Consider the following 54,936-nt stretch of genomic DNA (forward strand, 5'->3'; position numbering starts at 1 on the left):
GCTCATATCCATGAGATCATCGCCTCCCCGCGGGAGGAATCGGCGGCACCCCCGCATCCCCTGCACCGGCTCGGCACCGCGCTCACCCGCGGGGAGGCGATGATCTCATGGATATGAGCTGCGTCGACGAGGTGCTCACCTGCGCTGATCCGGAACGGTGGCAGCCCGGTGACAGCTGGCTGGCCGGGGGCACCGTGCTCTTCTCCTACGGCACCGACATCACCCAGGGGCCGCCGCGGCGCCTGCTCGACATCACCGAAGCCGGCTGGACGCCGACGCAGTGGCGCTGCGACGCCTCCGGTGAACCCCTCGAGCTCGAGATCGCCGCGACCTGCCTGATCAAGGACATCTTCGAGTTCCGCGCGAACGGTCCGCGCCTGCCCGCCCACACCGATCGGGTGCTGCCCGGCCTCGACCTCTTCGCCCCGTGCTGTGACTCCTTCGTCGCGTCGTGGAAGATCTGGAACGCCTCGACGATCGGCGGCAACGTCGCCACGGGACTGCCCGCCGGCCCGATGATCTCCCTCCTCTCCGGCCTCGACGCCGTCGCCCTCCTGTGGGGACCACGCGGGTCGCTGCGGGCCGTGCCCGTCGCCGACCTCGTCGTCGGGGAGGCGCAGACGACGCTCGAGCCCGGGGAGCTCATCCGCAGCTTCCACGTCCCGATCGCTGCGCTCACGCAGCCGTGCGCGTTCCGCCGCATCTCCCTGACCGAACGCGGACGCACCGCGGCACTCATCATCGGCCGCCGCCTCGGCGCCGATACCCTGCGCTTGGCGATCACCGGGTCGACCCGTCGCCCGCACATCATCGACCTCGGCCCGGACGCCGCGCATGCGGCGACGTGTGCGGGGCTGCAGGCGGCGATCGACGAGGCGGTCGCCGGGGTCTGGCACGACGACATCCACGGCACCCCGCAGTGGCGGGAGGCGATGACGCACCGCCTCGGCGCGGAGATCCTCACCGAACTGCTCGACCCCGCCGAACCGCACCCGCGCTTCGCCGCGCGCACGACCGGAGACATCACGATGACGAGGAGCACGCGATGACGACGACCGAACACACCCCACCTGCCACCGCACCCGGAAGGCCGTCGGCCACCGTCGACGGACGCACCGTCACCGTCTCACCCGAACCCGGGCAGTGCCTGCGCACGTGGCTGCGGGAACAGGGGGCGACCGGGGTGAAGAAGGGCTGCGACGGCGGCGACTGCGGAGCGTGCACCGTCATCGTCGACGACGAGGCGATCCACTCGTGCCTCTATCCCGCCCACCGGATCGCCGGGAAGTCGGTGACGACGATCCAGGGACTCGGCACGCCGGAGGACCTGCACCCGGTGCAGGAGAACTTCCTCGCCGCCGGCGGCTTCCAGTGCGGGTTCTGCACGGCGGGGATGATCTGCACGGTCGCCGCGATGACCGAGGCCGACAAGAAGGACCTGCCGCGCAGTCTCAAGGGCAACGTGTGCCGGTGCACCGGCTACCGAACGATCGAGGATGCCGTGGCCGGCCACCGCAACGTCGACCCCGGATTCCGCGGCATCGGGGCGAACACCGGGGCACTCGCCGGCCCCGGCGTCGTCACCGGCACCGTCCGGTACACGATGGACCTGCGACCGGACGAGCTGCCCGCGCCCCTGCTCCACGGCGCGCTCGTCCACGCGACCCGGGCGCACGCGCGGATCCTCGCCATCGACACGACGCGGGCGCTCGCCGAACCGGGCGTCATCGCCGTCCTCACCCACGAGGACGCCCCGGCCAAGCGGTTCTCGACCGCGCAGCACGAGATCGTCGAGGACGACCCCAAGGACACCCGCGTCTTCGACGACGTCGTCCGGTACTGGGGACAGCGCGTCGCCGTCGTCATCGCCGAAACCCAGCGGGCGGCCGAACGCGGGGTCCGCCTCGTCGACATCGAGTACGAGGACCTGCCGGCGGTCTTCGACGTCGAACTCGCCGACGCCCCCGACGCCCCGGCGATCCACCCAGACGCCGGTCCGGACGCGGGCATCGCCCGACCCGGTGACAACGTCCTCGCCGAAGTCCACCACGAGATCGGCGACGTCGAGGCCGCACTCGCCGCCTCGGCGGTCACCCACGAGGCGACGTACCGCACCCAGCGCCTCTCGCACATGGCGCTCGAGACCCACGGGGCGATCGCGTGGACCGACGACGAAGGCCGATTCGTCGTCCGCAGCAGCACGCAGGTGCCGTTCCTCGTCCGCCGGGCGCTGAGCCGGATCTTCGACCTCGACCCGGATCGGGTGCGGGTCTACTGCGAGCGCGTGGGCGGTGGATTCGGCGGGAAGCAGGAGGTGCTCTGCGAGGACGTCGCCCTGCTCGCGACGATGGCCACCGGCCGGCCCGTGCGTCTCGAACTCTCCCGCAAGGAGGTCTTCACCGCCACCACCGTCCGCCATCCCTTCCGGATGCGGGTGCGCGCCGGCGCCGACGAGACCGGGACGCTGACAGCACTCGCCGTCGACGTCCGGTCGAACACCGGCGCCTACGGCAATCACGGTCCCGGCGTCCTCTTCCACGGGGTCGGGGAGTCGGTGGCCGTCTACAACGCACCGCACAAGAAGGTCGACGCGATGGTCCTCTACACGAACACGATGCCCTCGGGAGCGTTCCGTGGCTACGGGCTGAGCCAGATGATCTTCGCCGTCGAGTCGACGATCACCGCCTTGGCCGACAAGCTCGGCATCGACGAACTCGAGATGCGCCGGAGGAACATCATCGGACCCTCCGACCCCATGCTCAGCGCTCACGACGAACCCGAGGAGGACCTCCTCATCGGCAGCTACGGACTCGACCAGTGCATCGATCTCGTCAGCTCCGCCCTCGACCGCGGCCGCACTCGCTGGGCCGAGCACGTCGCCGCCGGGCACGGGGAGGACCTCGGCGAGGAGTGGAACATCGGCGAGGGGCACGCGATCGCGATGATCGCCACCGCCCCACCGCGCGGCCACATCGCCCACGCCCACATCACCCTCGGCGAGGGCGGGACGTACGAGCTGCGGGTGGGCACCGCGGAGTTCGGCAACGGCACCTCGACCGTCCACGCGCAGCTCGCCTCGACCCTGCTCGGCACGACGACGGACCGGATCACGCTGAAGCAGTCCGATTCCGATGTCGTCGAACACGACACGGGGGCCTTCGGGTCGACGGGGACGACGATCGCCGGGAAGGCCAACGATCTCGCGACGAAGGACCTCATCGCGCGTTTGCAGGCACTGGCGGCGCCCCACCTCGGCGCCCGGCCCGAGGAGGTCGAGATCGCCGGCGACTATGCGTGCGTGCGGGTCCCGGCCGACCTCAATGCCCGCTTCGCCGCGGTTGTCGGACCCGCCGGCGGCAGGCGCGCGGTCCACCTCGACGTGCTCCTGCGCGAGTCGCTCGCGGCCACCGGGGAGGCCCCGACGGGGTCGGGCTACTGGGGTGGGGAGCCGCGGTCGGTGGCGTTCAACGTCCACGGATTCCGGGTCGCAGTGAACATGTGCACCGGTGAGGTCCGGATCCTCCAGTCCGTCCACGCCGCTGACGCCGGGGTCGTGATGAACCCCCACCAGTGCCGCGGACAGGTCGAGGGCGGGGTCGCCCAGGCGATCGGGGCCGCCCTCTACGAGCGCATCATCGTCGACGAGGAGACCGGCAGACCCGTCACCGACATCCTCCGGCAGTACAAGGCCCCGAACTTCGCCGACATCCCCCGCACCGAGGTCCACTTCGCCGACACCCATGACGCCGTCGGTCCGCAGGGGGCGAAGTCGATGAGCGAATCCCCGTTCAATCCGGTCGCTCCCGCGCTCGCCAACGCGATCCGCCATGCCACCGGGGTCCACTTCACGGCGACGCCTCTGACGAGGGATGCCATCTATGCGGGACTCGCCGAGGCGGGGGTGCTTGAGCAATGAGCGCGACCGTGCCGCACGCGCGCAGGCCCACAGTCTCCGGTTCCGGGAGGTCGGCGATGACAGGCCGGGGCGTCGCCCTCATCCTCGCCGCCGGGTCGGGGCACCGCCTCGGGCTCGGCCCGAAGGCGCTGCTGCCGTGGGAGGACTCGGTCCTCGTCGTCCGGGCCGTCCGGGTGGCCGTCGCCGCCGGGCTGAGGCCCGTCGTCACCGCCGGTCCCGGTCGCGGCGAGATCGAAGCCCACCTCGCCGCGGCGGGGCTCGGGGACGTCGCCGTCATCGACGTGCCCGACGCCGAGGTGGGGATGTCCGCATCGTGGCGGGCCGGGATCGCGGCGATCGGTCGGGAGCCGGGGACCACCTCGGCGACACCGGTCCTCGTCATGCTCGTCGACCAGCCCGGGATCGGCCGGGCCGTCCTCGACCGGCTCATCGGCGCGTTCGATCCCGGGCGCATCGCCCGCGCGGCCTGGTTGGGCTTCCCCGGCCACCCGGTGCTCCTGCCGCTCAACCACGCCCGCGCCGCCGTCAGGCGAGCGAGCGGCGACGAAGCGGGACGGGCGTGGCTGCGGGGGCACACCCACCTCGTCGACCTCGTCGAATGCTCGGACCTCGGGGACGCCTCCGACATCGACACCCCCGACGATCTGCGGGCCTGGCGGGAACGGGCGCCGACGAACCGGTAGCGTGGGAGACCAGACCATCCACCCACCAACGCCGAGGCGGTGCGCCGATGACCGAAGCTTCCCACGACCCGATCCCCGCCGGTGACAGCGGGACCGGGGTCGCCGTTCCCACGACCGTCGTCTTCGACCTCGGTCAGGTCCTCGTCGGCTGGGACCAGTCCGGGCCGCTGGCCGACCGGATGAGCCGGGCCGAATGGGACGCCTTCGCCGCCGAAGCCGACTTCGCCGCCCTCAACGTCTCCGCCGACAACGGTGCCACCATCGCCGAGGTGGTCGAGCGGGCAAGTGCGACCGATCCCCGCCACGGGGAGATCGTCGCGACGTACTACGAGCGGTTCGACCGGTCGCTGACCGGCCCGATCCCCGGCATGGCCGAGATCGTCGCCGAACTGGGAGCTCAAGGCACCCGTCTCCTCGGACTGTCGAACTGGTCGGCCGAGACCATCCACTTCGCGCCCGTCGCGGCACCGGCGATCAGCGAACTCGAGGACATCGTCGTCTCCGGGCGGGAGAAGCTCATCAAACCCGACCCCGCGATCTTCCGCCTCCTCCTCGACCGCTTCGACCTCGACCCTGCTCGCACGGTGTTCGTCGACGACCTCGCGGCCAACGTCGAGGCGGCGCGCGCTCTTGGGCTCATCGGCATCGTCTTCACCGGTGCTCAGGACCTGCGGGCCGACCTCGAGCGGCTCGGCCTCCTCGGTGCCCGCAATCACACGTGAGGCGCCTGGCTAGCCGAGGTCGACGCCCTTCGCCGTCGCGAGCGCCTGCAGCTTCTCGCGGTCGTCGGTCTGCACGCACACCGTCGCCCGCAGCCCTTCGCTCTCTCGTCGCAGCAGGTAGTGCGCGACGCTGTCGGTGAGCGGGTCCCCCGCGTCGTCGACGAAGTCCCAGCGCACCTGGACCATGACGAGATCGGGGGTGAGATGATCCTCGCCGAGGAGGTCGTACCCGACCGTGGCGAGCCCGAGCTTCCGGTAGAGCGGGTAGGACTGCTCGAGTCCCGCGGCCATCGCCTCCCGCGACTCGAGCACCCCGGAGAATGTGTCGTCGACGATCATTCCCGGCATCGACCACAGCCGGCTCGCCGCCTCGGCATCGAACTCGGTCAGCGAGCGCGCGTACTCATCGAGGTAGGCAGTGATCTCGGTCGTCTCGATCGTCATGTCCCCACCGTACCGCCGCACCTGCGGTGAACATGTTCACTCCAGTGCCTTCCGGGCGGCCTTGAGCGCGATCCTCCGGGGCAGCAGACCGGCACCGGCGGCAAGCACCTTGTTGCCGAACCCCGAGATGACGCTGCGCGGCTGACGGTGCTCGAGCGCGGCGAAGGCGACCGCGACGACCTGTTCGGGTGTCTCGAACCGTCCTGTGCCCGCGAAGTCGCTGCCGGCCACGGCGAAGAACTCCGTGTTCGTCGGACCGGGGCTGAGCGCGAGCACCCGCAGCGGAGCCGACCGCGTCTCCTCGGCGATCGCCTCGGTGAGGGAGAGGACGTAGGCCTTCGTCGCGCCGTACGCGGCCATCCCGGGCGTGGGTTGGTAGGCCGCGGTGCTCGCGATGTTGACGAGCACCCCGGTCAGCTGCGGCAGCAGCGCGCGGGTCAGCCGGGTCAGCGCCACGACGTTGACGGCGAGCATGTCATCGATCCGCTCGGGGTCTGTGTCGGCGAAGGGTTCGGCGATGCCGAACCCGGCGTTGTTGACGAGCGAGTCGACCGCGATGCCGCCGGTGGTGAGATCCGTGAGGAGCCCGTCGACCCCTGCCGCCTCGGCGAGATCATGGACGAGCACGTGGGCGGTGATGCGGTGGGCGGTCTCGAGGTCCCGCGCGAGCTCCTCGAGCCGGTCGCGGCGGCGGGCGACGAGGACGAGATCGGCGCCGCGGGCGGCGAACTGTCGGGCGAACTCCGCCCCGAGGCCCGAGCTCGCGCCGGTGATGAGGACGGTGGTGCCGCGGACGTCGAGTGCGTGCCGTCTCACGCCCTCGGCCCCGGTGCCGCGCGGCGGCCGTCGACATCGGCGATGATCCGGGAGGCGAGCGCCTCGGCGGACGCGGGATTCTGCCCCGAGTAGAGGCTGCCGTCGACGACGATGTGGGGACGCAGTGGAACCACGCCCTTCTCGTAGTGGATCCCGGCGTCCTTGACGGCGTCCTCGAGGAGCCACTTGGCCTTCCACGCGAAGGCGTTGAGACGCTCCTCGACGTTGGAGAGTCCCGTCATCGTCCGTCCGGCGAAGGCGTTCGACCCGTCCTCGTTCTTCGCCGCGAGCACGGCGACCGGCGCATGGCAGAGGAGGGCGAGGGGCCTGCCGGAGTCGAGGCGGCGCGCCAGCAGAGCACCGGAGACCGGATCGACCGCGAGGTCCTCCATCGGGCCGTGCCCTCCGGGGTAGAAGACGACGTCGTAGTCGGCCTCGTCGACAGTGTCGAGGGCGAGGGGATGGTCGAGGGCGTCCTTGATCGAGTCGAGGTAGGCGCGGATCTCCCGGCGCTTCTTCGGTCGACCCCCGGCGATGCCGAGGCTGAGCTCGTCGAGCGTCGGAGGCACTCCCCCGGGCGTGGCCACGGTGATGTCCCACCCGGCCTCGGAGAAGAGACGGTAGGGTTCGGCGACCTCCTCGGCCCAGTAGCCGGTGGGATGGACGGTGCCGTCCTCAAGCGTCCATCCGGTGGCGGCGGTGATGACGAAGAGAACCGATGTCATGAGGGGACCTTTCCTGCGACGACGGGGACGCTGTGGGAGAGGACGATCTGCTTGCTAAAGTTAACAGTGTCCACACTGAAAAAGTACGGGGGAGGACCGACAGTGTCAACAGCGCCTGCGGAGAAGCCGCGGCATCATCATGGCAACCTGCGCCACGCGCTCATCACCGCCGGCGTCGAGATGCTCGAGACGGGTGAGGCCTTCTCGCTGCGCGCCGTGGCCCGCCGGGTCGGCGTCTCCCAGGCCGCGCCGTATCGCCACTTCGCAAGTAAGCAGGACCTCGAAGCCGCGATGGCCGCCGATGGCTTCGCCGAGCTCCAGACCGCACTCGAAGCCGTCGTCGGCGAGCACGGGGAGGGCGACACCCCGCTCGTCGAGCTCGCGCTCACCTACATCCGCTTCGCCGAGGCGCATCCGGCCCTCTACGCTCTGATGTTCGGCCAGGAGCTCAGCACCGTCGACGAGGTCAGGGTCGCCTGCGCGGCCGTCTTCGCCCGCATCCAGGAGGTCGCGGTCGCCACCCACCCGCAGCGGGATCCGCACGGACTCGCCACCGCCGGATGGGCTCTCGCCCACGGACTGGCGACCCTCCACATCGACGGCACCCTCGGGGCCAACGACGACGTCGACTTCGACACCCGCGTCCGCGCCGCCTTCGCCGCCCTGCTCACCGACTGAGACCCACGCAGCGCCGCTGAGACCGGGAACACACCCGGAGGTCGGGAATGAATCTCCGCATCGCTATGTTGACACCGTTAACTTCGTCAGCCTACTCTCAGTTCGAGAGTCCGGAATCAGATGTGGAGATGAGAACCATGACCGAGACGAACACCGCCCCGACCACCGAAGTCACCCTGGGCTCGCGCACCCTCCAGGTGCCCGCGGGCGGTCTCTTCGACCGCTATCGCATGCAGCCCGACCTCGACGAGGTCGCCCGCGACCCCCGCGTGACCAGCGTCGACTTCTTCCGCAACCAGCCGAAGGTCGAGGTGGAGTCGCGCATCGGGCGCACGTTCACCCCGAACTTCTACTACGCGATGTCGAGCGCACGCCTGACGATGCTCGCGCCGATGAGCGCGCTGCGCGACCGGCTGCCCGCACCGCTCGATCCGCTCGAAGCCGTTCCCGGCTTCGGTCTCGCCTCGGTGCTGCTGTTCCGCTACGACGTCGCCGACATCGACTTCTACACCGAGGCGGCCGTCGGCATCGCGGTCAAACCGCCCCACCACGGTCCGCTGGGGGCGATCGACCTGCTCGCGGCGCTGAAGAACAACCACCTCGACTCGTATGTGCTCTCCCTGCCCGTCAACACCGAGATCGCCCAGGTCCGCGGGCACGACGGCTACGGTTTCCCCAAGTGGGTGACCGACATCGATGTCGACATCACCGCGCAGTCCGTGACCGGACGGGTGCTCAACGACTCCGGCGGCAGCGACTTCGAACTCCGGGCCCCGACTCCCCGGCAGAAGCGGCACCGGTCGGGCACCGCGGTGTCCTCCCTGACGTCGTATACGCACTTCGACGGAGGATGGCATGCGACGTTCAACCAGACGAACGCCCTCGTCTCGGGATCTGCGCTGTTCCCGCGCCATGTCGAGACCCGCCTCGGCGAGGGACGGATCTCCGATGACATCCGCTCGCTGCGTCCGACGCGGACCCTGATGTTCGATGTCATGACCCACGGTCAGGCGGCTCTCCACATGCCGCGCGTCATCTCGCTCGACTGACGACGTTCATGTCTCTGACCTACACTCCCAGCCATTCCCGTCACACGACCACAGAAGGGCAGACCATCGTGTCCACACTGACCGCGGATGCGCGGATCACTCCGAGGATCACCGCCGACCGTCTCGCGGCGCTGAGTCGCCGCGTGCGGGTCGCCGACCCCGACGCCACGCAGGACGTCACCAATGCGATGACCGGTGAGGTCCTCGGCACCGTTCCGCACGGCACCCCGGCCGATGTCGTCGCCGCGGCCGCTCGGGCCCGCAGCGTTCAGAAGGAGTGGGCCGCCCGCCCGGTCCGGGAACGGGCGGAGGTGCTATTGCGCTTCCACGACCTCGTGCTGCGCCACCAGGACGAAGTCCTCGACCTCATTCAGCTGGAGAACGGCAAGGCCCGCCGGCATGCGTTCGAGGAGATCATGGATGTCGCGTTGAGCGCCCGCTACTACGCGCACACGGCGGAGAGGTACCTGCGGCCCAAGCGCCGTCAGGGTGCGCAGCTGGCGCTGACGAAGGTGTGGGAGCTCCATCATCCGAAGGGCGTCGTCGGAATCATCTCGCCGTGGAACTATCCGCTGACGCTCGGCATCAGCGATGCCCTGCCGGCGATCGTCGCCGGCAATGCGGTGGTCACGAAGCCGGATGCGCAGACGCCGTTCGCCGCACTCTGGGCCGTGGAGATGCTCGAGCGGGCGGGCATGCAGCCCGGTCTCGTCGAGGTCGTCACCGGGTCGGGTGCCGAACTCGGTCTGCCGATCATCGAGAACTCCGATTTCCTCATGTTCACGGGGTCGACCGCTGTGGGACAGACGGTGGCCGCCCAGGCCGGGGAGAACCTCATCGACGCGTCGATGGAGCTCGGCGGGAAGAACGCCCTTCTCGTCCTCGACGATGCCGACGTCGACAAGGCGGTGTCCGGGGCGATCCGGGCGAGCTTCTCCAACACAGGGCAGCTGTGCATCTCGATGGAGCGCATCTATGTCCCCGACGTCCTCTGGGACGACTTCACTGAGAAGTTCGCCGCTGCCGCCAGGGCGATGACGCTGACCGCCGGGATCGACTACTCCGCGGACATGGGCTCGCTCGTGTCGCAGAAGCAGCTCGAGACGGTGATGCGCCATGTCGATGATGCGCGGGACAAGGGCGCTGCGGTGCTCGCCGGCGGTCGGCGCCGTCCCGAGCTCGGCCCCTACTTCTACGAGCCGACGATCCTCACCGATGTCGACGAGTCGATGGAGGTCTACGCGCACGAGACCTTCGGTCCGGTCGTCAGCCTCTACCGGGTTGCCGACGAGGAGGAGGCGATCGCTGCGGCCAACGACAGCGACTACGGCCTCAACTTCAGCGTGTGGACCTCCGATGAGGACCGGGGAGTCCGCGTCGCCTCCCGGCTCGAGGCCGGCACCGTCAACGTCAACGACGCGTACGCCGCGGCGTGGGGGTCGATGGATGCGCCGATGGGCGGCATGAAGGCCTCGGGCCTCGGCCGGCGGCACGGGGAGCACGGCATCCTCAAGTACACCGAGTCGCAGACGATCGCCGCCTCCCGGCTGCTGCCCGTCGGTGTGCCGGACGATGTCGATCCTGTGCGCTACGCCCGCATCGTCACAGGCGCGCTGCGCGTGCTCAAGCGGATCCCGGGTGTGAAGTGAACCCGACCGACTACGCCCGCGAACGCGGCGACGGACTGCAGACCATCCTCGGTGCCGGTGGGCCGATCGCCGACGAACTCGCCCGCGCCCTCCATCGCGACTTCACTCAGGACATCCGGCTCGTCAGCCGGCACCCGAAGCAGGTCAACGGCACGGATGAGCTCGTCACAGCCGACCTCATGGACCCGGCGTCGACCGAGCGTGCTGTCGCGGGCAGCTCGATCGCCTATCTCACGGTGGGTCTGCCGATGGATTCGGCGCTGTGGGAGGAGAAGTTCCCGGTGATGATGCGCAATGTCATCGATGCGTGCATGGCCCATGGGACGAAGCTCGTCTTCTTCGACAACACGTACATGTACCCGGGCACCCCGACCCCGCAGACCGAGTCGACGGGATTCGCTCCCGGTGGCCGCAAGGGCCGGGTGCGGGCGGCGATCGTCACGATGCTCCTCGACGCGATGGCTGCCGGACAGATCGACGCGCTCATCGGTCGCGCCCCGGAGTTCTACGGGCCGGGGAAGACGAAGAGCTGGTCGAACATGCTCGTCTTCGACCGGATCAGGGCGGGCAAGCGCCCGCTCGTGCCGGTGAGTGCGACGACGAAGCGCTCGCTGATCTGGACGCCGGATGCCAGCCGGGCACTGGCGCTGCTCGGCAACACCGCCGACGCGTACGGGCAGACCTGGCATCTGCCGATTGATGAGCATCGCCGCACGTACCGTGAGCTCATCGCGATCGCCTCCGAGATCACCGGGCGGAAGATCGGCTACACCGTGCTTCCGCTGTGGGTGTTCAAGTTGGGCCGCCGGTTCAATCCGATGCTCGCCGAGGCGGCCGAACTCCTGCCCCGGTACCGCGGGGACAACATCTTCGACACGTCGAAGTTCGCCTCCCGCTTCCCCGACTTCGCTGTGACGACGTATCGGCAGGGCATCGCCGACATCCTCGGCGAGTGAATCCCGAGGCGCCCGCACCGCACGCCGTACGTCAATCAGATCGTCTGTTCCTTCCCCATGAGGGCGTCATAGTATGACGCCGTCTGGTGCTTGAGCGCCCTGGCGACTGCGGCGACGGCGGGACGGCGCATGGAGTCGGGCCGCAGCACCATCCAGTACGGGAGGTGTTCGGTGAGGTCGCCGGGGAGAAGTCTGACGAGGTCGGCATGCTGGTCGGCCATGAAGCACGGCAGGAACCCGATTCCGGCCCCCGTCCGTGTGGCTTCGACGTGGACGAAGACATTCGTCGAGGTCACACCGTCTTTCATCGACGGCACGAGGCGCCGGGGAGCGTCAAGGTCGTCGACGTGGAGCATCGAGTCGACGAAGTACACGAGCTGGTGCTCCATGAGCGCGTCGACCGTCGTCGGGGTGCCGTGGTCGGCGAGGTAGTCCTGCGCAGCGTACATTCCCAGCGCATAGTCGCCGAGGTGGACCGCCTCGGCGCGATGGACCTGCGGTTTCCCGACGACCACTTCGATGTCGAGTCCCGACCGCTGCTGTAGCGCCTGCCGCGTCACCGTGACGATCTCAACGCTCAGGCCCGGGTGGGTCCGCCGCAGCGCCGCGACGGCCGGTGAGGCCACATAGGCGCTGAACCCGTCCGTCGCCGACATCCGCACGACGCCGCTGACGGGATCGGGAGTCTCGCCCGACTCACCGAGGCTGCCGACCGCGAGCTCGACCTTCTCGGCGACGCGCACCGCCTCGGCGCCGAGCTCCGTGAGCTCCCATCCGCTGCCTGATCGGGCGAGCACCCGGCCGCCGAGTGCCTTCTCCAATGCCGCGATCCGTCGTGAGATCGTCGTGTGGTTGACGCCGAGCGCATGGGCAGCCGTGGCGAACTTTGCCGAGCGGGAGACGGCGAGCAGCACGAGCAGATCGTTCGGGGTCGTGTCCATGCCTGCCATCGTACAAAGCGCCGTGAGGGCACTGACCAGTGATCGACGATTCGCTCCGGCAGTGAGACCGTGCCGTCAGTCCACCATCGGGGCGCAGATGCAGCAGCGATTGCCGTCGGGGTCTTCGAGCACCCAGTACGACGGTGCAGCCGTATCGCTGACCAGTTTGCCCCCGGCCCTGATTGCCGCGGCAATGCGCGCCTGGACCTCATCGTGTCCGACCCAGACGTCGAGGTGCCACCGCTGTGGCACCGAGGACTCAGGCAGAGGAAACCGTGAACTCGCTCTCGGCTCCTGCCACCACAGGCTCATCGCCTGGCCCGTCGGGTCGACGAGGTCACCCTTGGCATGGACTCCAGCAGGTGCAGCACCGAGGAGGGCGGCATAGAACGGGGAAACACCTTCAGCTGACTGAGTATCGAGGGCGAACTCGACCTGTTGGAGGCTCGCGGTTTCAGCGACCGCGCCCACCTGCGCGGCGATGCGGCTGATGTCCCTGGCGAGCGCGACTTCCCGGGCGCTCACTCCGACGGAAGCGCTGCCGAGGGTGACGCTGACGGCAGTTTCGGTCAATCCGATGTCAGGCGACAATCCGGCCCGCTCCGCCTCCGCCCCGGTCTTTGCGACGAAATCGAGCCCGGCCGAGAAGTTCGCTGTTCGGAATCGCGCGCGAATCGGGCCGGCCAGCTGGCGCCAGTCGTCGATGCCGGCGTCGTCGATCTCACTGCTGCTGAGTGCGTCCACATTTCGCTCCTGGGCCGGGAAACCTACTGCGGCATGTTGACGAACCGCGACTTCGCGCCCTGGAACGCCACGGCGATGTCTCCGGTCGGTCCGGCACGGTGCTTGGCGACGATGATGTCGGCCTCACCGGCGCGTTCGTGCTCCTTGTCGTACATGTCCTCACGGTGGATGAGGAGGACCATGTCGGCATCCTGCTCGATCGATCCGGATTCGCGCAGATCGGAGATCATCGGTCGCTTGTCGGTGCGCTGCTCGCTGCCGCGGTTGAGCTGCGAGAGCGCGATGACGGGCACTTCGAGTTCCTTGGCCAGCAGCTTGAGCGAACGCGAGAACTCCGAGACCTCCTGCTGACGGGACTCAACGCGCTTGCCCGAGCTCATGAGCTGGAGGTAGTCGACGCAGACCATCTTGAGGTCGTGCTGCTGTTTGAGCCGACGGCACTTCGCGCGGATCTCCGTGAGCGCCATGTTCGGCGAATCGTCGACGAAGAGCGGCGAGTCGTTGATGCGCGCCTCGGTGGCGGCGAGGTTCGTCCAGTCGTGGGGGCTGAGCTCACCGCGGCGCAGGTTCTGCAGCGGGATCTCCGACTCCGCGGACAGGAGTCGCATGACGAGCTCGTTCTTGCCCATTTCGAGGGAGAAGAAGACCGCGGCCTGCTTGTGATGGATCGCCGCGGACCGGATGAAGTCGAGGGCGAGCGTCGACTTGCCGACACCGGGTCGCGCGGCGATGACGATCATCTGCCCCGGGTGGAGGCCGTTGGTGAGCTGATCGAACTCCGTGAACCCGGTCGGCACCCCGGCGGTCTGCCCGTCGGTGTCGCCGTTGCGCTCGATCTCGGCCGCGACTTCGCCGAGGATCTCGGAGAGGATGACGTAGTCCTCTGTCGTGTGCTTCTCCGTGACCTGATAGATCTCGGCCTGAGCGTTGTTGACGACGGCGTCGGTGTCGCCTTCGGCGTCGTAGCCCATCTGCACGATCCGGGTGCCGGCCTCGACCAGGCGGCGCAGCACGGCCCGTTCGCGGACGATCGAGGCGTAGTATCCGGCGTTCGCCGCGGTCGGCACGGACGCGATGAGCGTGTGGAGGTAGGCGGGACCGCCGATGCGGGAGAGGTCGCCGGACTTCGTCAGATAGTTCGCGACCGTGACCGAGTCGGCGGGCTCACCGCGGGAGTAGAGATCGAGGATCGCCTCGTAGATCGTCTCGTGGGCGGGTTTGTAGAAGTCGTCGCGCGACATCGACTCGACGCAGTCGGCGATCGCGTCCTTCGACAGGAGCATGGCCCCCAGGACGCTCTCCTCGGCCTCGATGTCCTGCGGAGGAGTTCTGAGTCCGTCATACCCCAGATCGCTGCTCACTCCCACGTCTCCTCCTCTGTGCCAACGCCTGCCCGGCCCGGGTGCAGTGCCATCCCACTTTACCCGTGCCGCGCGCGGACCCGACAGCGATTCACGTCACCGCAGGCACCGCCCCGGTCTCGCCGAGGCGGTGCCCGCGACCCGGTCTCACAGCCGCGCGCGACCGGCGGTGGCCACCGAGGCGAGGATCGGCTTGGCGACCTGCAGCCCCAATCTGATGACGACGATACCAAGGGCCGCTGACGCGAGAATCGTGACGAACGTGACCGGCTTCATGACGAGAGCGGCGCCGGCCAAGGGGAGGACGAGGAAGAGTCCGAGGCCGCCGGCGAACAGCGTCACCCAGATGACCGGACCGAGCACTGCCCTGACCATCGCCTTGTGCATCGTGTCGACATCCATGCCCGCCGAGTGGAGGTCGGCGAAGGTGTCGGCGCGATCGTAGACGTCGGCCACCTGGTTGATGAGCGCGGAGACGGCGATGAGCACGATCGAGATGCCGAGGACGAGCAGCACTCCGGTGAACATGTCCTGGAAGAGCGTGATCTGCTCATCGGAGACCGGGACCTCAGGATCGTCGGCGGAGTCGAGTCCCATCTGCATGAGTGCGATGCCCGTGCCCCCGACCGCGGCGACGAACGCCGTCATCGCCAAGCCCGAGACCCGGCGCCAGAATCGCTTGGGTTCGTCGGAGACGAGCCGGGCGGCGATGAGCCGCTCAGGGGAGGCGGCGCGCTTGCCCGCCAGGTGTGCGAACCACCGCATGAGCAGTCCGCCGAGGAGGTCGACGACGATGAGTCCGATGAAGAAGACCGAGAGCATCGCGGAGATCGCGACCCCGAGTTCGACGTTCGGTGACTTCGAGATCGCGAGCACGATCGGCAGGAGGATGATGGCGATCACGACCGCGATGACCCGGCCGACGGGGAACTTCCGTGCCAGGGACTTCGTCCGCACACCGAGAGGAGAGATCGTCACCTTGCGCAGCCCCAGCAGCGCCGAGGCGACGCACACGACGATGAGGAAGAGGACGACCCCGGCCAGAAGGAGCGGCGGCATGAGCATGTTCGCATACCCGATCGGGGCGCCGAGGAAGTGGATCCAGCTCACCGGCCATGCGAGGCCGAGATACCCGAGGACGCCGAGGACGATGCCGATGATCGCGGGCACGAGCGGTTCGGCGACGGCGAGGGCGGCGATCTCCGAGCGCTTCGCCCCCAGCAGGGACATCGTCGACAGCCGCTCGTCCTGACGGCGGGCCGACAGCGTCGCCGAGGCGGCTGCGAGGGTGCTGGCCGGAATGACGAGCAGGATCGTGCCGATGGTCGCGAGGAGCTTGTAGGCGAAGTCGATGCCCTCGGCTCCCGGATCGGTGCTCGGCGGGATCTGGAAGAACATCCACGTTCCGGCGGCGACGGTGAGGAACAGCGTCGCACAGGCGAAGAACGCGCTCATGATGAGCAGAGAGCTCGGGGCGGTCACGGTCTTGCGACCGAGGACGACGGGAATTGCTGCCACTGGTGAGGACATGACGGACTCCTGTTCGAGGCGGGGCCTCAGGCGGTCACAGCGGTGACGCGCCGGACGAGCGGACGGGTGAACTGCAGTCCCAGCCACACCATCGCGATTCCGCCGAGGAGGACGGAGGCGACGACGGCGATGGTCAGCGGATCGCCGAGGTCGCCGGCCGAGGCCATCGCGGCCGCGAGCAGTCCGCCGAGGACGAGGGAGACGAGGGTGACGAGGACGATCGGGGACATCACAGCGCGCACCGTGACCCGGTGCATCATCGCCGGTGACATGCCGGCGGCGTGAAGCTCCCGGTAGGTCGAGGCGCGGTCGAGGATGTCCGCGGCCTGATTGATCGTCGCGGAGACGACGATGAGGACGAAGGCGATCGCCAGGGTGAGGATGAGACCGGTGAAGACGTCGTCGCCGGTGTACTGCAGCGGTCCCATGACTTCCCGTTCGGCCGCGCTCATCTCGTCGCCGGTGCCGCGCATCATCGCCGCACCGGTGCCGCCGACGACGGCGATGAAGGTGATGAGGGCGAGTCCGGCGACACGTCGCCAGTACTGGGCGGGGGCGTCGGCGATCATCGCCGCCGAGAGCATCCCGGCCGGACGCCGTGCCGCCTTCCCGCTCATCCAGGCGTGGATGCGCATGACGAGGACGCCGACGACGTTGATGAGGAGGAGCGCGACGCCGATCGTGAGAATGCTCGCGATGATCGCGGTGCGCTGCGGCTGACCCTCCTGGAGGGAGAAGACGAGAGCGGCGACCATGCCGACGGCGAGGACGACGACGGTGATGATGCGGGCGAGCGGGAACGTCCGTCCCAGCGACCGCGTGCGCACACCCAGCGGAGAGACGATGACCTTCCGCAGCCCGATGAGGGCGGCGAGGAGGCAGATGAGGAGAAGGACCGCGACAACGCCGACGAGCAGCCACGCGGGCATGAGGAGGGCGGAGTAGCCCAGCGGCACGCCCGTGAAGACGATGAGGCTCAGGGGGTAGGCGAGCACGAGGTAGCCGAGGATGCCGGCGACGATCCCCGCGGCTGCCGGGATGAAGGGTTCGGCGACGGCGACGAGCCGGACGGTTCCCTTCGACGCGCCGAGGAGGGAGAGAGTGGAGAGACGCTCGTCCTGGCGGCGGGCGCTGAGCTTCGCCGAGGCGACGCCGAGGCTGATCGCCGGCACGACGAGGAAGACCGTGGCGAGGATCGCGAGCATCCGATAGAGGTCGACCACCTCGGCGTAGCGGGGCACGTCGGGACGGTCATTGAACGCCCACGCACCGGCGGCCACGGTGAGGAAGAGGGTCGAGCAGGCGAAGAACGCGATCGCGACGAGGCGTGCCGTCGGTGCGGTGAACGTCTGTTTCGAGAGGACGAGAGGAAGCACCTTCATGGTCGGCATCACCCGTTGTGCGTCGCGTACTGGGCGGCGGAGTCGGAGACGATGCGGCCATCGGCGAGGCGGACGACGCGGGAGCAGCGCGCGGCGACGTTCTCATCATGGGTGACGACGACGAGCGTCGAGCCGCGGCCGGTCGTCGAGGCGAGCAGCTCCGAGAGCACCTCGGTCGACGTGCGGGAATCGAGTGCGCCGGTCGGTTCGTCGGCGAAGGTGACGACGGGCTGGGTGACCTGAGAGCGGGCGATGGCCACACGCTGGGCCTGGCCGCCGGAGAGCTGGCCGATGCGCTTGGTGAGGTGCTCACCGAGGCCGAGGCGCTGCAGCCACGCGCGGGCGTGCTTCGTCGCATCGGCGCGGTTCATGCCGGCGAGCATCGCGGCGAGCGCGACGTTGTCCTCGGCGGAGAGCTCGGGCAGGAGCAGTCCCTGCTGGAAGACGAATCCGAACACTTCGCGGCGCAGGGCGGTGCGACCGGCCTCCTTGAGGGAGGTGATCTCCGCGGCGGCGCTGCGCTCGGTGGGCAGCAGGCGGATCTGACCCTCGTCGGGCCGGAGGATGCCCGCCAGACAGTGCAGGAGGGTCGTCTTGCCGGAACCGGAGGGACCCATGATCGCCAGGGACTCGCCGAGGCCGATCGTGAGGTCGACGCCGGCCAGGGCGTAGGTCTGGTTGTAGTGCTTGGTGACGTGGGAGGCGGTGATGATCGCAGGCATGTGTGTTGTGGTCATGACTCAATGGTTTCGCAGGCCGCTGCCAGCGACCATGCAGTCCTCCCACGACTGCCGCGAGGAAAACCCGAGAGTCGCGACGGGAAACCGGGAGTGAATGTGACCCGCATCCATTGACAGGCAAGTCATTGCTTGCCTATGGTGTCGGTGTGGCCGATCTCTTCAAGGCGATCGCCGACCCGACCAGGCGGACGATCCTCGACGAACTCGCCGAACGCGACGATCAGACCCTCTTCGAGATCTGTTCGCGTCTGGCCAATCGGCATGGTCTCGGGCTCTCACGCCAAGCGGTGTCCCAGCACCTCGACGTGCTCGAGGCCGCCGGTCTCGTCGTCACCCGCCGTGAGGGGCGCTACAAGTACCACACGCTCGATCCCGCGCCGCTGCGCACCGCGTTCGATCGCTGGACCGGTGGGACGCGGAACCCCCGACCACCCGGCACCGACCAGGACACCGACCAACCCGCATCACCCCAGGCACCGCCTGAGTAAGGAGACACCGTCATGAAGGCCCAGTGGATCAGCATTCCCGTCGACGACCAGGCACGCGCGCTCGACTTCTACACCGACAAGCTCGGCTTCCAACTGAAGTTCGACGTTCCCGTCGGAGACGCGCGATGGCTCACCGTCGTCTCTCCCGAAGACCCGGAGGGAGTGGAGATCGTCCTCGAGCCGAAGGGACATCCGGCGGCCGGTGACTACACGGCGGCGCTCATGGCCGATGGGATTCCGATCAACCAGTTCGCCGTCGACGACGTCGAGGCCGAGTACGAGCGCCTCAGCGCTCTCGGAGTAGAGTTCACGCAGAAGCCCTTGTCGATGGGACCGATCACCACGGCGGTGCTCAACGACACTGTGGGCAATCTCGTCCAGCTCATTCACCAGGAGGACTGACCGCGTCCCCGCGCCCTGCGCCCGTCCGATCGACCGGTCGGGCGCGCCGCGCAGCGGAGACGCCGCACGGCCATGAAGAGGATCGCCGAGTACATCCGCGGGACCCTGCGACTCGAACCCACCGACGACGATCGGCGGGCACCGCTCAGGGTCGGCCTCGGCGTGGCGATTCCCTCCCTCGTCCTCCTTCTCCTCGGGTACGAGCAGTTCATCATCTACGCGGTCTTCGGGGCGTTCTGCGGGATGTACGGTCGCGGCGAGGCGCACCAGCTGCGCCTCATCCACCAGCTGCAGGCCGCGGTGCTCCTGCTCTCGGGCGTCGTCATCGGCGTCATGCTCGCGATGCTCGACACCCCGGTCGTCGCCCTCATCGCGATCGAGGCGTTCTTCGCCGCCGTCGGGTCGATCATCGCCGACCGCGCGCGGATGCGTCCGGGCGGCCCGTTCTTCGGCATCTTCGCCCTCGGGGCGTGTGCCTCGGTCGAACCGCTCGCACCGCCGTGGATCCCCATCGGGATCAGCGTCCTCGCGGCGGCCTTCGCCATCGCCCTGGGCTTCCTCGGGTGGTTCCGCACGCGCACGTGGCGGGCCGGGTCCCGGCGGATGATCACCCCGTTCCGCGGGCCCCACGCCCTCGCCATGCTCAGGCATGCGGCGACGTATGCGGTGGCGGTCGCCTCGGCGGGTCTCATCGGGGTGTTCATCGGACTCGACCATGCGTACTGGGCGATGGCGTCGGCTGCGGTGCCCCTGGCCGCCGCGGAGCTGCCGGGGCGCATCGCCCGCGGCGTGCACCGGGTGCTCGGGACGTTCTCCGGGCTCATCGTCACCGCGCTCATCCTCTGGCCCGACCCGTCGCCGCTGTGGCTGGCGATCCCCGTCATCCTCCTGCAGTTCCCCACGGAGTACCTCATGATGCGCAACTACGGGTTCGCGCTGACGTTCTTCACCCCGATGATCCTGCTCATGACGCAGCTCGCCCATCCGATCCCGCGGTCGACGCTCATCATCGACCGCGGGGTCGAGACGCTGCTCGGGGCCGTCGTCGGCATCGCCGTCGTCCTCGTCGTCGGGTACGTCGGCAGGCGCCGGGCGCGGATGCGCAGTGAGTCGGGCGGGCTCGCCGAGGCGTGAGGTGACCCCTCACCCCGGCATGAGGACGATGACCGTGTGGAGGAGAATGCCGACGAGGGCGCCGATGACGGTGCCGTTGATGCGGATGTACTGGAGGTCGCGGCCGACGTAGAGCTCGATGCGGTCGGCGGCCTCCTTCGCGTCCCAGCGTTCGATGGTGTCTGAGATGACGCTGGCGATCTCGGGCCCGAAGCTCTCGGCAAGGTCGCCGGCGGTCGTGGCCACGCGGTCGTCGATCGTCGCCGCGAACTCCGTGTCCGTCTGGAGGCGCTGGGCGAATTCCCCGATGAGATCGGCGATGCGGCCGCGCACTTCGCCGTCGGGTTCGATGATCGCCTCGCGCAGGAGCTGCTTGAGCGAGGTCCAGATCTCGAGGACGGAGTCGACGACGCCGTCCTGGGTGAGGAGGTCGTTGATGATGTCCTCGGCCTTGTCGGCCAGCGGGGTGTCGGTCGACAGGTCGGTGGAGAGGTCGACGAGCCACGCGTCGAGCGCCTGCCGGGCCTTGTGGTACGGGTTGTCGCGGACGTCGACGAGCCAGCCGAGGATCTCGCGCTGCAGGCGATTCGCGAGCTGTTCGTTGACGAAGTCGGGCACCCACGACGGGGCCCGGTTGTGGACGATCTCGTCGATGACCTGCGGGTTGTCGCTCAGCCACGTGTACGCCTCGGCGACGACGAGGTCGACGAGCTTGTGGTGGGCGCCGTCGAGGACGATCTGGCGCAGCAGCTTGCCGAGCACCGGAGACTTCCGGGTGGCGATGAGACGCGGGAGGATGACGTTCTTCGTCAGGGCGACGATCGACTTGTCGTCGATGCGGGAGAGGACGTATTCGAGACCGGCGGCGGCGCGGTCGACGACGAGGTCGCGGTTGGCGGCCTTGCTCAGCCACTCACCGGCCCGCTGCGCGACGTGGGCGGAGCGGATCTTCGTCGACACCGCCTCGGCGTGGAGGAAGTTCGCTGCGACGAAGGCGGAGAGGCTCGCTCCCAGGGCGTCCTTCTTCCGCGGGATGATCGCGGTGTGCGGGATCGGCAGGCCGAGGGGATGCCGGAAGAGGGCGGTGACGGCGAACCAGTCGGCGATCGCGCCGATCATCGCGGCCTCGGCGCCGCGGGCGACGAATCCCCAGACGCCGGACAGATCGGTGAAGAGGTTCGTGGCGAGGAAGATGACGGTGGCGAGGATGAGCAGTGAGAGCGCCAGCGTGCGCATCTTCCGCAGGCCCCGCGCGCGTTCCCGGTCCTCGGGTGTGAGTTCGTTCGGGCCGTCGAAGCGCGGCACCTTCTCGGTTCTCTCGATCGTCATTATTACCCCCTGGGCACTGACTTTATCGAACCTCGGCGCAGGTTCGATGCCGACCGGCTGGACTGCACCTGGGAACGCGCCCTGTCGCGTGCGACGCCTGTGTGCGCTGCGGCTGGGCGGAGTACCGTGGAGGCATGATCCGAGCATTGACCGACCTCGAGAGGGACACTGCACTCCTCCTCATCCGTCGCGGTCACACCTCACCGAGTGCCGAGGATTATGCGGAGTTCACCCCAGAGCAGAAGGAAGCATGGGATCCGCCGACGCCGATCACCGACACCCAGCGGGCACTGTGGGAGGCCAACCTCGCCGAGGTGGTCGTCACCTCTGAGTGCGGATGCGAGACATGTCCCTCGGTGGACCTCGAACCGGTGGGTGACGCGATCGCGCGATCCGATGATGCGCTGATTCTCAACGGCTATGTCCCCGATGCCCTGCTCCTCCTCTTCATCGACGAGGGCGTTCCGAGTTACCTCGAGCTGGCCCCGCTCGACGAAAGCGTCGTCTACACTCAGTTCCCTCCGGCTGAGCGCATCGACTTCTGAAGGAGATCGACATGGCACACGCATTCTCCGTCGGCGATCACGTCGGATGGAACTCCGAGGCCGGCGAGGTCTCCGGCCACATCATCAGGGTCCACACCTCGGACTTCGAGTACAAGGGCCACACTCACCGCGCCTCGGAGGCCGACCCGCAGTACGAGATCAAGAGCGATAAGACCGATCACATCGCCGCGCACAAGGGCAGCGCGCTTCACCTCATCGACGGCGAATGACCACCGACGAGCCCGACCCCGCCCGCGGAGGAGCCGCCCGCTCGCCGGACCGCACAGGGCCCGCCTCGGTGCCGGACTTCCTCACGATCGGCCATTCGAACCGCTCGCTTGAGGAGTTCATCGACCTGCTCCGCGACTCCGGCGCCGAGGTGGTCGTCGACGTCCGCAAGCTGCCCGGGTCGAACGCGAATCCGCAGTTCAACGAGGATGTGCTCGGCGATGCGCTGGCCGAGGTCGGCATCGAGCTGCGCCGGCTCGACGGTCTCACCGGGCGGCGCCTTGTCAGCCGGGACGTGCCGTTCACGGTCAACGCGTGGTGGGAGAACCGCAGCTTCCACAACTATGCCGACCACGCCCTCGGCGCGGAGTTCGCCGCCGACATCGCCGTGCTGCTGGACTGGGGCGATGAGCGGCGGTGCGCGGTGATGTGCTCGGAAGCCGTGTGGTGGCGCTGTCATCGGCGCATCATCGCCGACTATCTGCTCGCGCACGACCGCGAGGTTCTCCATGTCCTCGGGCCCGGTCAGACCGCCGAGGCGGTGCTCAGTTCCGGTGCGGTCATCGAGGGAGCGCCCGGCAGCGGCGCGGATTTCGTGACCCCGGACGATCGCGCAGACTCCACCGACATCCGCATCACCTACCCCGAGAGGTGAGCCACTCCTGCAGCTCCGCACACACTCCTCGGCGCTGCTTGTCAGGTGGATCCCGCTCGAGTTCGTGCCGGAAGTCGAGCCGGATCCACCTCCGGAAGCCGGCCGCACTTAGAGCGCGGCGCCTCGGCCGGCGGCGCAGGGTCGTCCTCCCACACCAGCCACGTCCAGCCCCAGGGCCGTGCGACCGCGCTCTCAGTTCGAGAAGACGCCGACGACGAGGTTGATCGCCGTAGCGAGGATGACGGCGTTGAAGACGTAGGACAGGAGGCTGTGGCGCAGGACGACGGCGCGGATCTGCGTATCGGAGACCGAGGTGTCGGTGACGCCGAAGGTCATGCCCACGGCGTAGCCGAAGTAGAGGAAGTCCTTGTAGTTGGGGACGCGGTCGGAGTTGAAGTCGATGCCGCCGGGGGTGCCGTCCCCGAAGTACATGTACGCGTAGCGGGCGCTGTAGAGGATCTGCAGGCCGGCCCACGACATGAAGACGCCGAGGAGGGCGATCGCGGCTTCCCAGTTGCCGGCCTGCGATCCGCCGACGACCTGGAGAAGGACGATGCCGCCGAGGCCGCAGAGCTGGGCGATCGTGATGACCACCTCGTCGAGGACGGGGTTGAAGTCCTCGCGGCTCGCGTTCGACTTCGTCTCCTCCGACGACATCGGCCACAGGGCGGCGGTGCCCACGAGCACGAAGAACGTCGTGGCCGTCGAGATGCCGACGAGGAAGCCGTCGCCCGTGGAGGTGAAGGCGCCGACGATCGAGCCGACGATGATGCCGATGATGATGGACGCGATGAGACGGCCCGTCGCGCTGATGAGGAACTTCTTCATCGGGTGGCTTCTCCGTTCGAGTGGGTTGAGGATGGACGGCGAGCCGGCAGCGCCGGTGGCGGCAATGCGGCTTACGAGAACACTCTGCCACACCACAGCCGAATCTCACCCGACTCACAGACAGGCATTTGTTTGGGGCGTCGACAGTGACGACCTCGGATTCAGCCGCACACCGGCCCGGAATCGACGAACGGCCGCCTTGGTATTCTGATGCCATGGCTGACGTGCTGGGTACCGACCTCTGCACCTCGACCGACCGCGCGTGGAGGGTGCTGGGAAAGCGCTGGAGCGGGCTCATCATCGACCTGCTCCTCCAAGGGCCTGCCCGGTTCAGCGAGTTGGAGCGCGGTGTCGAGGGCCTGTCGAACAAGGTCCTCGGCGAACGGCTGCGTGAGCTCGAAGGTCTTGGGCTCGTCGAACGCCAGGTCGACACCGGCCCCCCGATCACCGTGACCTATGCGCTCACGCCGCGCGGACTCCGTCTGCGCCCGGCCTTCGATGCCCTCCGCACCTGGGCGCAGGAGATGGACGCCGAGCCCGACGAGCCCTGAGAGCTGAGCGCCCTCAGTGCCAGTCCACGGTCGAGACCTCACGACGGCCCAGACCTCCAGAGAACGACGCAGCGGCCGGTCATCCGACCGGCCGCTGCCTCCCTGTACCTCGCACTGGCACCGCGGGCATGCCCTCTCACCGGGTCCCGCCCACGCCGAGCTCGCGTCAGCAAGTCCGACATCACCTCAGCGAGTCGATTCTCACTTCATATTGTCAGCAGTCTCCTGCGTGCGCTCGACCTCCTGGGCCTTGGCGTAGCTTTCGATGAGCAGCTGGTACTCGGGGAAGATCTGCGTGTAGACCTGTGCCCATTCGCCGCCGTCCTCGCGATTCCACGTGTGCTGGAGCTCGGACGCCACTGCCGCCACATCGATCGGCACGACGCCGGCCTGGACGATGCGCGCCAGGGTGATCTCCTCGGCCATCTTCGAGTAGGTGCCCGAGGTGTCGACGACCGCGAAGACCTGGAATCCGTCGGCGACGGCGCTGATCGCGGGGAAGGCCATGCACACGCTGGTGATGGTGCCGGCGATGATGAGCTGCTTCCTGCCCGTCGCCTTGACGGCCGCGACGAAGTCCGGGTTCTCCCACGCATTGATCTCGCCCTTGCGTCCGACGTACTGCGCATGGGGTGCGTTCTCGTGGATCTCCGGGATCAGCGGACCGTTGGGGCCCTGCGGCACCGAGGCGGTCGTGATGACCGGGATGTCAGCGAGCGAGGCGATCTTCGCCAGCGCGGCCGCATGACGGCGCAGGGTCGTCATGGGCATGTCCTTGACCGTCTGGAAGAGTCCGCTCTGATGGTCGATCATGAGCAGGACGGCATTCTCGGGATCGATGACTGGGCGAGCGCCGTTGAAGTTCGCGGGACCGATGTCGGTCATGGTGTTCCTTTCTCCTGGGGTTACTTTTTGTCACCCTGTTATAGATTGAAACCATGATCGTCCGAGAATATTCCCGCCCCGAGAATGCGCGAACGCCGGGTGCCCCCGAGGGGAGCACCCGGCGTTCGTCGTGTCAGCGCTCAGCTGACCCGGATCGGAAGCGGCCCGACACCAACGGTCCGAACCCGCACACAGCGAGCGCGGACCGCCGGCAGCGGACTCAGCCGAAGCGGCTCAGGCCTTGCCGATGACGTCGAACTTGGCGTTCGCGGTGATGTCGTCGTTGACGCGCACGACAGCGGTGTAGCTGCCGGGGGTCTTGACATGACCGGTGAGCGCGACCTGACGACGATCGAAGTCGTGTCCGGTTGCGGTCTGGAGCGCCTCGGCGACCAGGGCGGGGGTGACGGCGCCGAAGAGGCGACCGTTCTTTCCGGCCTTGAGCTCGATGCGGGCGCTCGTCGTCTCGAGCTGCTCCTTGACGCGGACAGCTTCGTCGTGATCGGCGATCTGCTTGGCCTGGCGGGCCTTGCGGAGGGCGACGATCTGCTTCTCCGCACCCTGGGTCCACGGGGTGGCCCAGCCGCGGGGAACGAGCAGGTTGCGCGCGTAACCGGCGCGCACGTCGACGATGTCGCCGGCGGCACCGAGGCCGTCGACTTCCTGGGTGAGAATCACTTTGCGGTTAGGCATGTCTGTTCTCCTCCGATCAGCGAGCAGAGCTCGAGTAGGGCAGGAGTGCCATCTCGCGGGCGTTCTTCACGGCCTTCGCGATGACGCGCTGTTCCTGCACGGTCACGCCGGTGACGCGACGTGCACGGATCTTGCCACGGTCAGAAATGAACTTGCGGAGCGTTGCGGTGTCCTTGTAGTTGATGTTCGCCGCTTCGCCCTTCTTGAGCGGATTCGCCTTCTTCTTGATAGGCTTCCGGATCTCTGGCTTTGCCATGAGTATCTCCTGTGTGAGAAATGTCTATGCGTGGATCAGAACGGCGGTTCGTCGGCGCCGGGGTTGCCCCAGCCGCCGTTGTCGTTCTGCGGACTCGATGATGCCCACGGGTCGTTGCCCGGACCGTTGTTCCCCTGGTTGTAGCCGCCCTGGCGCTGACCACCCTGCTGCTGGTTGCCCTGCTGCGGGTTGTTGCCCCAGCCCGACGACTGCTGCTGGTAGCCGCCCTGCTGGCCGCCACCCTGCTGGTTGCCGCCGTAGCCGCCACCTCCGGAGAATCCGCCTCCGCCGCGTTCGTTCTTCGAGACCTGGGCGGTGGCACGGCGCAGGCTGGGGCCGACTTCGTCGACGTCCAGCTCCATGACCGTGCGCTTCTCGCCTTCCTTGGTCTCGAACGAGCGCGACTTCAGTCGGCCCTGCACGATGACCCGTGTGCCCCGCTGCAGCGATTCGGCGACGTTCTCGCCCATTTCACGCCAGACCGAGCAGCGCAGGAACAGGGTCTCCCCGTCCTTGAACTCGTTGGACTGACGATCGAAGATGCGCGGCGTCGAGGCCACGGTGAAGTTCGCGACTGCAGCACCATTGGGTGTGAAGCGCAGTTCGGGATCGCTTGTCAGGTTCCCGACGACCGTGATGACTGTTTCGCCTGCCATTGAATGCTCCTGTCAGCGAGGTCGCGTGACGCTTACTTGGCGTCCGGGCGGAGGATCTTGGTGCGCAGAACGGACTCGTTGAGTCCGAGCTGGCGATCGAGTTCCTTGGTCGTGGCCGGCTCCGCGTGGAAATCCACCACGACGTAGTAGCCTTCGGACTTCTTCTGGATCTCGTAGGCGAAGCGCCGACGTCCCCAGATGTCCACGTTGTCGACGGTTCCCTTCTCGGCCGGGACAACCTTGATCAGGTTGTTCACGGTGTCAGCCAACGTCCGCTCTTCGAGGTCGTTGTCGAGAATGAGCATGAGCTCGTAATGACGCATGTGTCACCCACCTCCTCTGGTCTCAGCGGCCATGGTCGGTCCATGGCAGGAGGGTAAATGCGTTGCCGTTCCGCCTTCGCACCGGTGTGCGAAATGAGAACAGACCTCACTATTCTACGCGACGGCCCTGCAGGCTGTCATGTCGGTCATCCGTGCCCTGACTGACGCTCGTCCGGTCCGTCCCCGCGCCGAGGCGGCTCACCGTTCCTGGCGACCGCGGGCTCCGGTCGGGGATCGTCGGCGTCGCTGCGCCGAGGCGGCCCACCGTCACGCAGCTGCCCGCGGATGCGCCGCCGGTGGAGGTTCTCCCCGGCGAAGACGACGACCATGATGAGGACGAAGAGCCGGAGCAGGGCGAAGAGTGCGATGAACGAGGGTTCGAGAGCTTTGTCCGGCTCGCTCGCGGCGATGTCGCCGAGCTGGATCGCGACGGCGAAGACCGCCTCGACGAGCGCCCAGGCGATGAGCACCCACCAGCGCGAGACGGCGAGGGCGAGGAACGGCAGGATCCACAGCGAATCCCACGGCATGAGCCCGGGAGCGAACACGAGCACCGCACCGATGAGCAGGCAGGCGGCCACAGCGGGATCGATGCCGCGCCGGGAGACGACGACCATCGCCGCGCCGACGGCGAGGACTGCGAGTCCGCTGACGACAATCCACACCATCGCCCACGTCTCCGCGTTCCCGATGCGGGCCATGAGGAGGATCGAGGCGAACGAGCCGCCGTCGATCGCGTCGGTCGTCCAGTGGACGATCCGGCTGAGCGCGGTGCCGTCGGCGATGAGGAGGAGCGCCGAGGTGATCGTCGCGGTCGCGATCATCATCAGCGGGCTGCGCGGGGCGAGCCGCCCGGCAGGGTGGAGCCCGGAGAGGGTGAGCGCGGCGAGGACGAGGAGGGCGAGCGGGTTGATGAACGTGGCGATGCCGAGCAGGATCCCCGCCAGCCACGGCTGCGGTGTCACCGGTGCGGGGGCGGCGACGAGGACGACGGCCCAGAGGCTGAGCGCCAGGGCGAGCGGATCGAGCGTCGAGCCGAGGGTGAAGAGGATCGCCGGTGAGGCGAAGACGGCGACGAGCCAGGCCCGCTGCCGCGCGAGCACGAGGAGGGCGACGCCGATCGCCGCGACGGCGAACACGTTGATGAGGAGGACAAACGTCATGAACACGGAGACGTCGTCGGTGACGAGCCGGAAGAGACCGACGAGACGGGCGTCGATGACCGAGAGGTCGGCGAGTCCGCCTTCCGCCCGGCCCACCGCCTGCGGGTTGAGCTGACCGAGGAACGACGCGGAGAGGGGCCCGGCGCACATCCTGGCCGCGGCACTCGGCTGCTGGTAGCCCGAGCTCAGGCACGGCGCCTGGAGGGCGAGCGCGAGGAACGTCGTCACTCCGAGGACGCCGGCGAGGACATAGGCCTGAGTGCGCCGGTACACCGCCGAGGCGACACCGCGGTGAATGCCGTCCGGACCGCCGAGCAGAGGCTCGGCGATCCGGGTGGCGTGGTTCAAAGGCATATTCAGAGGTTACCGGTCACGGCTTCCCCGAGCGGAATCATCCGCCCGGTGCGACCGGGGCGCGAGTGGAGCCGCCGTTTCCGCCCCCACCGCTGGAGCCGTTGCCGCCGCCGGTGTCGCCACCCGAACCGCCGCCTCCGCCGCTGCCGGAGCCGCCTCCGCCGTCACTGGAACCTCCGCCGCCGGAGCCCGAGCCACCAGTGCTCGTGCCACCGCCGTCTTCGTCGCCCCGGTTACCGCCGCCGGTCGACGACCCGGTGTCGTTTCCGGTGTCTCCGGTGTCCTTCGAGCCTTCGCTGTCCTTCGACCCGTCGGCAGAATCCTTCGAGTCGGACGATGAATCGGCGTCCTTCTCCTTGTCCTTGTCCTTCTCCGAGTCCTTGTTCTCGTCGTCGGCAGGCTTCTTCGTCGGTTCGTCGACCGGCGCCTTCTTCTTCGTGTCCTCACCGTCGTCCTTCGGCTGCGGACGCGGGGCCGGAGGAGCGTTCGTGTTGACGGGCTTCTTCACCTCGGGCAGAGTTCCGCGCTTCGGGAACTTCTCGACCTCGGTGCCCTCGAGGGCGGCCTTCATGTAGTCGGTCCACACCTGGATCGGGAACGACCCACCCGTGACCTCACCGCGGCCGCCGTAGGGTCCGATCGGAACCGACTTGCCGTCGACCTCACGGTAGAGGACGACCGAGGTCGCCAGCTGCGGGGTGTAGCCGGAGAACCAGGCGGACTTGTTCGACGTCGACGTACCGGTCTTGCCGGCGGCGGGACGACCGAGGTTCTGTGCGTAGCTGCCCGAACCGCCGTTGACGACCTGGCTGAGCGCGTAGGTGGTCTCCGCTGCGACGGCCTTGTCGAAGACTCGCTTGCCCTCGGTGTCGGCCTTGTAGACCTCTTCGCCGTCCTTCGAGATCGACTCGATCGAGTGGGTCTCGTGGCGGACGCCGTTCGAGGCGAACGTCGCGTACGCCGTCGCCATGTCGATGACCTTGACGCTCGGGGTGCCGAGGACGTTCGCGGCGTTCGGCGTGAGGTCGATCGTGCAGCTGCTCGTGTCACCCGAGGCCATCTGCTCCTTCGTGCAGTTGGGGCTCAGGCCCGCCCGCTGCGCGACGTCGACGGTCTTGTCGGGACCGACCTGGACGTTGAGCGCGGCGTACGCGGTGTTGATCGAGGACTGTGTGGCCTTGAGCAGCGTCACCGGACCGTAACTCGAGTTGCCGAAGTTGCTGACCTCCCACGGCGTGCCGTCGTTGTTCAGCGTCGTCGGGCTGCCGGGGTAGCGGTCGGACAGGCGCACGCCGTTCTCGAAGCCGGCCACAAGAGCGAAGGGCTTGAATGTCGAACCCGCCTGCGCGTGTCCCTGGGTCGAGGTGTTGAACGCCTGGTCGAGGTAGTTCTTGCCGCCGTAGAACGCCTCGATGCCACCGGTCTTCGGGTCGATCGAGACGAGTCCGGCCTGGAGTCCCTTCGGCTGGTTGCTCGGCAGGGACTCGATGGCCTTCTCGGCTTCCTTCATCCGGTCTTCGTCGAAGGTCGTGACGATGTTGTAGCCGCCGCGATCGAGCTGCGACTCATCGATGTTGAGCTTGGCCATCGCCTCCTTGCGGACGTACTCCCACATGTAGCCCTTCTGGCCGCTCAGGGAGTCCTCCTTGCTCGGAGGCTGGACCTCGGGCATCTCGACCTGGTCGGCCTGCTCCTGCGTGATGAAGCCCTCGTCGACCATCGACTTGATGACGTAGTTGAAGCGGTCCTCGTAGGCGCCCGGATCCTCCGCGGGGTCCGCGGCGCCGGGGCGCTGGATCATCGCGGCGAGCAGCGCGGACTCGCTGACGTCGAGGTCCTTCGCCGACTTGCCGAAGTAGTTCTGGCTGGCGACCTCGACGCCGTACGAGCGGCGGCCGAGGTAGATCGTGTTGAGGTAGTTCGCGAGGATCTCGTCCTTGCTCTGCTGCTGGTCGATCTTGAGCGCGATGAACATCTCCTTGACCTTGCGGTCGAGGGAGTGCTCGTTCGTCAGGTAGAAGTTCTTCACGTACTGCTGGGTGATCGTCGACCCGCCGCCCGCGTACTGGTTGGTGACGACGCCGACGACGGCGCGGGAGAGACCCTTGACCGAGATGCCGCGGTTCTCGTAGAACGAGGTGTCCTCCGCGGCGATCGCCGCCTTCTGCATCGGTTCGGAGATCTCGTCGATGGGCACCGACTTGCGGTCCTCGATCTTGTAGTGGCCGATCGGCGTCTTGCCGTCGGCGTAGTAGATCGTCGACGTCTGACCGGTCGCCTCGAGGTTCGGCTCCGGGATGTCGGTCGTCGCATAGCCGATGGCGAATGCGATGCATCCGAGGATGACGGCGCTGAGGCCGCCGACGACGAGGATGCGAAGACTCGGCAGGAAGCGCGTCCAACCGCTCACGCCCGCACGCGGGTAGTTGAGCAGATTCTTCGCCGTCCTGCCTTTGGTGTTCGTGGGATTCTCAGCCTTGGCCATCCACAGTCCTCCAGGTCTTCTCCGTGCGCCGCAGCGGAGTCGCGACGGGGGTGGAAAAAGGGTCACAAATGAGCTTCAGTTTCGCACGCGTTCATTGGAACACCGTGAAAAATGCGGGATTACGCGCGCATTCAACTACTCCGCGGTAGAGCAGAAATCGTACCGCACCCCTGTTCACCTGGGATTATACCTGCGTTTGCGTAAAGCAAACACTCAGACTGCGTGATTCCTCACATTCAGACGTCGCGGCACCGTCGTGCCCATTCTATGAGGTCGCCCCGGGTGCTGCCGAATCCGGCGCTTCGCTCACCCCTTGAGGTCGAAGTCCGTGTCGGCGTATTCGGTCCCCTCGACGGCCGGTTCGCCGCTGAAGGGGTGGAGCTGATCCTCCCGTGCCCGCAGCTCCACGCGACGGATCTTGCCGGAGATCGTCTTGGGCAGCTCGGCGAATTCGAGACGGCGGATCCGCTTGTACGGCGCGAGGTTGGCGCGGCAGTACGCGAGGATGTCCCGCGCGGTCTCCGCGTTCGCCTCGTATCCGCCGGTGAGCACCACGTAGGCCTTCGGCACGGCGAGCCGCACCGGATCCGGGGAGGGGACGACAGCCGCCTCGGCGACGGCGTCGTGCTCGATGAGCACGCTCTCGAGTTCGAACGGGGAGAGCCGGTAGTCGCTGGCCTTGAACACGTCGTCGGCGCGCCCGACGTACGTGATGTAGCCGTCCTCGTCCCGCTCTGCGACGTCACCGGTGTGGTAGACGCCGTCGGCGAACGCCTCGGCGGTCTTCTCCGGATTGTTCCAGTACCCGGCCGTCAGCCCCAGGGGCGGAGGATCGAGGAGCAGGCAGATCTCGCCCTCGCTGCCCTCCTCGCCGGTCGCGGGATCGATGAGGACGACGTCGTATCCGGGCAGGACCTTGCCCATCGACCCGGACTTGAGCGGCTGATCCGGCGAATTGCCGATCTGCAGGGTCGTCTCGGTCTGTCCGTACCCGTCGCGGATGAGCACGCCCCAATCGCTCTTCACCCGGTCGATGACCTCCGGGTTGAGGGGTTCGCCGGCCCCGAGCGCCTTCGTCGGCGGGGTCTTGAGATGGGTGAGGTCGGCCTGGATGAGCATCCGCCACACGGTCGGCGGCGCGCAGAAGCTCGTCACGCCCACCCGGTCCATGGTGTCCATGAGGGCGTTGGCATCGAAGCGGGAGTAGTTGTAGAGGAACACGCACGATTCGGCGATCCACGGGGTGAAGATGTTCGACCACGCATGCTTGGCCCACCCAGGTGAGGCGACGTTGAGATGGACGTCGCCGGGGGTCAGACCCATCCAGTACATCGTCGAGAGGTGGCCGACAGGGTAGGAGACGTGGGTGTGGGCGACCATCTTCGCCTTCGACGTCGTCCCCGAGGTGAAGTAGAGGAGGAGCAGGTCGTCGGCCCGGGAGCGGCCGTGCGGGTCGAATTCGGTGCTCTCCTCATCGGCGTCGACGTAGTCGTAGTCCTGCTGCCTGGTCGGCTCGCCGCCGACGACGATGCGGATGACCTCGGCGTCGACGTCGTCGAACTTCGCCGCATCCTCGGGCCCGGCGACGACGAACTCCGCCTGCCCGCGCTCGACCCGGTCGTTCAGGTCGATCGGGCCGAGCTGCGTGGTCGTCGGCAGGAGCACGGCGCCGAGCTTGATGCCGGCGAGCATCGTCTCCCAGAGTTCGACCTGATTGCCGAGCATGACCATGACATGGTCGCCGCGCTTGACGCCTGACCGCCGGAGGAAGTTCGCCACCTGGTTCGAGCGGGCGGCGAGCTCGGCGAAGCTCCACTTGCCCTCCGTGCCGTCCTGCTCGACGATCCACAGCGCGGGGCTGTCGTTGTCGACGGCGATCTGGTCGAACCAGTCGATGCCGAAGTTGAAGTGCGTGAACTGCGGCCACGCGAAATCGGCGCGCGCGGCCTCGTAGTCGGTGCGCTGGTCGATCAGCCGGTCCCTGGCGCTGCGGAACTCGTCGGTCACAGTCATCACGGTCTCCTCGCGTGCTCGCTCACCGTCGCCTGTGACGACGGACACATGGTCTCGAGACCGAAGTTACCAGGTGCCCTCCCGCTGCGACACCGGCAGGGGTGGGGTGACCTGCGGTCTCATTCCGCGGGAGCGTTCTCCGCCCACCAGGCCCGCAGCTCCGCCTCGGCGCGCTCGGCACCCAACGGCCCATGTTCGAGACGCAGCTCGAGGAGATGCTTGTACGCCTTCCCGACGAGCGGGGAGGGCTCGAGGCCGAGGATCTCCATGATCTGCCGCCCGTCGAGGTCGGGGCGGATCGCCGCGAGCTCCTCCTGTTCGGCGAGCGCGGAGATCCGGTGCTCGAGATCGTCGTAGGCGAAGGCGAGCCGGTCGGCCTTCTTCCGGTTCCTGGTCGTGACATCGGCGCGGGTGAGGATGTGGAGGCGCGTGAGCAGGGAACCGGCATCGGTGACGTAGCGGCGGACGGCGGCATCGGTCCAGCCGGCATCGCCGTAGCCGTAGAAGCGCAGGTGGAGTTCGACGAGGCGGGCCACCGCCTTCGTCGTGTCCTTGTCGAAGCGCAGGGCCTTCATCCGCTTCGCGGTGAGCTTCGCGCCGACGACATCATGATGGTAGAAGGTCACGGCCCCGCCGTTGACGAAGTTCCGCGTTGCAGGTTTGCCGACATCGTGCATGAGCGCGGCGAACCGGACGACGAAGTCGGGTTCGGGCAGGTGCTGCGGGTCGTCGTCGCTCATGTCCGCGCGTCGCTGCCGGGCCGCGTACTCGGCTTCGAGGTCGACGGCCTGCCGGAGCACGGTGAGGCTGTGCTGGTAGACGTCCTTGTGCCGGTGGTGTTCGTCGGTTTCGAGCCGCAGGCCGGAGACTTCTGGGAGCACATGGTCGGCGAGCCCGGTGCGCACGAGGAGGTCGATGCCGGCGGCCGGGTCCGTGCCGGTGATGAGCTTGACGAGTTCGACCTGGATGCGTTCGGCGGAGATGATCGCGATCCGCCCCGCCATCGCCTCCATCGCCGCTTCGACCGCGGGGTCCGGGTCGAGGCCGAGCTGCGAGGTGAATCGGGCCGCCCGCATCATCCGCAGCGGGTCGTCGGAGAATGAGTCCTCGGCCGCCCCGGGGGTGCGGATGCGCCCGGCGAGGAGGTCGTCGAAGCCCTGGTGGGGGTCGACGAAGGTCTTCTGGGGCAGGCGGACGGCCATCGCCCCGATCGTGAAGTCGCGGCGGACGAGGTCGTCGTCGAGGCTGTCGCCGAACCGGACGACCGGTTTGCGCGATTCGGGCTCGTACGCCTCGGCGCGGTAGGTGGTGATCTCGATCTGGACGCCGGACTTCATCGCCCCGATCGTGCCGAACTCGCGACCGATGTCCCAGTGCGCGTCGGCCCAGTCGGAGATGAGGGCGAGGATGTCGTCGGGCCGGGCGTCGGTGGTGAAGTCGAGATCGGGCATCGGCCGACCGAGAAGTGCGTCACGGACGGACCCCCCGACGAGGGCGAGTTCGAATCCGGCGTCAGCGAAGCGGCGGCCGAGGGGCTCGAGGATGTCATCGAGGTCGTCGAGCCTGTCGTACAGCCGGACGTGCGCGCTCTGCGGATCCACCGAACTCCTTCTTCTCGATCGTCAGGTTCCCTGCCGGAGGCAACCTCCAGCCTACCGGGAGCGCGTCGGACGAAACTTCCAAGAATCGACCATTAAGGTAGGAGAATGACCACACCGATGCCCAAACCTGGACCCCGGGCATCCCGCCGCACGACGGTCGAGGAGACTTCCGCCGGGGGCATCGTCGTCGACTTCGCCAGCGATGATCTCAGTGTGGCCGTCATCGCCCGGCTCAATCGGGCGGGCCGACTCGAGTGGTGCCTGCCCAAGGGTCACCTCGAGGGAGCGGAGACCGCCGCCGAGGCGGCCCGCCGTGAGGTCGAGGAGGAGACCGGGATCTCCGGCCAGGTCATCTGCCCGCTCGGCACCGTCGACTACTGGTTCACCGTCACCGGCATCCGGATCCACAAGCTCGTCCACCATTTCCTCCTGCGCGCCCGGTCGGGCACGCTCACCGTCGACAACGATCCCGATCAGGAGGCCGTCGACGCCGCCTGGGTGCCGTTCGACGACCTGCGATCGACGCTGTCGTTCGCCAACGAACGCCGCATCGTCGCCGCTGCTCGTCCCATGGTGCGCCAGTGGGAGCTGTGAGAGCGGTGTCCGGGTGGACCGCCGGATGAGGACAGAGGACCTGTGATCACGCGCTTCCTCTTCGCGCTGCTGAGTGCGACCCTGCTGCTGGCAGGGTCGGTCTTCGCGTACCCCCTGACCGCCTCGGCGACTCAGTCCGGCACCGCCTCACCGACGCGCTCGAGCGGCACCGGGGCCGCCGACGGCGGGGAATCGGGAACCGGAGTCTCGATCGCCCTCACCGAGGTGACCCCCTGGCTCAACGGCAGCGGGACGCTCACGGTCCGCGGGACCGTGACGAATTCGACGGATGCCGCGATCTCCGACCCCACCCTGCGGCTGGGCATGTCGACGCGCAACCTCGACGCCGAATACCGCATCGAGGCGTGGAAGTCCGACCCCTCGATGCACCGCGTCATCGCCGATCTCGACGACAACGGACCCGATGCGAGGAACCGGGCCGACGCCGGCAGCTCCGGCGACAACGACCCCGTCACCGCCGTCGACGCGACGTTCGCCGACCAGCTCGGCCCGGGTGCCACCGGCGAATTCACGATGACCGTGCCGGCTGACCAGCTCGGCCTGCCGCGGTCCTCACCGAACACCTCGTGGGGTCCGCGCGGCCTCAGCGTCCAGCTCAGCGACACCTCGGGGGCATTGGCGACCGGCGTCGCGTTCACGACGTGGTACCCGGATCCGAAGTTCGATCAGACCCGGATCAGCTTCCTCGCCCCGGTCACACTGCCCGGCTACACCGGCGACGGGCTCATCAGCGCCGAGGAGCTCGATCGGGCCATCGCCGCCGACGGTCCCCTCACCGCTGTCAACGGAGTCCTCAAGACCCCCGGCGTCGCGATCGCGCTCGACCCGCGGATCATCGCCTCGTTCGAGGCCGCCGTCGCCGAACCTGCGCCTCCCGGCGACGACGGAGACACCGCGGCCACCGAGGAGCCTTCGGCACCGGCCACGGACGCCGGCACCGCCCCGCCGGAGGACGATCCGGGCGCGCAGAGCCCCGAAGAGGAGAAGGCAGCAGCGGAGCGTCGACAGCGGCTCGACACGTGGTACCGGGACTTCCTCGAGACCGCCGGCTCCCACACCGTCATCGCGCTGCCCTTCGGCGATCCCGATCAGGCATCGCTGGCCGGCAAGGAGCTCGACGACCTCGGCCGGTTCGCGCAGGAGGAGAAGCGGCTCGTCAAGGACGTCCTGCCGAAGGCGCGGACCGACATCGGATGGCCGATCGCCGGGACCGCGACCCGCGCCGATCTCGCCGCGCTGTCGGCGGCCGGCAACAAAACGATCATCCTCGACGACGTCCAGCAGCCGCCGCTGTCGGGCATTCGGGAGAGCGCGCACTCGCAGACGCGGACGAACTCCGACGGCAGCTCGATGGTCGAAACGCTCATCAGCGACTCCGCTCTCACCGCCGCCAGTGCCGACGTCATCGCCGCCGACCGGCCGGCCGCGGCGATGAGCGAACTCGTCGCGACGACCGCGGCGATCCAGTCCGAGGCCCCCAACCGGTCCCGGCACCTCCTCGTCCCGCTGCCGCGGACGACCGCCTCGGCGCAGTGGGAGCAGGTCGTCTCCACGGTCGCAGGATCCCCGTGGGTCGACGCCGCGAGCCTCGACAGCCTGCTCAGCAGCGACATCCAGCCGCGCGGACTCCTCCAGAAGGCACAGGACCCTGAGCGCATCGCCACGAGCACCCTCGAAGGGCTCTCCGACATCCGTGCCCGGCAGTCGCAGTTCAACAGCGTCTTCACCGATCCCGACGCCGCGAATCGCCGCACCGATCGCGCGCTGCTCGGCTGCACCTCGGTGGCATGGACGCTCGGCGGCGACTCCGCGAGGTGCCTCGACCAGGCCCAGCAGACGAGTCAGGCCCAGCTCGACAGCCTCTACCTCGAGAAGGGATCGTCGGTGCTCCTCGTCACCGGGGAGAAGACGACGATCCCGGTGACGATCGTCAACGACTCCGGCGCCGAGGCGACGCTCAAGCTCTCGATGAAACCGCAGACTCCGCAGCTGCGGGCGCAGACGACCGAGACCGTCGTCGTGCCCCCAGCGGAGACGATGCGCGTCGACGTGCCCGTCGAGGGACTCGCCAATGCCGACGTGCCCACGCGCATCGAGATGATCTCCGAATCCGGGGTCGTCCTCCCGCAGAGCACCTCCCTGCTCGTCAGGGTGCGCGCGGACTGGGAGAACATCGGCACCGCCGTCGTCGGATTGGCGCTCGCGGCGGTGTTCGTGATCGGCTTGGTCAAGTCCGTGCGCCGCGGACGCAGGAAGATCCCGGAGCAGCAGCTGGCCGCAGCGGTCGCCCGGGCGAAGAACGACAACCCCGAGAGGAAGGGACAGTAAGTGGCGTCATTCTCCTCGCTCGCCCGCTCGTCGGCGATCATGACGGCAGGCACCCTGACCTCGCGGATCCTCGGCCTCGTCAAAGCCTCACTGCTCGCCCTCGCAATCAGCGTCACTGCGGTGCAGGCCGACGCCTTCGACGTCGCGAACAAAGTCCCGAACACGCTCTACATGCTGCTTGCCGGCGGCGTCGTCAACGCCGTCCTCGTGCCGCAGCTCGTCCGTGCGACCAAGCGCGACGACGGCGGCCAGGACTACACGAACCGGCTCCTCACCCTCTCGTTCCTCCTGCTCACGATCGTCACCGTCATCGCGACGCTCGCCGCCCCGATCCTCGTGTGGCTCTACTCCTCGGGATGGAGTCCCGAACAGCTCGCGCTGGCCACGGCCTTCGCCTACTGGTGTCTGCCGCAGATCTTCTTCTACGGGCTCTACACGCTGCTCGGCCAGGTGCTCAACTCGAAGTCCTCATTCGGCCCGTACATGTGGGCCCCGGTGCTCAACAACATCGTCGCGATCATCGGCCTCGCCATCTTCATCGTCGTCTTCGGCACGAACAACGCCTCCCCGCACACCCTCGACACGTGGACGCCGGACAAGATCGCCCTCCTCGGCGGGTCAGCGACACTCGGGGTCGCGGCACAGGCGCTCATCCTCATCTGGCCCCTCAAGCGCATCGGGTTCTCGTACCGACCGACCTTCGGATTCCGCGGAGTCGGCCTCGGCACCGCCGGCAAGGTCGCATTCTGGACGTTCGCCGCGATGCTCGTCGGCCAGCTCGGGTTCCTCGTCATCTCCCGGGTCGCCGCCGGCGCCTCGGTGCCGGGGGAAGAGAACGCGTCGAACGCGGCGTACACGTATGCCTACCTCGTCTTCATGCTTCCGCACTCGCTCATCGCGGTCTCACTCGCCACCGCCCTCTTCACATCGCTGAGCAGGAACGCCGCCGACCACGACACGGCGGCGGTGAAGTCGGACTTCTCGATGGGCGTGCGCACCGTCGGGCTCATCAACTCCTTCGCCGTGGCCGCCCTCGTCGTCCTCGCCTCGCCCGTGGCGATGATCATCGCCGGATCCGGCCGAGAACAGGCGACGGCGGTCGGGCTCGTCATCATCACGATGGTCTTCGGGCTCATCCCGTTCAGTGCGAACTACCTCGCCCAGCGCGTCTTCTACGCGTACGAGGACGCCCGTACCCCGTTCTTCATCCAGCTGCCCCAGATCATCTTCCAGTCCCTCGCGGTGCTCTCGGCGTCGATCTTCCCGAAGTCCGTGACGGTGGCGATCATCGGCCTCGTCATGAGCCTCGGATACCTGCTCGCGATGATCCTCTCGTTCGCACTCCTGCGCCGCCGCCTCGGCGACATCGACATCAGAGCGATCGCGCAGGCGCATGTGAAGTTCCTCCTCGCGGCGCTGGCAGCCGGCCTCGCCGGATTCGGAATGCTGCTGCTCTTCCCTGACTTCGCCCTCGCGGGTCAGTGGCAGGCCTTCGTCACCACGGCTGTCGTCGGATCGGTCATGCTCCTTGTCTATGTCGGTGCCTGTTTTCTGCTCCGTGTCAGAGAGTTGCATTCGATTATTGGGCTCGCAGCTGGGAAACTGAAGAGATAGCCTGCCCAATCCCCGCCCCGGAGGTGATCCCCCTGATCGATATCGAACCCGGCATGGTCGTAGCCGGTCGCTATGTCGTATCAACGGTCGACCGTCCCTGGCTCGAGGACAAGCCCGCCGTCGGCACAGTGTGCACGGCTCTCGATGCAATCCTCGATGAACCCGTCCTCATCCACGTCGCCGACGCCGAGGCCTCCTCCGACGTCCTCGAAGCCGCCCAGCGCGTCTCGATCCTCGGCGATCCCCGCATCGCGCCGACCCTCGACGTCGGCCATTCGAACGGCCTCGACTACGTCGTGTCCCAGCGCATCGCCGTCACCGCACTCGGACAGATCCTGCCGAAGACCCCGCTGCCCGTCGACGCGGCGAAGGCGCTCATCGGTGAGATCGGCACGGTTCTCGTCACCTCGGCGCGGCGCGGGCTCTTCCACATGTTCCTCCGGCCGAGCGTCGTCGGGATCACCTCCTCCGGCGGCGTCCTCGTCTCCGGTATCGGGATCGACGCGGCCCTGGCGCTGGGCACCGGGGTCATCGACCCGGACGACTACACGCCGACGAAGGCCTCCCGGCAGGACGCCCTCGACCTCATCCGGCTCTTCTATGCGGCGGTGACCGGCTACTGGCCCGCCGAGGAGGGCATGAGCGGAGTGCCTGCGGCTCCGCGGGAGAACTCCCGGATCGCGCGCGCGAAAGCGCTCAACCCCGAGGTTCCGGCAGAGCTCGACGATTTCATCAGCGGTGTGCTCACCGGGCACGATCCCGGTCCCGGATCCGTCGCCGAGGTGCTCGGCTTCATCGACGAGTGGGACGCCGAGCTCCTCCGCTACGTCAACCGCACTCCGGCGGCCGAGAACGACAAGCTCTTCGACGCCTCACCGGCGAGCTTCGAGGAGGCCACGAGCCTGCCGACGGCGGGAACGCCGACGATCGGCGGAGCGACGACACCGGCGAGCGAGGACCAGGTCAAAGCCGCGCTCGTGCGCATCGGCATCACCCGGCCGGGGACGAGGGGACTCGCTGCCGGAGTCTCCGGTCGCACCACCGGGCGATACGCCGATCGGATGCAGATGCGGAAGGCGTCGAGCTTCCCGATCGGGGCCGAGCAGATCGACAATGCCGCGAAGGACTGGGACGAGTGGCAGCCGGAACAGACCTACTCGGAGTACTCGGGCTACTCGGCCCACGAATACGACGAGAACCTCACCTCGCCGATCCTCAATCGCGACGAACCCGAGCCTGACACTCAGGCCCTCGACATCGTCGCGCTCGACGAGGCGGAGGACGAGAACGACACCCGCGTCATCATCGACGACGAGGACGACGGCTCGTGGTTCCTCGGGGGGATGTTCGAGACCTCGGAACAGCAGCGCGAGCATCAGCTGCGCGAATACGAGCGTGAGCGCCGGATCTCGAAGGCCAAGGAGGAAGAGGCGCGCAGGCGTCTGGCAGCACTCGAGGCGTCCTCCGCCGCCCGCCAGGAGGAGGCCAACGCCGCGACTCCGCCGAAGCAGATGCGCCGGCTCTCACCGGAGACCGTCGACGACGGCCCCACGGCAGCCGGCCTCGGCGCCGGGACCGCCGCTGCCCGCTCGGGCAACGGCGGTTCGGGTTCCGGTGGCGGTGCGGGGTCCGCAGGAGCAGGAGCCTCCGGCACAGGCGGTTCGCCCTCGAGCGGTCGCAGCCCCGCTGCCGGAGCCGCTGCTGGTGCCGGAGCTGCCGGAGTCGCGGGAGCAGCCGCTGGTGCTGGAGTCGCCGCTGGTGCCGGCGGAGCCGGTGCGCAGCCCCCCGGCGGCACGGGTGCGCAGTCGCCTGCCGCCGGTGGGCCAGGCGGCCACGGCGGGGGCGCGGCAGCGAGCTCCCGGGCCGTCGCAGCCGATGAGGACCCGCAGGCGGCGAAGGCGCGCACCCGCAAGCCCTTCGCGCTGCTCGTCCTCGGTCTCCTCGTCGTCGCAGCCGTCATCATCGGCATCATCGTCGTCAACCTCAACTCGGGCGGGGACGAGCCGACCGCCGCACCCGCCTCGACGGCTCCGAGTCAGCCGGCCGAAGAGCAGCCGACGGAAGAGCCTCAGGCTGAGCCGCCGGTGATCGACAAGGTCACGGCGCTCGATCCGCAGGGCGATGACACGGAGAACGACGATCAGGCCAAGGACGTCATCAAGGGCGAGAAGGGCTCGTGGCGCACCGACCGGTACAACTCGGCGGAGTTCGGCAACCTCAAGGACGGCGTCGGTCTGCTCTTCGAGTTCGAGAAGAAGGCCCCCGTCAGTGAGGTCACCGTCGTCGCGTCGACGTCCGGCGGAGCGTTCGAGATCCTCAGCGGATCTGACCCCGAGTCGGCGAAGAAGGTGGGCGAAGGGGAGTTCGACGATGCGAAGGACGGAGTCACCGTCACGCTCGATGAGGGCGTCGACACCGACAGCCTCATCCTCTGGGTCACCGAGCTGCCCCGCGACGACGGCGGCTACAGGGCCGTCATCAGCACCGTCGACATCACCTAGCGACGCGAACGGATGACACGCGAACCCCGTCGGGCGGTCGGCACCGATCGACAGCCTCGGCGAGGAATAGTCACCGAGTATGCTCGGTTACCTAGAGAACACCCAATCAGCGCCTCCGCGGCGCGACATGACAGAACACACAACAGGGACAGGGAACGCACATGACTGACACTCAACTCGTGATCATCGGGTCGGGACCGGCCGGATACACGGCCGCGATCTACGCCGCGAGGGCCAACCTGTCTCCTGTGGTCATCGCGGGCTCGGTGACGGCCGGCGGCGAGCTCATGAACACCACCGACGTCGAGAACTACCCCGGTTTCCCGGCGGGCATCCAGGGCCCTGAGCTCATGGAGAACATGCGCGAGCAGGCGGAGCGGTTCGGGGCTCAGGTCATCTACGACGACGTCGAGACGCTCAAGCTGCACCCCGGTGCCCATCAGATCGAAACCGCTCTCGGGTCCCGCTACACCGCGAAGGCCGTCATCCTCGCCACGGGATCGGCCTACCGCGAGCTGGGGCTGCCGAATGAGAAGAAGCTGTCGGGCCACGGAGTGAGCTGGTGCGCAACCTGCGACGGTTTCTTCTTCCGTGACCAGCACATCGCCGTCGTCGGCGGTGGCGATTCAGCGCTGGAAGAGGCGACGTTCCTCACTCGCTTCGCCTCGAAGGTCACGCTCATCCACCGCCGGCAGGAGCTGCGTGCCTCGCAGGCGATGCAGGATCGGGCGAAGGCCGACGACAAGCTCGAGTACATGCTCGACACCGAGGTCGAGGCGATCCACGGCGACGACGCGCTGACCGGGATCACCGTGCGCAATACGGTGACGGGAGAGACGTCAGAGCTGCCGGTGACCGGCCTGTTCGTCGCCATCGGCTCGGACCCCCGCACGAGCCTGTTCGCCGAGCAGCTGCCGCTGCGTCCAGACGGCTACCTCGAGGTCGAGGGCCGCTCGTCGAAGACCGCTGTCGAGGGCGTCTTCGCAGCCGGCGACGTCATCGACTCCGTCTACCGTCAGGCGATCACCGCAGCCGGATCCGGTTGCGCTGCGGCCCTCGACGCGGAGAACTACCTCGCGGATCTCGAGGCCTCCGATGTCCTCGAAGCCGAAGGTGACCACGAAGCCGCCGTCGAGGTGATGAACGCCTGAGCCCGTTTCCCTGAGGATCCGGTTGCCCTGAGGAGCAGATCTCCTTGAGGGCCGGAGGATCGTCGGCCCGGCGCGCCTCGGACTCGGGGAATGAAACCCGAGCGCACGCTGTTGCCGCTTATGACACTCACCAGCAGAAAGGGAGATCATGTCGACCGACGTAACTGACGCCACATTCGACGACACCGTCCTCAAGTCGGACAAGCCAGTGCTTGTCGACTTCTGGGCACCCTGGTGCGGGCCCTGCCGCATGGTCAGCCCCATCGTCGATCAGATCGCCGACGAGAACGCTGACAAGCTCACCGTCGTCAAGGTCAACACCGACGAAAACCTCGAGACCGCGAGCAAGTACGGAATCACCTCGATTCCCGCTCTCTACGTCTTCAAGGACGGCGAGGTCGCGAAGACCATCATCGGCGCCCGCCCGAAGCCTGCCCTCGAAGACGAGCTCAAAGACTTCATCTGATCAAGTTCCAAGGCGCCTGTTGTAATATCAACAGGCGCCTTCGGCGTACATCCCCGCAGTTTCACACCCTCAGCACAGCAGATTGGCACGACATTGAATCACCAGGAACGACCGCAGTTCAGAAGCGGAGACGCTTCAGAGGTCCTGCCGGCGATCAAATCGCAGATGGCACGTCTGGGTCTCAATGTCGGCGACCCCCGCGGAGAGGACTTCGACCGGCCGTTCGAACTCGCCGTTCGGCAGTTCCAGCAGACACGGGGGATCCTCTGCGATGGTGTGCTCGGCTCTGAGACGTTCACAGAGCTCGATCGTGCTCGTTTCCAGCTCGGTGACCGTGTGCTCCGTTTCGACCCCGTCAAGGTCCTCACAGGCGATGATGTGCTCACCCTCCAGCGCAGCCTGTCGGGTCTCGGCTTCTACGCCGGCCGCATCGACGCAGAGTACGGCGCGGCCACCGAAGAGGCCGTCAAAGAGCTGCAGATGGGTCTGGGAGCGAAGGTCGACGGCATCGCCGGTCCACAGACTCTCCGTGGCCTCGAAGCCGTCGATCGCAAGCACACGACCGGAAACCTCTATGCTCTCGAGGAGACGGCACGCGTCGCCGCGTCCGGAACCTCTTTGGCCGGTCGGACCTTCGTCATCGAAGCCGCCACCACCACGACCGACTTCGTCACGCTGCCGATGAATGAGTGGCAGTCGAAGCTCGAACGGGATGTCACTACAGATGTAGCCGGACGTCTGGCCGGACGCCTCGAGGCGGTCGGGGCCGGGGCCATCGTCCTCGACGGCGACGCGGCTGAGATCAACGCCGCAGATCAGCTCGGTGCCTCAGCTGTCATCACCGTCACCGCCGACGTCAGCCGCACGCCCGGAGCGAACGGTCTCGCGACGTTCTATTTCGGACACGAGGAGCACCCGGATCTCAACTCGCCTGTCGGGAAACGGCTGGCCTCGCTCATCCAGAGCGAGATCACTGCGCGCACGGGAATGCTTGACTGCCGATCGCACGGACGGACGTGGTCGTCTCTCAAACGACTCCGCACGCCTAAGGTCCATGTCGTCACGGGATACCTCACCAATGCCGACGATCGCAGCAACCTCGAGGACCCCGCGGTGAGAGACGCCATCGCCGACGGCATCGCCGCAGCGCTGCAGCGCCTCTACGTCAAGGAGGACGCCGACCCGGCAACCGGGACGCTCAGCCTCGCCGAGATCAAGGCCTACGGCTGACACGAGGCCGAATACCGGAGTCCGCAGCTGCTCCGAGATCGGGTCCTGAAGCTTCGCGAGTATTCCACCTTCCATGCGAGTCCGGTCGGCTCCTTCTGGCTGGGTCGGCTCCATTGTCAGACCGTTAGAGGCACCGCGTACGAGGCAACACGTTCGGGGAAGCGTTATTGCCGTAGCGTTGTCGAAGTAGCGTCTTCGAGGTACTGGTTTCGGGGCTGCGTATTCAAGTCACTGCTTTCGCGCCAGTGGTTTCGGACCAATGCGCCCTGGCCATTGCGTTTCGGATGTGTGAACGAACACCCACAGCAGCCGCTGACCGAATCGGTCGACAACCGGACCGCGCTCAGGCCATAACTGCCAACGGTCGAACTGTCGGATCTCTCTCGAGATCGGCGGCAGCGTCCACGTACGTGATCGCAAGACGGATTGAATCGGACGACTATGCGGCGATTCCACAGATCTGAGGCATCGGGACATCGTTGCCGTTTCACGTGAAACGGCAACGTTCTTGGCCACCTCACTGCACGGCTATCGATTACAGCGACCTCCTCATTCAGAATACAGCCGTATCTATGTCGGAATCCCGGTAACCGAACACCTCATAGACCGAACACGTTCTTGGCCTCGCCGCTTCTCCGCAGACCAAATGCAGTCATGGCCACGCGAATACTCGCCGGTACCTACTAGGGAATGAGCGAAGCAGCTCGGGCACGCGAGGTACTCTCGGTCCGTCAATCACACATCTGTCCGCGCGATAAGTACACAAACACATACTCAGCCGTAGCAAAAAAGGGTAAACAGCCGCACGGAGAATGAGCTGTTGTCTTGTCGCCGACCCGGACTGTGGTCTGTTCCGCTGCCCCAGAATTCCCAGCGTGACACCCCTCTACTCCCTCTCCGAGAACGACAACGTCGACTCCGCGGTTGGCAGCATACGCCTGGCATCCTCGTCGCTACCATGTCCCAGAGTGAGGGTTTCACGTGAAACACACCGGCCGTTTCACGTGAAACACCGCGGCGGTATCACGAAAGGCATGTCGTCTGGGGTCTCTCCGACAAGCATTGAAACCCGGCGTTGGATCGTTAGAGGTCGGAATCAAGCGGGTTCTCCCAACCATGCCCTGAGGACTCGACGCCCACTTTGTACGAACTAAGTCCGCTCATGGTTCCGTCGACCTCAGCGCTGAGTGCTAACGACCGCATAGGAAATCTGACTTCAACTGATTGCGATCCTGCCGGAGCTGCCCAAACCGAGACCAGCGCCGCCAGTATGCCAAAGATGAACAATCAGGAATGAAAGCAACGAGTGGCATTCCCGAGGCAGTTGATTGATCGAGAGTTCTCTTCAACGCCAGGGAATACCGCTTTGCCTACCGTTCCACGTGAAACGTCACGATGCAGCTGAATATCTTTGACAGAAAGCTCAAACCGTAGGGCAGCAGTCTCTCGACCTGAGAACCCTCATCGACTGTCCGAACTTGAGGACTCCGAACCATCCGCCGCCAAGCTTCAGCACTCTTTCTAGGGCTCAAGAGGGGGACACTTCGATCGACGTACGCCGAGCGTAGAGCCGCTCCATGCTCCCGGACCTTCCGGATGGGCAGTTTCACGTAACGCACCCGAACTCAGTAGCCCGACGCCTGTGCAAGACTTAGCCGAGACCGCCCACAAGGCAGGTCATCGATCCGGGGATTCTCCGTTTCACGTGAAACTAGCCTGTAGGTCGAACATAATGCTTCAAATCGAGGAGGGTCGCACCTCTCAACCGAAGCGTTGGCCAGGGGCCATTATCAAGCAAGTAACCCCGTTCCCAAACGCAGACACCGGCGCGCGGCCTCGTGCCCGACCGCAGTAGCAAACGCGAACGTTTCTCTAACGCCGTCTTCGTTGTAGACACCCTTAGTGGGGGCGCATTGCAGGCTGTCGACGAAATGAACTCGCGCACTCCATCGCCCAGCGGCCGAGAAGTGTGTCGACTATTCGTCGCTTCTGAGAACCCAACCGGGCTCGGTTTGCGGTCGACTGCATGCAACAACCAGAATGTTTCACGAACCCACTTACGGGGGCAGGCCCCCGGACCAGCTTCACTGAGGGCGTTTCACGTGAAACCACTAGTTCGACGCAGGGAGCAACTGTGATTTGACCACTTAGGTTTAAAACGTAGAAGCAGTCCTCGGGGTAGTAGGAGCGACGGCGAGCCCCACGCGTTAGGAAGCGCTGTTTCACGTGAAACGGACGACAAGCTGTAGAGCATAGTCCCGCGTGAAACCTTATAGAACCCATGAAGCGCTGTTTCACGTGAAACGAACGGCATGCTGTGGACCTCAGACTCACGTGAAGTCACATACATCCTTTGAAGGGCAGTGTCACGTGAAACTGCGAAGAGAATGAACTCACGAATCTCGGTAACGAACCTCGGCCAGCAGTTCGTATTCCCCCATCGCATGTTGTGCAGTATTTCGACTTCGCCCGTCGCACGTTGTGCAGCGCTTCGACACTGGTCGTACAGAACTTTTGCCAACAGGCCACGATGTTTCACGTGAAACCCCCTGTATCACCTGAAACGCTCTTCATGCCCGCGCGAGGGGTGAAAGCAAAACTGTAAGTGATTCATTCCGACTCGTACTCCACGGGAGCCCCGGAATCCATAGCGCGATCTCTACGCCCGAGATCGAACAGATACACCGAGCAGGACGAGGGGCGGCGGGTAGAACCGTGGCCAGTGGCCGCCGTAAACAACTACAGGTATGTGTCGCTGCAGCCACAACAACGGCCCCGAACGAGGAGTTTTTTCATCGCACTCGAGGGAGGACAGCAAACCCATCTCAATCCTGGCCCAGCGGGCGGGTGACGCTGACCGACACGTCGCCACAATCTTCGCAGCCGTTAAGGTCAACCGACACGGCATGACCGCATACACGGAGTCATCGATTACGGCTCCGTTTCACGTGAAACCAGAGCGAAGAAGTCGAGCATTCCCGACACGACCCGATTGAATCGACCCTACAACCTGCATGCTGAGCGATCGAAACTGCGTCAGGAACACGGATTACCTGTTCTGCGTGAAAAGATGCAGCTCGACGGTAAAAATTCTCCAGATCGAAACAGCTAGGACGATCCACATCCGCACCGACAGTAACTGCACAAGCGAGGCAACAATGAAGCACCAACGTCACGCATCCTGCTCGCTCGTCAGCGTAAGCAGCTTGTCCGTCGCCCTCGCATACAGCGGCGATGGACCGTTTCACGTGAAACCATAGGCTGCGGCAAGTCGCGGTTCGCTGGATGAGTGAAGATTCTCAAACCTCGAAAGCGAGACTGACGCGAAACGGCCGGCGCAAACTTTCGCCAGTCACCAAGTCTTACAATCACTTCGGACATTTGATCGTCACGTGACCGAATAGCCGGGCAGACAGCTGCCTACCCTGAGGGGCTAACTGGAGAGACTACTCGGCGGACTTGACGCCAAGCAGCGAAAGGATTCGATCGAGATCCTCCTGATTCGCGAACTCGACGCTCAACTTTCCCTTGCGTTTGCCGACGGTGATGTTGACCTTCGTGTCGAGACGATCACCGAGTCGTTCGGCGACCTCGATGAACTCCGGGGCCACCCGCGACGTTGCACGTGAAACATTCACCGAGTCTCCGCGATTGAGGAGAACGACGGCTTCCTCAGAAGCACGAACCGACAGTCCCTCAGCAACGATCCGCTGCGCAAGGACTTCCATCTGCTCGGGATCCTTCAGCCCGAGGATCGCCCGTGCATGTCCTGCGGAGATGACGCCGGCCGCCACGCGACGCTGAACCAGCGGGGGCAGACGAAGCAGGCGCAAGGTGTTGGAGATCTGGGGACGCGAACGACCGATGCGCTCCGACAGCTCCTCCTGGGTGCAGTTGAAATCCTCAAGCAGCTGTCCATACGCCGCAGCCTCTTCAAGCGGGTTGAGTTCAGCACGATGGAGGTTCTCGAGCAGCGCATCTCGGAGCAGGTCGGTGTCGTCGACGAAGCGCACGATCGCGGGAATCGTCCCGAGTCCGGCTTCCTTCGTCGCCCGCAGACGGCGCTCACCCATGATGAGCTCGTATCGCTCCTCAGCGCCTGGCTTGCGCCGGACGACAACAGGCTGGAGCACGCCGATCTCGCGGATGCTGTGAACGAGTTCAGCGAGCTGATCCTCATCGAAGACCGTCCGCGGCTGGCGAGGGTTCGGGTCGATGAGCTCAACGTCGACTTCTCCGAACGCGGTGTCCGGAATCGAATCCACACCCGGTCCGTCATCGAACTCGGAGTCGCCATTCGCCGAGGTGTCATCCGGTGATTCAACTACATCAATAGTAGCCGGCTTCGGGGACTGCTTGTCACTGTCGTCAGCAGGCTCACCGGCCGCCGCGGAATCGTCTGCTGCAGAGCGGTCATCGTCGAGTGAACCGCCCTTCGAGGTATAGACCCCGGGGTGCTGCTCTCGCACATCATCAACCATCTCGACCTCGTCGACCGATGCAGAACTCCCGAGAGACCGAGCAGCATCGCTGGCTGCGACCGACGACGCAGTCGTCTGCTCGTCGACAACAATCGAGTCATCGGTTGTTGAGTCAGGGGCAGGAGACGGCTTCACCGCGGTCCGCTTGTTCACAGGTGACGCCACATTGCTGGTCGCGGCCTTCGCGGCCTCGGACTTCGCTTTTGCAGTCTTCGCAGTCGTGGTCTTCGCAGTCGTGCTCTTAGCAGTCGACGATTTCGCTGTCGACGCTTTTCGGGTCGAGGACTTGGCAGAGGAGGACTTCGCTGTCGACGCGATCTTCGCACCGCTCGACTTCGCCGAACCTGTCTCCGCGGCGGAGCCGGCCTTGGCTCCCGTGCCCGATTTGGCTGCAGCACCGGTCTTAGCAGCACCGGTCTTCGCAGCGCCGGTTCGGGCCGTAGAGGCCTTCGAACCGGGGGCCCGGGTCCCAGCCGCGGAGGAGCTCTCCGTCGCCTCCGACTTCGGCTTGCGACGGCGAGATGACTGCATCGACGCAGCCGGGTCGGTCCGACGCGTCCGGGTCGACTTCGCGTCCTCGGCCGTGGCTGAACTGCGCGACTGCTCCTCGGCGCTGCCGCCGGAGAAGAAGACATCGACGGGACGATCGCTCGTCGCAGCGTCGGGGATGAGCGCGCCGAGACCCCGTCCCAGCCCGCGCTTCTTGCGTTCAGCCACGTTCCACTCCTCGATTCGCGATCTCTTCAGCAGCTTCCAGGTAGGACAGAGCGCCGCTGGAATGGGGATCATAGGTGATGACAGTCTGACCGTAGCTCGGTGCCTCGGAGATCCGCACGGAACGCGGAATGGCCGTCCCGAGAACCTGCTCCGGGAAGTGCGTCCGCACATCCTCGGCCACCTGAGCGCTGAGGTTCGTGCGCCCGTCGTACATCGTCAGCAGGATCGTCGAGACCGACAGCTGCGGGTTGAGGTGCTTCTGGATGAGCTGGATGTTCTTGAGCAGCTGGCTCAGCCCCTCGAGTGCGTAGTACTCGCACTGGATCGGGATGAGGACCTCACGGGCCGAGACGAAGGCATTGACGGTGAGCAGTCCGAGGCTCGGCGGACAGTCGATGATGACGTAGTCGACCCGATCCCCGGCGGCCGCCCGCTCCTCGAGGTAGAGACCCAACGAGCGCTGCAGGCGCTGCTCACGGGCGACGAGGGACACGAGTTCGATCTCCGCCCCGGCCAGGTCGATCGTCGCCGGCACACAGACGAGAGAGTCGAAGTCCGGTGCCTGAGCGACAGCGTCGCGCATCGGCACATCATCGATGAGCACATCGTAGATGCTCGTGACATCGGAGTAGTGATCGATGCCGAGCGCCGTGCTCGCATTGCCCTGCGGGTCGATGTCGATGACGAGGACGTTGAGGTTCTGCTTCGCCAGGGCTCCGGCGATGTTCACCGCCGTCGTCGTCTTCCCCACACCGCCCTTCTGATTGGCGATCGTGAAGATGCGAGTGGAGTCCGGCTTGGGAAAGCTGACCTGCGCAAGGCGGTCGGCACGACGATTGTCGCGAGCGATCGCGGCACCTATCGGAGACGACTCGTCCATGATCGGCATTCGGCGCACTCCATCATCCATCGGGTTCACAAAGCTACTGACAGCCTAGACCACATTTGGTTCGTTCTATTTCTTCGCTATTTCCACGACGCGACTGGGAACCTCGAGGATTCCGCCGTCGACGACGTGGATCGTCGGCTGCCCGAAGCGGTAGCGTTTGAGCAGCTTCTTCGCTTTGACGAGCTCACCCTCGACCGACTCACCCTTGAGCGCGAGGATCCGGCCCTCGGGCCCGATGACGTCGTGGGTCCATTCGACGAGTGTCGTCATCGCCTTGACGGCCCGCGCCGTGACGACGCTGAACATCTCCTCGTCGACGAGGTCCTCGACACGGGCCCTGACGATCCGGACATTATCCAGTCCGAGATCGTCGACGACCATCTTCAGCCATTCGACCCGGCGCTCCATCGGCTCGATGAGCACGACCTTCGCCTCCGGGCGCATGAGTGCGATCGGGATCCCGGGCAGTCCGGCGCCGCTGCCCACATCCCCGACGACGTCGTCGGAGGACACGAATTCGGCGACGACCGCACAGTTGAGGATGTGGCGCGTCCACAGTCGGTCGATCTCCCGCGGTCCGATGAGACCCCACTCGATGCCCGTGGTCGCCAGATGCTCCGCGTAGCGCTGGGCCAGCGGGAACGCCTCACCGAAGTACTCTTCGGTCCCCGCCGGGGGAACCTCGAGCGCGGACAGGTCAGTCATCTGCGGGGCGGACGACGACGTGACGGCCCTCGCCTTCGCCTTCCGATTCCGACACCAGACCGGCCTTGGCGACCTGGTCGTGGATGATCTTGCGCTCGAAGCTGTTCATCGCCTTGAACGCGAACTCCTCGCCGGACTCCTTGACCTGTTCGATCGCGGCCTCGGCCTTGCCGATGAGCTCATCACGGCGGTTCGAGCGGTAGCCGTCGATGTCGAGCATGAGCCATGAACGCTGACCCGTGCTCGTCTGCACAGCGAGTCGGCAGAGCTCCTGCAGAGCCCCGAGAGTCTTGCCGTCGCGACCGACGAGTGTGCGCAGGTTCGAGTCGTCCTCGTCCTCACACACGATGGACAGCTGCGCACGCCCATCGGCGACATCGATGTCGATGTCACCGTCGATGTCGGCGATGTCCATGAGCTCTTCGAGATAATCCGCCGCGATCTCGCCCTCTTCCTCGAGGAGCTCGGCCCGGGTCGGCTTCGCAGCCTTGTCGTCGATGACTTCTTCTGACATGTCCTACCTCAGCGCTTCTTGTTCTTCTTGCGGTTCTTGCTCACAGGCTGCTGACGCTGCCCGGACGACTTCGGAGCCTCCTCGGCGGGGACAGCGGCGCCTTTGACCTCTGCCTGCGGAACGGTCTTGCCCTTGCGCGCCTTGCGCTCGAGCATCTCCTTCTCCGCCTTCGACCCCGGCGCGGGCATGTTCCTGATGACCATGTGCTGCTGGACCATCGTCCACGTGTTCGACACGAGCCAGTAGAAGAGCACACCGAGCGGGAAGTAGATGCCGCCGACGCCGAAGACGACCGGCATGATGTAGAGGAGCATCTTCTGCGACTGCATCATCGGGTTGGCCATCGCGGCCTCCGACATGTTCTTCGCCATCATCTGCTTCTGCGTGATGAACATCGTCGCAGCCATGATGATGATGAGGACCGCGGTGAGCACCTTGACGGTGATGCCCGGATCCATGAACGTCGCCGACAGCGAGACGCCGAAGACCGAGGACTCCTCGGCCTGCTGCGCGAGCTCCTGGGTGAGACCGCCGATCGCGTCGATGCGGCCTTCAGCCACGCCCTGCATGTTGTGGATGACGCGGAAGAGCGAGAAGAAGATCGGCATCTGCACGAGCAGCGGCAGACATGACGCCCACGGGCTCGTCTTGTTGTCGCGGAAGAGGCTCATCTGCTCTTCGGCCATGGCCTGGCGGGAGTACTGGTCCTTCTTGCCCTTGTACTTCGCCTGCAGCCGCTGGATCTCGGGCTGGAGGAGCTGCATCTTGCGCTGAGCACGGATCTGGTAGACGAAGAGCGGGATGAGGAGCGCACGGATGACGACGGTGAGGCCGGCGATCGAGAGGACCCATGTCCAGCCGTTCGCGGCGGGGAGTCCGAGTGCGGTGAAGATGTCGTGGAAGATCGCGAGGATCCATGCCACTACCCACTGCAGGGGGTAGAGCAAGTTGTCGATCCAGTCCATTCAGTTCTCCTCGTTACAACGACTCGTGCGCGTCGTTCATTGTGCCATTGTTGTCAGTCGGTCGCGACATGGGCGCGGACCGGTACGTCCCGCGCGGGACGGGCGATCACGAGCGCTCCTGCCCGTGTCCGGAGCCCGTGGTTCTCATCGCCGCGGACCGGGCTTCGCGGGCGGAGCCGGGAACGTGATCGACCCCGCCGTGGGAGAACGGATTGCACCGCAGTATCCGCCATCCAGTTAACACCATTCCCTTGAGAACTCCGTGTATCTCGAAGGCCTCGAGCCCGTACATCGAGCAGCTCGGATAGTACCGGCAGACTTGTCCGTAGAGCGGGGAGACGACGACCCGATACGCCCGGATGAACCAGACGAAGGGCATCCGCGGCGCGATGCGCAGGAACCACCACACCCCCGGCCAGAATCCTGCCGGGCGGCGCGGCACCTCCGACTCATGTCTGAGGTCGTGTTCGGCGTCCACGATTCTGCTGCTTCTTCCGGGCCTTCTCGATGAGCTCGCCCACTTCGGTCTCGAGGTCGGCGAAGGCCGCCTCGGTGGCATTGGGCAGTGCTCGGATGACGAACAGGCTGCCGGTCTCCATCTCCGCCAGCCTCGGGTGCATGATCTCCCGCAGCCGGCGCTTCACCTTGTTGCGCTTGACCGCGTTGCCGACGGCCTTGGATACGATGAAACCCACGCGCGGGGCGTGGGAATCATCTGCCTCTGACAGGCTGTGCGCCATGAGGTGGTCCGAGCGCACCCGAACGCCGGCTCTGAAGACTCGTCTGAAGTCCTCGCCGCGCCGGAGCCGGTGCGCATCCGGGATCAAAGGTCAGGCCGAGACTTCGGAACGTCCCTTGCGACGACGCGAAGCCAGGATGGCGCGACCGGCACGGGTCCGCATGCGCAGGCGGAAGCCGTGCTTCTTGGCACGCTTGCGGTTGTTCGGCTGGAAAGTACGCTTGCTCACTTGAGGTCTCCGATTTCTGGGTTGCGGGTGAACGCCTGACGCGTTCTCACAAAAAACGGCGGTGCGAGTCTCGACCGCCGAGCACTCCTGTGCATAAGAGCTAGAACAGAATCGGATGCAGCCCGGTACACAGGACACTCCATCTTAGCCAAGGCCGGAGAGACCGGTCAAACCGGCCGATCATGTTTCACGTCACCGTTTCAGCCCGTTCACTCACGTTCATCTCCGCGTCGACTGCCGTCTTCCACAAGTCACAATCATGTAGTTTTCCACACGCTTATCCACCCGTGTGGAGGATTGCCCGGCCGACTCGTCAGTCCTCCACAAACTGTGGAAAACTGTGTGGAAGTCATGCACAGGTGTGGACTGTGGGACGACCGCGAACGACAACAGAGAGGATCGACGGTGTCGAATTCCAAGAACGAGCTCATCAGCCAATGGCGAACGGTGGTCTCCAATCTGGATGAGGACGCCGACCTCACGAAGCATCAGAAGAGCTTCCTCTACCTCGCGCTGCCCAAGGCGATCGTCGACAACGCCCTCGTCCTCCTCGCCGTCCGCGACGAGCATTCCCGGCGCACCATCGAGACCCGCCTCCGTGAACCTCTGACCAGGGAGTTCTCTCGGGTCATCGGCTTCGACGTGACCTTCGGGTTCGTCGTCGATCCCGAACTCGACGTCCCCATCCGCTTCGAGGAGCTCATCGACGAGACCGACCACACCACCGCCGCGCCTGCCACCGCCACGACGCCGGCAGGACACGGATCGACGACCGCCTCGGCACCCACCGGTCAGACCGCCTCGGCGACGGCCCCGACGCATGAGCTCGTTCTTGGAATTCGACACCGTCGATCCTCTCTGTTGTCGTTCGCGGTCGTCCCACAGTCC

50 protein-coding genes and 1 pseudogene are annotated in these 54,936 nt (G+C 66.6%); 23 read left to right on the top strand and 28 right to left on the bottom strand.

All coding sequences use genetic code 11. The features are described from left to right. The first annotated feature begins 107 nt into the window (after window positions 1-107). The 4 genes from FFS20_RS09085 to FFS20_RS09100 are packed head-to-tail and all read left to right on the top strand — an operon-like array spanning window position 108 to window position 5,321. Entirely contained in the window at window positions 108-1,049 is a 942-nt protein-coding gene (locus tag FFS20_RS09085) for an FAD binding domain-containing protein (protein ID WP_137825530.1), read from the top strand. After that, the gene (locus tag FFS20_RS09090) at window positions 1,046-3,916 is read left to right on the top strand and encodes a molybdopterin cofactor-binding domain-containing protein (protein ID WP_137825531.1); all 2,871 of its coding nucleotides are present in this window, start codon (window positions 1,046-1,048) and stop codon (window positions 3,914-3,916) included. The genes FFS20_RS09085 and FFS20_RS09090 overlap by 4 nt, the downstream gene beginning before the upstream one ends. Window positions 3,917-3,972: 56 nt before the next feature. After that, window positions 3,973-4,599 (top strand): nucleotidyltransferase family protein, encoded by a 627-nt coding sequence (locus tag FFS20_RS09095; RefSeq protein WP_171007035.1) that lies wholly within the window; start codon window positions 3,973-3,975, stop codon window positions 4,597-4,599. 47 nt (window positions 4,600-4,646) lie between these two features. Then, a complete protein-coding gene (locus FFS20_RS09100) occupies window positions 4,647-5,321 on the top strand; it encodes an HAD family phosphatase (RefSeq protein WP_137825533.1) in 675 nt (224 codons plus the stop codon). Between the two features lie 9 nt (window positions 5,322-5,330). Here the strand turns inward: FFS20_RS09100 and FFS20_RS09105 are convergent, their stop codons facing one another. The 3 genes from FFS20_RS09105 to FFS20_RS09115 are packed head-to-tail and all read right to left on the bottom strand — an operon-like array spanning window position 5,331 to window position 7,306. After that, window positions 5,331-5,765 carry a hypothetical protein gene (locus FFS20_RS09105; protein WP_137825534.1) on the bottom strand — a complete coding sequence of 145 codons (435 nt, stop codon included), beginning with the start codon at window positions 5,763-5,765 and terminating at the stop codon, window positions 5,331-5,333. 36 nt (window positions 5,766-5,801) lie between these two features. Further along, window positions 5,802-6,581: an SDR family oxidoreductase gene (locus FFS20_RS09110; RefSeq protein WP_137825535.1), complete on the bottom strand. Its 780-nt coding sequence runs from the start codon at window positions 6,579-6,581 to the stop codon at window positions 5,802-5,804. Then, on the bottom strand, window positions 6,578-7,306 hold the full coding sequence (locus FFS20_RS09115) for a type 1 glutamine amidotransferase domain-containing protein (protein ID WP_137825536.1): 729 nt from the start codon (window positions 7,304-7,306) through the stop codon (window positions 6,578-6,580). Before FFS20_RS09115 ends, FFS20_RS09110 begins: the two co-directional genes overlap by 4 nt. A 102-nt stretch (window positions 7,307-7,408) precedes the next feature. Here FFS20_RS09115 and FFS20_RS09120 point away from each other — a divergent pair, with 102 nt between their 5' ends. The 4 genes from FFS20_RS09120 (at window position 7,409) to FFS20_RS09135 (ending at window position 11,638) form a co-directional block, all read left to right on the top strand. Then, window positions 7,409-7,984 carry a WHG domain-containing protein gene (locus FFS20_RS09120; RefSeq protein WP_249356755.1) on the top strand — a complete coding sequence of 192 codons (576 nt, stop codon included), beginning with the start codon at window positions 7,409-7,411 and terminating at the stop codon, window positions 7,982-7,984. 137 nt (window positions 7,985-8,121) lie between these two features. After that, the gene (locus tag FFS20_RS09125) at window positions 8,122-9,033 is read left to right on the top strand and encodes an acetoacetate decarboxylase family protein (protein ID WP_137825537.1); all 912 of its coding nucleotides are present in this window, start codon (window positions 8,122-8,124) and stop codon (window positions 9,031-9,033) included. A 68-nt stretch (window positions 9,034-9,101) separates the two neighbouring features. Next, window positions 9,102-10,682 carry a succinic semialdehyde dehydrogenase gene (locus FFS20_RS09130; RefSeq protein WP_137825538.1) on the top strand — a complete coding sequence of 527 codons (1,581 nt, stop codon included), beginning with the start codon at window positions 9,102-9,104 and terminating at the stop codon, window positions 10,680-10,682. After that, window positions 10,679-11,638, top strand: coding sequence for an NAD-dependent epimerase/dehydratase family protein (locus tag FFS20_RS09135; RefSeq protein ID WP_249356756.1), 960 nt, complete (start codon window positions 10,679-10,681; stop codon window positions 11,636-11,638). The genes FFS20_RS09130 and FFS20_RS09135 overlap by 4 nt, the downstream gene beginning before the upstream one ends. A gap of 35 nt (window positions 11,639-11,673) precedes the next feature. Here FFS20_RS09135 and FFS20_RS09140 read toward each other — a convergent pair whose 3' ends face one another. From FFS20_RS09140 to FFS20_RS09165, 6 genes are all read right to left on the bottom strand, one after another. Further along, the gene (locus FFS20_RS09140; protein WP_137825539.1) at window positions 11,674-12,579 is read right to left on the bottom strand and encodes a LysR family transcriptional regulator; all 906 of its coding nucleotides are present in this window, start codon (window positions 12,577-12,579) and stop codon (window positions 11,674-11,676) included. Between the two features lie 75 nt (window positions 12,580-12,654). Further along, entirely contained in the window at window positions 12,655-13,323 is a 669-nt protein-coding gene (locus FFS20_RS09145) for a VOC family protein (RefSeq protein ID WP_137825540.1), read from the bottom strand. Window positions 13,324-13,346: 23 nt separating this feature from the next. Beyond that, entirely contained in the window at window positions 13,347-14,684 is a 1,338-nt protein-coding gene (dnaB, locus tag FFS20_RS09150) for a replicative DNA helicase (RefSeq protein ID WP_137825541.1), read from the bottom strand. A gap of 147 nt (window positions 14,685-14,831) precedes the next feature. Then, window positions 14,832-16,214: an FtsX-like permease family protein gene (locus FFS20_RS09155; protein ID WP_137825542.1), complete on the bottom strand. Its 1,383-nt coding sequence runs from the start codon at window positions 16,212-16,214 to the stop codon at window positions 14,832-14,834. A 26-nt stretch (window positions 16,215-16,240) separates the two neighbouring features. After that, window positions 16,241-17,596, bottom strand: coding sequence for an FtsX-like permease family protein (locus FFS20_RS09160; RefSeq protein WP_249356757.1), 1,356 nt, complete (start codon window positions 17,594-17,596; stop codon window positions 16,241-16,243). An 8-nt stretch (window positions 17,597-17,604) separates the two neighbouring features. Beyond that, window positions 17,605-18,333 (bottom strand): ABC transporter ATP-binding protein, encoded by a 729-nt coding sequence (locus FFS20_RS09165; RefSeq protein WP_249356758.1) that lies wholly within the window; start codon window positions 18,331-18,333, stop codon window positions 17,605-17,607. Between the two features lie 149 nt (window positions 18,334-18,482). Here FFS20_RS09165 and FFS20_RS09170 point away from each other — a divergent pair, with 149 nt between their 5' ends. From FFS20_RS09170 to FFS20_RS09180, 3 genes are all read left to right on the top strand, one after another. After that, entirely contained in the window at window positions 18,483-18,824 is a 342-nt protein-coding gene (locus tag FFS20_RS09170) for a metalloregulator ArsR/SmtB family transcription factor (protein ID WP_212743315.1), read from the top strand. Between the two features lie 12 nt (window positions 18,825-18,836). Beyond that, window positions 18,837-19,226: a VOC family protein gene (locus tag FFS20_RS09175; protein ID WP_137825544.1), complete on the top strand. Its 390-nt coding sequence runs from the start codon at window positions 18,837-18,839 to the stop codon at window positions 19,224-19,226. 72 nt (window positions 19,227-19,298) lie between these two features. Further along, complete coding sequence (locus tag FFS20_RS09180) at window positions 19,299-20,360, top strand: FUSC family protein (RefSeq protein ID WP_137825545.1); 1,062 nt, start codon at window positions 19,299-19,301, stop codon at window positions 20,358-20,360. A gap of 9 nt (window positions 20,361-20,369) precedes the next feature. Here FFS20_RS09180 and FFS20_RS09185 read toward each other — a convergent pair whose 3' ends face one another. Beyond that, a complete protein-coding gene (locus FFS20_RS09185; RefSeq protein ID WP_137825546.1) occupies window positions 20,370-21,668 on the bottom strand; it encodes a DUF445 domain-containing protein in 1,299 nt (432 codons plus the stop codon). A gap of 134 nt (window positions 21,669-21,802) precedes the next feature. Here FFS20_RS09185 and FFS20_RS09190 point away from each other — a divergent pair, with 134 nt between their 5' ends. From FFS20_RS09190 to FFS20_RS09200, 3 genes are read left to right on the top strand one after another with little or no spacing between them, the layout of a single operon-like run. Then, entirely contained in the window at window positions 21,803-22,213 is a 411-nt protein-coding gene (locus FFS20_RS09190) for a hypothetical protein (protein ID WP_137825547.1), read from the top strand. An 11-nt stretch (window positions 22,214-22,224) separates the two neighbouring features. After that, window positions 22,225-22,443: a DUF2945 domain-containing protein gene (locus tag FFS20_RS09195; protein ID WP_137825548.1), complete on the top strand. Its 219-nt coding sequence runs from the start codon at window positions 22,225-22,227 to the stop codon at window positions 22,441-22,443. Further along, window positions 22,440-23,096 carry a DUF488 domain-containing protein gene (locus tag FFS20_RS09200; protein WP_137825549.1) on the top strand — a complete coding sequence of 219 codons (657 nt, stop codon included), beginning with the start codon at window positions 22,440-22,442 and terminating at the stop codon, window positions 23,094-23,096. Before FFS20_RS09195 ends, FFS20_RS09200 begins: the two co-directional genes overlap by 4 nt. A 192-nt stretch (window positions 23,097-23,288) precedes the next feature. Here FFS20_RS09200 and FFS20_RS09205 read toward each other — a convergent pair whose 3' ends face one another. Continuing rightward, complete coding sequence (locus FFS20_RS09205; RefSeq protein ID WP_137825550.1) at window positions 23,289-23,924, bottom strand: DUF1345 domain-containing protein; 636 nt, start codon at window positions 23,922-23,924, stop codon at window positions 23,289-23,291. 215 nt (window positions 23,925-24,139) lie between these two features. Here FFS20_RS09205 and FFS20_RS09210 point away from each other — a divergent pair, with 215 nt between their 5' ends. Beyond that, window positions 24,140-24,475, top strand: a complete 336-nt coding sequence (locus tag FFS20_RS09210) for a helix-turn-helix domain-containing protein (RefSeq protein WP_137825551.1) — start codon at window positions 24,140-24,142, stop codon at window positions 24,473-24,475. Window positions 24,476-24,676: 201 nt separating this feature from the next. Here the strand turns inward: FFS20_RS09210 and FFS20_RS09215 are convergent, their stop codons facing one another. From FFS20_RS09215 to FFS20_RS09255, 9 genes are all read right to left on the bottom strand, one after another. Then, on the bottom strand, window positions 24,677-25,360 hold the full coding sequence (locus tag FFS20_RS09215; RefSeq protein WP_137825552.1) for a hydrolase: 684 nt from the start codon (window positions 25,358-25,360) through the stop codon (window positions 24,677-24,679). Between the two features lie 234 nt (window positions 25,361-25,594). After that, window positions 25,595-26,053, bottom strand: a complete 459-nt coding sequence (rplI, locus tag FFS20_RS09220) for a 50S ribosomal protein L9 (protein WP_137825553.1) — start codon at window positions 26,051-26,053, stop codon at window positions 25,595-25,597. Window positions 26,054-26,069: 16 nt separating this feature from the next. Then, complete coding sequence (gene rpsR / locus FFS20_RS09225; protein WP_009376853.1) at window positions 26,070-26,309, bottom strand: 30S ribosomal protein S18; 240 nt, start codon at window positions 26,307-26,309, stop codon at window positions 26,070-26,072. A 35-nt stretch (window positions 26,310-26,344) separates the two neighbouring features. After that, complete coding sequence (locus tag FFS20_RS09230) at window positions 26,345-26,965, bottom strand: single-stranded DNA-binding protein (protein WP_137825554.1); 621 nt, start codon at window positions 26,963-26,965, stop codon at window positions 26,345-26,347. Window positions 26,966-26,997: 32 nt separating this feature from the next. Further along, window positions 26,998-27,288 (bottom strand): 30S ribosomal protein S6, encoded by a 291-nt coding sequence (gene rpsF / locus FFS20_RS09235; RefSeq protein WP_137825555.1) that lies wholly within the window; start codon window positions 27,286-27,288, stop codon window positions 26,998-27,000. A 146-nt stretch (window positions 27,289-27,434) separates the two neighbouring features. Beyond that, window positions 27,435-28,805, bottom strand: coding sequence for a hypothetical protein (locus FFS20_RS09240; RefSeq protein WP_212743316.1), 1,371 nt, complete (start codon window positions 28,803-28,805; stop codon window positions 27,435-27,437). A 37-nt stretch (window positions 28,806-28,842) separates the two neighbouring features. Then, window positions 28,843-31,290, bottom strand: a complete 2,448-nt coding sequence (locus tag FFS20_RS09245; RefSeq protein ID WP_249356759.1) for a transglycosylase domain-containing protein — start codon at window positions 31,288-31,290, stop codon at window positions 28,843-28,845. Between the two features lie 306 nt (window positions 31,291-31,596). Next, window positions 31,597-33,303, bottom strand: a complete 1,707-nt coding sequence (locus FFS20_RS09250) for an AMP-binding protein (protein WP_137825556.1) — start codon at window positions 33,301-33,303, stop codon at window positions 31,597-31,599. 119 nt (window positions 33,304-33,422) lie between these two features. Then, window positions 33,423-34,904: a CCA tRNA nucleotidyltransferase gene (locus FFS20_RS09255; RefSeq protein WP_137825557.1), complete on the bottom strand. Its 1,482-nt coding sequence runs from the start codon at window positions 34,902-34,904 to the stop codon at window positions 33,423-33,425. Between the two features lie 105 nt (window positions 34,905-35,009). On the opposite strand from FFS20_RS09255, the gene FFS20_RS09260 reads away from it, so the two are divergent. The 7 genes from FFS20_RS09260 (at window position 35,010) to FFS20_RS09295 (ending at window position 44,809) form a co-directional block, all read left to right on the top strand. Continuing rightward, window positions 35,010-35,498 carry an NUDIX hydrolase gene (locus tag FFS20_RS09260; protein ID WP_171007038.1) on the top strand — a complete coding sequence of 163 codons (489 nt, stop codon included), beginning with the start codon at window positions 35,010-35,012 and terminating at the stop codon, window positions 35,496-35,498. 42 nt (window positions 35,499-35,540) lie between these two features. After that, the gene (locus FFS20_RS09265) at window positions 35,541-37,847 is read left to right on the top strand and encodes a DUF6049 family protein (RefSeq protein WP_137825558.1); all 2,307 of its coding nucleotides are present in this window, start codon (window positions 35,541-35,543) and stop codon (window positions 37,845-37,847) included. After that, the gene (gene murJ, locus FFS20_RS09270; protein WP_137825559.1) at window positions 37,848-39,461 is read left to right on the top strand and encodes a murein biosynthesis integral membrane protein MurJ; all 1,614 of its coding nucleotides are present in this window, start codon (window positions 37,848-37,850) and stop codon (window positions 39,459-39,461) included. It begins immediately after the preceding gene. A 53-nt stretch (window positions 39,462-39,514) separates the two neighbouring features. Beyond that, the gene (locus FFS20_RS17920) at window positions 39,515-41,962 is read left to right on the top strand and encodes a virulence factor MviN (RefSeq protein WP_249356760.1); all 2,448 of its coding nucleotides are present in this window, start codon (window positions 39,515-39,517) and stop codon (window positions 41,960-41,962) included. A gap of 161 nt (window positions 41,963-42,123) precedes the next feature. Continuing rightward, on the top strand, window positions 42,124-43,113 hold the full coding sequence (gene trxB, locus FFS20_RS09285; RefSeq protein ID WP_137825560.1) for a thioredoxin-disulfide reductase: 990 nt from the start codon (window positions 42,124-42,126) through the stop codon (window positions 43,111-43,113). Between the two features lie 148 nt (window positions 43,114-43,261). Next, window positions 43,262-43,579 carry a thioredoxin gene (gene trxA / locus FFS20_RS09290; RefSeq protein WP_137825561.1) on the top strand — a complete coding sequence of 106 codons (318 nt, stop codon included), beginning with the start codon at window positions 43,262-43,264 and terminating at the stop codon, window positions 43,577-43,579. Window positions 43,580-43,672: 93 nt separating this feature from the next. Further along, on the top strand, window positions 43,673-44,809 hold the full coding sequence (locus FFS20_RS09295; RefSeq protein ID WP_137825562.1) for a peptidoglycan-binding protein: 1,137 nt from the start codon (window positions 43,673-43,675) through the stop codon (window positions 44,807-44,809). A 3,446-nt stretch (window positions 44,810-48,255) separates the two neighbouring features. Here FFS20_RS09295 and FFS20_RS09300 read toward each other — a convergent pair. The 8 genes from FFS20_RS09300 to rpmH form a co-directional block, all read right to left on the bottom strand. Next, entirely contained in the window at window positions 48,256-49,443 is a 1,188-nt protein-coding gene (locus FFS20_RS09300) for a ParB/RepB/Spo0J family partition protein (protein ID WP_249356762.1), read from the bottom strand. Between the two features lie 556 nt (window positions 49,444-49,999). Further along, complete coding sequence (locus FFS20_RS09305) at window positions 50,000-50,896, bottom strand: ParA family protein (protein WP_137825564.1); 897 nt, start codon at window positions 50,894-50,896, stop codon at window positions 50,000-50,002. A 66-nt stretch (window positions 50,897-50,962) separates the two neighbouring features. Beyond that, on the bottom strand, window positions 50,963-51,601 hold the full coding sequence (gene rsmG, locus FFS20_RS09310; RefSeq protein ID WP_137825565.1) for a 16S rRNA (guanine(527)-N(7))-methyltransferase RsmG: 639 nt from the start codon (window positions 51,599-51,601) through the stop codon (window positions 50,963-50,965). Then, entirely contained in the window at window positions 51,594-52,115 is a 522-nt protein-coding gene (locus tag FFS20_RS09315; protein ID WP_137825566.1) for a R3H domain-containing nucleic acid-binding protein, read from the bottom strand. Before FFS20_RS09315 ends, rsmG begins: the two co-directional genes overlap by 8 nt. A gap of 8 nt (window positions 52,116-52,123) precedes the next feature. Continuing rightward, a complete protein-coding gene (yidC, locus tag FFS20_RS09320; RefSeq protein ID WP_137825567.1) occupies window positions 52,124-53,080 on the bottom strand; it encodes a membrane protein insertase YidC in 957 nt (318 codons plus the stop codon). A gap of 106 nt (window positions 53,081-53,186) precedes the next feature. After that, complete coding sequence (yidD, locus tag FFS20_RS09325) at window positions 53,187-53,558, bottom strand: membrane protein insertion efficiency factor YidD (RefSeq protein ID WP_349290521.1); 372 nt, start codon at window positions 53,556-53,558, stop codon at window positions 53,187-53,189. Next, window positions 53,530-53,907, bottom strand: coding sequence for a ribonuclease P protein component (rnpA, locus tag FFS20_RS09330; protein WP_137825568.1), 378 nt, complete (start codon window positions 53,905-53,907; stop codon window positions 53,530-53,532). Before rnpA ends, yidD begins: the two co-directional genes overlap by 29 nt. A gap of 3 nt (window positions 53,908-53,910) precedes the next feature. Next, on the bottom strand, window positions 53,911-54,048 hold the full coding sequence (gene rpmH, locus FFS20_RS09335; RefSeq protein WP_009376895.1) for a 50S ribosomal protein L34: 138 nt from the start codon (window positions 54,046-54,048) through the stop codon (window positions 53,911-53,913). A 405-nt stretch (window positions 54,049-54,453) separates the two neighbouring features. Between rpmH and FFS20_RS18330 the strand changes: the two are divergent. Next, a pseudogene (locus tag FFS20_RS18330) lies at window positions 54,454-54,936 on the top strand (hypothetical protein); the annotation flags it as partial.

This window comes from Brevibacterium sp. 2SA (genome assembly GCF_005502845.1).
In the GTDB taxonomy this organism is placed as follows: Bacteria; Actinomycetota; Actinomycetes; order Actinomycetales; family Brevibacteriaceae; genus Brevibacterium.

Bases quoted from the DNA above. Each gene is read 5' to 3' on its own strand.
- rpsF (WP_137825555.1), bottom strand. From the start codon at position 27,288: ATGCGTCATTACGAGCTCATGCTCATTCTCGACAACGACCTCGAAGAG.
- rplI (WP_137825553.1), bottom strand. From the start codon at position 26,053: ATGCCTAACCGCAAAGTGATTCTCACCCAGGAAGTCGACGGCCTCGGT.
- FFS20_RS09100 (WP_137825533.1), top strand. From the start codon at position 4,647: ATGACCGAAGCTTCCCACGACCCGATCCCCGCCGGTGACAGCGGGACC.
- FFS20_RS09260 (WP_171007038.1), top strand. From the start codon at position 35,010: ATGACCACACCGATGCCCAAACCTGGACCCCGGGCATCCCGCCGCACG.
- trxB (WP_137825560.1), top strand. From the start codon at position 42,124: ATGACTGACACTCAACTCGTGATCATCGGGTCGGGACCGGCCGGATAC.
- FFS20_RS09140 (WP_137825539.1), bottom strand. From the start codon at position 12,579: ATGGACACGACCCCGAACGATCTGCTCGTGCTGCTCGCCGTCTCCCGC.
- FFS20_RS09165 (WP_249356758.1), bottom strand. From the start codon at position 18,333: ATGACCACAACACACATGCCTGCGATCATCACCGCCTCCCACGTCACC.
- FFS20_RS09155 (WP_137825542.1), bottom strand. From the start codon at position 16,214: ATGTCCTCACCAGTGGCAGCAATTCCCGTCGTCCTCGGTCGCAAGACC.
- rsmG (WP_137825565.1), bottom strand. From the start codon at position 51,601: ATGACTGACCTGTCCGCGCTCGAGGTTCCCCCGGCGGGGACCGAAGAG.
- FFS20_RS09230 (WP_137825554.1), bottom strand. From the start codon at position 26,965: ATGGCAGGCGAAACAGTCATCACGGTCGTCGGGAACCTGACAAGCGAT.
- FFS20_RS09250 (WP_137825556.1), bottom strand. From the start codon at position 33,303: ATGACTGTGACCGACGAGTTCCGCAGCGCCAGGGACCGGCTGATCGAC.
- FFS20_RS09195 (WP_137825548.1), top strand. From the start codon at position 22,225: ATGGCACACGCATTCTCCGTCGGCGATCACGTCGGATGGAACTCCGAG.
- FFS20_RS09160 (WP_249356757.1), bottom strand. From the start codon at position 17,596: ATGAAGGTGCTTCCTCTCGTCCTCTCGAAACAGACGTTCACCGCACCG.
- FFS20_RS09090 (WP_137825531.1), top strand. From the start codon at position 1,046: ATGACGACGACCGAACACACCCCACCTGCCACCGCACCCGGAAGGCCG.
- FFS20_RS09190 (WP_137825547.1), top strand. From the start codon at position 21,803: ATGATCCGAGCATTGACCGACCTCGAGAGGGACACTGCACTCCTCCTC.
- FFS20_RS09085 (WP_137825530.1), top strand. From the start codon at position 108: ATGGATATGAGCTGCGTCGACGAGGTGCTCACCTGCGCTGATCCGGAA.
- FFS20_RS09180 (WP_137825545.1), top strand. From the start codon at position 19,299: ATGAAGAGGATCGCCGAGTACATCCGCGGGACCCTGCGACTCGAACCC.
- FFS20_RS09240 (WP_212743316.1), bottom strand. From the start codon at position 28,805: ATGCCTTTGAACCACGCCACCCGGATCGCCGAGCCTCTGCTCGGCGGT.
- FFS20_RS09115 (WP_137825536.1), bottom strand. From the start codon at position 7,306: ATGACATCGGTTCTCTTCGTCATCACCGCCGCCACCGGATGGACGCTT.
- FFS20_RS09200 (WP_137825549.1), top strand. From the start codon at position 22,440: ATGACCACCGACGAGCCCGACCCCGCCCGCGGAGGAGCCGCCCGCTCG.
- FFS20_RS09205 (WP_137825550.1), bottom strand. From the start codon at position 23,924: ATGAAGAAGTTCCTCATCAGCGCGACGGGCCGTCTCATCGCGTCCATC.
- FFS20_RS09210 (WP_137825551.1), top strand. From the start codon at position 24,140: ATGGCTGACGTGCTGGGTACCGACCTCTGCACCTCGACCGACCGCGCG.
- trxA (WP_137825561.1), top strand. From the start codon at position 43,262: ATGTCGACCGACGTAACTGACGCCACATTCGACGACACCGTCCTCAAG.
- FFS20_RS09215 (WP_137825552.1), bottom strand. From the start codon at position 25,360: ATGACCGACATCGGTCCCGCGAACTTCAACGGCGCTCGCCCAGTCATC.
- FFS20_RS09185 (WP_137825546.1), bottom strand. From the start codon at position 21,668: ATGACGATCGAGAGAACCGAGAAGGTGCCGCGCTTCGACGGCCCGAAC.
- FFS20_RS17920 (WP_249356760.1), top strand. From the start codon at position 39,515: ATGGTCGTAGCCGGTCGCTATGTCGTATCAACGGTCGACCGTCCCTGG.
- FFS20_RS09125 (WP_137825537.1), top strand. From the start codon at position 8,122: ATGACCGAGACGAACACCGCCCCGACCACCGAAGTCACCCTGGGCTCG.
- FFS20_RS09095 (WP_171007035.1), top strand. From the start codon at position 3,973: ATGACAGGCCGGGGCGTCGCCCTCATCCTCGCCGCCGGGTCGGGGCAC.
- FFS20_RS09315 (WP_137825566.1), bottom strand. From the start codon at position 52,115: ATGTCAGAAGAAGTCATCGACGACAAGGCTGCGAAGCCGACCCGGGCC.
- FFS20_RS09175 (WP_137825544.1), top strand. From the start codon at position 18,837: ATGAAGGCCCAGTGGATCAGCATTCCCGTCGACGACCAGGCACGCGCG.
- FFS20_RS09245 (WP_249356759.1), bottom strand. From the start codon at position 31,290: ATGGCCAAGGCTGAGAATCCCACGAACACCAAAGGCAGGACGGCGAAG.
- rpsR (WP_009376853.1), bottom strand. From the start codon at position 26,309: ATGGCAAAGCCAGAGATCCGGAAGCCTATCAAGAAGAAGGCGAATCCG.
- FFS20_RS09305 (WP_137825564.1), bottom strand. From the start codon at position 50,896: ATGCCGATCATGGACGAGTCGTCTCCGATAGGTGCCGCGATCGCTCGC.
- yidC (WP_137825567.1), bottom strand. From the start codon at position 53,080: ATGGACTGGATCGACAACTTGCTCTACCCCCTGCAGTGGGTAGTGGCA.
- FFS20_RS09105 (WP_137825534.1), bottom strand. From the start codon at position 5,765: ATGACGATCGAGACGACCGAGATCACTGCCTACCTCGATGAGTACGCG.